The organism is Acinetobacter sp. Brlt_5 (assembly GCF_051949055.1).
Classification (GTDB): Bacteria; Pseudomonadota; Gammaproteobacteria; order Pseudomonadales; family Moraxellaceae; genus Acinetobacter; species Acinetobacter indicus.
Genome location: NZ_JAYJLP010000002.1, coordinates 57,672 through 115,342, shown reverse-complemented (window position 1 = coordinate 115,342; position 57,671 = coordinate 57,672). Strand labels below are relative to the sequence as shown.

Genomic DNA, 57,671 nt, shown 5'->3' with positions numbered 1-57,671 from the left:
TTACGATGTTCTGCAAAATCTACCATGTATTATGCGCCTCGTACTGCTTTCAGTGCTTCAGCCACAGCTTTCTTGAAGCGGGCAATCACTTCTACACACTCTTCCTGATTAATGATCAGCGGGCAAAGTAAACGGATTACCGTACCGCCACGACCACCTTTTTCTAACAACAGTTTGTTGTCAAAACATGCAGCCTGAATTGCAGCAGCCAGTTGTGAATCTGCAGGATAAGCACCTAAACGGTCTTTTTCCTGACGCTCATCTACAATTTCAACACCAATCATTAAACCGCGGCCACGTACGTTACCGATACATGGGAATTCAACTGCCAGTTTTTTCAGTTCAGCTTGCAGGAAGTCGCCACGCTCTTGCGCATTTTGCGCCAGGTTTTGTTCTTTAATGGTGTTGATTGTCGCCAGACCAGTACCCATTGCCAGCTGGTTACCACGGAAAGTACCGGTATGGCCTGCTGGTTGCCAAGCATCAAACTTACGTTTAATCCCTAACACCGCCAGTGGCAAACTACCACCAACTGCTTTCGACATAACCACTACGTCTGGCTCAATACCAGCATGTTCATAAGCAAACATTTTGCCTGAACGCGCAAAGCCTGCTTGAACTTCGTCAAGAATCAACACGATGTTGTGTTTTTCAGTCACTTCACGGATTTTTTTCAGCCATTTGGTAGGCGCAGTAACCACACCGCCTTCACCCTGAATTGCTTCAAGAATTACAGCAGCCGGTTTAGTAACACCGCTTTCCACATCTTCAATGAAGTTTTCGAAATAGTAAGTCAGTGCATCCACACCTGCTTCACCGCCAAGACCCAACGGGCAACGGTATTCGTGTGGATACGGCATAAATTGTACGCCCGGCATTAAACCGTTTACGGCATTCTTGGCAGACAGGTTACCTGTCATTGCCAGCGAACCGTGAGTCATACCGTGGTAGCCACCTGAGAAGCTGATTACAGAGCTACGGCCGGTAAATGTTTTTGCAAGCTTGATTGCTGCTTCTGTTGCATCTGCACCAGATGGACCACAGAACTGCAAGCAATACTCTTCTTTGCCACCTGGCAGGTAAGCAAGAAGCGCTTCAGTAAATGCATCTTTTAAAGGTGTAGTTAAATCTAAAGTATGTAAAGGAAGACCACTCGCGATGGTGTCTTGAATACTTTGAATCACCGCAGGATGATTATGGCCCAAAGCCAATGTACCTGCCCCAGCTAAACAATCTAGGTACGTCGTACCCTCAACATCGGTAACCCAGCAACCTTGTGCCTTCGCTATCGCTAACGGTAATTTACGAGGATAACTACGCACATTCGATTCCATCTGACTTTGGCGAGTCAAGTAGTATTCGTTTGTGGAATTGGTGGCAGGGTTTACAGAAGTAACGCTCATATCGAATTACCATCTCTGATATGGGTTGAAGAAATAAGTCGGGTGACTTGTGGTCCTTTGACTCGGTGCTTTATAAAAATCTAGTTAGATGATCTAGATAATATTCAATAACTAGGAGCGCGATGATACCTAATTTTTCAGGAAAATAAACCGCTTTTGGCATTTTATCGAGCTAATTTTATCGAAAAGTTCTATCGGTCTAAACATTAGATTGAATTATCATCTTACAATGTGACAGCAGAAAGAAAACCGCATTCTTGATATTTTTTTTAACCCTATGTAAGTTGCCTGCAGAATTAAACCCACTATTAAATATAACACACTGTTTTAAAATAAATAATTAAGCTATTTCCAGTCAGCAGATTTTATTATTTTTTTACAATCCCACCACAAACTCTGCAAAAATTAGCCATATTGCTTGGCTAATATGCTTTGATAGATAAATACCTATAAATACAGGACAAAATCATGCGTTTTATTACTCTCTCCAGTTGCTTATTGGCCGCCGCAGTTTCAGGTAGTGCCTTGGCGCAGACCACCGAAAAACTGAACTATAACCTGATCAATGTTCAGGCAGAAGCCAGCCGTCAGGTATCCAATGACCAGATGAATGCAGTGCTGTATATCGAGCGTAGTCATAAACAGCCTTCTGAACTGGCCAATCAGATCACTCAAATTATGAATCAGGCGATGGCCACAGCGCGAAAATATTCGACGGTTAAAGTAGAAAGTGGTTCACAGTCGACTTATCCGGTTTATGACAATGACAGTCAGAAACTGAAAGAATGGCGCGGTCGTGCCGAAATTCATCTGGAAAGTACCGACTTTAAAGCCACCAGCCAGCTCATTGGCGAGCTGCAGCAGAGCCTGCAAACTCAATCAGTACATTTTAGTGTGTCAGATAGCCAGCGTAAGAAAGTCGAAAATGAGCTACTAGTTGAAGCTTCGAAAAACTTCCAGCAACGCGCACAGTTATTGACCCAGGCCTGGAATAAATCAGGCTATCAACTGGTCAATCTGAACATGAATACCAATAACTATACCCCGCGCCCGATTGCAATGCGCGCCAATACCGCCAAGTTTGCAGTGGCTGAAGCAGCACCTGCACCGGATATGGCTGCCGGTGAATCGAAGATGACGGTGAATGCCAACGGGACGATTCAGTTTAAGTAAATTGCTCGTTACCTCTATTTCCAAAATAAAAAATCCCGCTCGGAAGCGGGATTTTTGTATTTCTTAAGTTGAATCTGTATGGCTTAGTAAATCGCCATATGATTGCGATGAATCATTTCCAGCGAACGCGCTTCACCCAATACCTGATGCACTTTGTCCGAGGCCAGACCTTTAATAATGTCTGCTGAACGCGAGCTAAAGTTCACCCGCCCGACAGCCACCCGATGGCCTTGACGATCGACACATTCCACCACATCACCACGCTCGAAATGCCCTTCCACGGCGCGTACACCCACCGGTAACAGGCTACGATGATTTTCCTTGATGGCTTTTACCGCACCTTCATCCAATACCAGACGGCCTGCGGTTTGCAGATGCGCCGCTAGCCATTGCTGATGTGCGGTGATACGATCATTGTCGGTAATAAACAGCGTACCGAGCATTTCGCCATCCATCAGACGGGCCAGTACATTATCACTTTCACCGCTGGCAATTAAGGTTGGACAACCCGATTTGGCTGCTAAACGCGCTGCACGGACTTTGGTCAGCATACCGCCACGGCCAAACTTGCCACCATCACCGGCCATATCGAACAGGCTTTCATCTAAAGCACGTACGGTATGGAACAGTTTGGCATCCGGATTAGAGCGCGGATCAGAATCAAACATGCCTTGCTGATCGGTCAGGATAATCAACAGATCCGCATGTACCTGTCCGGCCACCATAGCTGCCAGGGTATCGTTATCACCAAAACGGATTTCGTCAGTGGAAACCGTGTCATTTTCATTAATCACCGGAATCACGCGCCAGTCAATCAGGTGCTGCAAGGCATCACATGAATTGAGATAACGGCGACGATCTGCCAGGTCATCATGAGTTAATAACACTTGTGCAGTTTTAATGTCGTGTTTTTCCAGCACGCTGGACCAGGTTTGTACCAGCCCCATTTGACCAATGGCCGCACAAGCCTGAAGACTGGGTAGATCAGTGGGTCGATTCTCTAGTTTCATTCGAACCATGCCTTCAGCCACAGCACCGGAGGACACCAGAATAATCTCGTGTCCTGCATTATGCAGATCTGCAATCTGATTCGCCCAATGCGAAATTGCATCCAGATCTAAGCCTTTCCCGTTTGCTGTGAGTAAAGATGATCCGATTTTAACAACGATTCGTTTACAACCCTGGAGCTGACGTTGCCCATCTACCACTTCTATCATCTTGTCCTCAGTTACTCTTCATCAAGAGCTTAACGTACGTAATATACTTCCATTTCGCCATCATCTTCATCGTCATCATCGAAGTCATCGCCCTGACCCGCCAGACGTTGCTGACGACGCATTTCACGATAAGCTTCTTTAGCGGCGATGGTTTGCTCGCGTGTTTCAGCTTCAAGCTGGTCACGGAAGGCTTTCATTTCTGCTGCATAGTCTGGATCTTCAACTTCGCGTTCGCGTTGCTGTTCAATCTGATCCATCAGGTAGTACACCACTTCTTTGGTACCTTCAGACATTAGGCCCGAGGTCTGGAATACCGGACCATCCCATTGCAGTTCTTCCAGAATATGTTTACACCATTCTTCGCGTGAATCTTCCGGTATTTGGTCGAGCTTGTTCAGCACCAAGACTACTGGCAATTTGGCCAGCGTTGGCGAGAATTTTTCCAGCTCGTTCAAAATGGCACGGGCATTGTGTGCCGGATCTGAACCATCAATTGGCTGTACATCGACAATGTGAAGCAGAATACGGGTACGCGCCAGGTGTTTCAGGAAGCGAATCCCTAAACCAGCCCCTTCTGCCGCACCTTCAATCAGACCTGGAATATCGGCCATCACAAAAGAACGATGACGATCGGCATCGACCACACCCAGGTTTGGCACCATGGTGGTAAACGGATAGTCTGCAACTTTTGGTTTTGCTGCCGATACTGCACGAATAAAGGTTGATTTACCCGCGTTTGGCATACCCAGTAAGCCAACATCTGCCAGCACTTTCAGCTCTAAACGGATTTCGCGGAATTCACCTTTCACACCTGTGGTAAATTTACGCGGGGTACGGTTAGTCGATGATTTGAAGTGAGTATTCCCCAAACCACCATCACCGCCCTGGGCAACCAGTACTTTCTGACCGTCTTCGACCAAGTCAGCAATAATGTCACCAGAATCTGTATCTACAATCGTGGTGCCTACCGGTACTTTCAGCACCACAGATTCACCACCACGGCCAGCACAGTTTGCGCCTGCACCATTTTTACCGCGCTCAGCACGGAATTTACGGGTATAACGATAATCTACGAGTGTACTGGTGTCATCATCGGCCTGAATATAAATGCTACCGCCACGACCACCATCACCACCATCTGGACCACCAAATGGTACGAATTTTTCACGGCGAAAACTGGCTACGCCATTGCCACCGTCGCCAGCCTCTACGGTAATGACTGCTTCATCAACAAAGCGCATCTTGCCAATCCTCTAAAAACTTTAAAACCGCCTATTCTGCCATATTTTAAAGGATTTCTCGAATAATTTATGCAGCAAATCTATTGTGCTCACAATTCTTTTTACAATTTGTGTGTCGCCATCTAAAAAGCGCAATCTAGCTAAAACCGGACAGCGCTTATTTTTTTCCAAGCATGATATTCAGCAATCAAATGATTGTTTTTTCTTATTTCTATTTTCAGTCCACAACACCTATAGTGTGCTACTCGCTGACTTGAGAAATTGTTATGTCCTCCCCAACCGCCACGCCAGTGCTGTCCCCTCAATTTGTATTACTGATGGCGCTGGCCTGTGGCCTCTGTGCCGGTTCTGCCTATTTTAACCAGCCACTCATTTATTCAATTGAAAAAAGTCTGGGCATTAGCACCAGTCAAGCCGGCTTTGCTGTAGTAGTCGCGCAAATTGGTTATGGTTTAGGACTTATGCTATTGGTGCCACTGGGTGATTTACTCAATAAACGCAAGCTAATTGTTAGTCTGATGGTCTTCGCGGCAATTTCACAAATCCTGCTGTCTTTGAGCAGCAGCCTGTCTGGACTGTATTTCTTTACCTTATGTGCCACTTTTGGTGCGATTTCTGCGCAGGTGTTAATTCCGTTTGCCTCGACCATTAGTCCGCCGGAATCGAGTGCTGCCATTGTGGGTAAACTGATGAGTGGTCTGGTAATGGGGATTATTCTGTCGCGCACCTTTGCCGGTTTTGTATCGACTTACTGGTCATGGGAAGGTGTGTATTTATCTAGCGGAATACTGACCTTGGGCTTTGCCCTGCTGATGTGGCACAAACTGCCGAATACCGAGCCACAATCCGGTTTAACGGTGATGGGAATTTACCGTTCCTTATTTAAACTGGCGCAGCATCATCCGCATTTAATTCGCCGTGCCTGTGCCGGTGCCTTGGGCTTTGGCATTTTGTCGATGGTCTTTACCTCAATGACCTTTGTCTTGGGCAGCGCGCCTTATCATTTTAGTGATTTTGAAATTGGCCTGTTTGGCTTACTTGGCGTGATCGGGATTTATTCGGCCAGCTGGTCGGGGAAAACCGTGGGACAAGGCAAGGAAAATCTGGTTGCAACGCTCTGTATTTCCCTGATGCTGTTGTCCTGTATTCCGCTGTTTTTTGCCCAGCAGAATATTGTGGTCTACGCGATTGGGGTACTGATGAGCTATTTTGGCCTGACCGCATTTCATGTATTAAACCAGAACCTGGTCTATCGGATTGATATTAAAGCGCGTTCAAGAATTAATGCGGTATATATGACCATTTACTTTTCAGGGGCAGCCATTGGTTCACTCGGTGCGGTGTATGCCTGGGAACATTTTGAATGGATTGGCTGTGTGGCACTTGGACTAGTCTTTGCGCTTGGTATTTTAGTGATTGACCGTTTTGATTTTAAAAAGATGAAACAGGCTTAAAATATTTTGATTCATCACTGCTCATGACTCATTCATAAGATAAATCCTGCAAGTTCCTTCTCCCTTTGGGAGAAGGCTAGGATGAGGGAATTTGATGCAAAATGAGAAGTTTAAAATGGCTTATAAAAATATTATTTCTTTTTATTATTGTTGATCAATTGCATAGCGCATTAACTCCTGCCGTAGCTCGATAAAAATATGATCTATTTCTTTTCCAAGCCTAGATACTCGATAATCAATAAACTCGATATTTTTCGACGTTAACCTCCGCGAATAGCTTGAATATAATCCTATTCTTTTATGATTAAATTATTTAATCCTATCCTTTAAGCTTTGATCTCCAGTCGTGTCTTCCAGAAATTGAAAATGAGCCCAACATGTTTGTGCTTAAGTTATGGAATTCGGCTATGAAATAAAAGTCAAAATAATGGCATAGACCACTAAAAGTGACGCGGCCAGATGTTCAGAGGGTTTCATTATTGCTTCCCCACCCGCAACTTAATGTCTATTTTGAAACGCGCGCTTTATTCTCTAAAATCTCAGGCAAACTACGCTCTACCCATCCAATCAAGTAATTTAACTTTTCAGACGCTTGCGAACCCAAAATCGTCAGCTGATATTCTACTTTTGGTGGCACAACGGGATAAACCGTTCTTAATATAAAACCATCTTGTTCCAGCATTTTTAAAGTCTGCGCTAACATTTTCTCGCTCACCCCTTCAATACGCTGCTTTAACTCGCTAAAACGATGTACACCATCACTTAAACAGCGCAGAACCAATACCGACCATTTATTGGTTAAGTGTTCCAAAATTTCACGCGATGGACAATCTGTGGATAAAACCTGACCAAGTAATTTACTGGTTTCATAAGCTGACATAAAAATCTTTCCTGTGGGCAATAAGCTTACTTTTTGGTATGTACTTACATTTAGTAAGTTAACAGATTAGTATTTAACCATCAAGATTATTTTTCAAACAATATTGGAGTTAGATATGAATATTGCGATTACAGGTGCAACTGGTCAGTTGGGTCAATTGGTGATCCACCATCTTCTAAATTTAAGTTCAGAACATCACCTTATTGCGTTGGTCCGTAATATTGAAAAAGCCCAGGCACAATTACCGCAAGGCATCGAAATCCGCCACTTCGACTACGACAAAGCTGACAGTTTAAGTATTGCGTTATTGGGCGTAGATAAGTTACTTTTAATTTCAGCCAACGAAATTGGTCGTCGTACGGCACAACACCAGGCTGTAATTGAAGCCGCCCAGGCGAGTCAGGTTCATATTGCCTATACCAGTTTGTTAAATGCAGATCACTCCAGTTTAGGCTTGGCGCAGGAACATCGTGAAACTGAAAAATTGATTCAAGAAAGTGGATTGAGCTATACCCTGCTTCGTAACAACTGGTATATCGAGAACTATTTGGGTGCGTTAACCCAAGAGATCCAACATGGCACAATATATGGTGCAAGTGGGGATGGTCAAATTAGTGCCGCGTCTCGTGACGAATATGCTGAAGCAATTGCACGTGTATTACTCACGGATACCCATCTGAATAAAACCTATGAGTTGGCATCAAGCCAAAGCTTTACTAAGGCTGATCTTGCTCAAGCCATCTCCGAGGTGAATCAACAACCAGTGCAGTACAATAACTTAAGCCCTGAAGCCTTTGAGCAACTGTTGCTACAGGTGGGCTTAGACAAGGGTTTTGCCAGTTTCTTGGCGGATGTCGATGCTCAAACCCAAGATGGCGTCATGTATAGCCAAAGCCAGGATTTGCAAACATTACTGGGACGTCCAACCGCAAATATCACAAGCATTTTACAAAAACTGATCTAAAGTCAGCTTCAGTTTATGGATGGATCTGGCTCAGTTTCAGATCCATTTTCATATCCAGATTGGCTTGTGTGCGTCGTTCAACATTACGCATCGTGGCATTAAAACCGGAAACTTTCTGCAAGGTCATTGGATCATTCAGATTTAATTGCGGCGCAAATTGATGCAGCAAGCGAACCTTTAACAGCTCATGAAATTCCAGACCGACCGGGCCATTAAATAAAATCTTCACTGGCAGCCGATAGGTGCGCTGCAAATGAAACGGCACACTCATTTTAATTGGAATATCCAGCTGTAACGGCAGTTTGGGCAATAACGGATTCTGATAGATTAAATCGGTGCTGGTCTGTAATGGCATCAGCTGATCAATTTGAATATGGGTTTTATAGTCCACTTTTACATCAATCGGTGTGGTGACCACAAATTGCAGATTGGCCGGATATTTGCCTTCTAACGGCAATTGCACCTGCTGATCCAGCTGAATTTCAGTATCTAAATGGCCTTGGGTATGGGCCTGTAAATAATTGCCGACCTCAATATGAGTAGGTAAATCTTCCGGTAACAACAACCGCGCTTTTTGGGCATTGACATACATCGAGGCCTGAATATTTAAATACAGCCAGAACAGAAGTGCGACCAGCGCAGCTACAATCAAACCCAACACAAGCTGATGGCGAAGTGAAGAAAACATCTACACGCTCCTCTACTCGACCATTTGTACAGTAGTCTGTGGCTGCGCCGTTTCGGCAGTCGCCAGACGGATACTGTTTAAAGGAATATTCAGCTCACCCTGCTCAATCTTAATTGGTAAGGTATTTTTTACATCCACCGAGGCCTTCAGCGCGGTTTGAATTGGCACATTTAAATGACCTTGTACCGGAATCTGGGTATTCAGTGTGGTTTTTAATGGAATATTCAGGTTTTCTTTTAATACAGTTTTTACCGGCGCATTAAATTTTAAATGGACTTTTTGCGCCAGCGGCACATCCATATAAATGGGGACATCCAGCACAATGGGAATGGTGCCTTTGAGCGGCAAACTGATGTCTTTACCCATTAACCTGACTTTGACCTGGGTATCAACCGCCAAGGGCTGGTTAATTTTTAGGGTTTCCCGCACCGGAATAGTGGTACGAATTGGGACATGCGTATCAAAATACACCCGTGGATTTAAGGTTTGGGTCAGCGGAATATAAATCTGAAAATGCCGAAAAATCCATAAGGCAATTGCTACACCTACCATGGCTGCCAGCACCATCAAGATTATGCCGCGGAGCATCAATCTGTTTGGCAACGGTTTATCCTATCTGTCATTTTTGTTTTTCTCGACAGAAATTGTGCCCAAAAACCGTGATACGGTTTGCAATTTTTTGTATAGCGTCTTTGCTTATTATTTTAATGAAAGATAAAAAAGAGCCTCAAATGAGGCTCTTTCTGGTCTGCATTACAAATTAAGCATTTGTTTCAGCAGGAACTTTTGGATAGCTTACGCCGCCCATCTGTTCAGCGATACGCAGTACCTGGCAGCTATAGCCCACTTCGTTGTCGTACCATACATAAGCCGTTAAACGGTTACCTGAAGTGATGGTTGCTTGCGCGTCAAATACACCTGCAGTACGTGAACCGATGAAGTCAGAAGATACCACTTCAGTCGAGTTGGTATAACCGATCTGACCTTGCAGGTTCGAGCTGATTGAGATTTGACGGATGTATTCGTTCACTTCGTCACGCTCAACTTCTTTCTCAAGCGTCAGGTTCAGAATTGCCAGTGATACGTTTGGTGTTGGAACACGTACAGAGTTACCGGTTAACTTGCCTTTCAGCGCTGGAAGTGCTTTCGCAACTGCTTTCGCTGCGCCAGTTTCAGTAATTACCATGTTCAATGTAGCAGCACGGCCACGACGGTCAGCTTTGTGGTAGTTGTCGATCAGGTTCTGGTCGTTAGTGAACGAGTGAACTGTTTCAACGTGACCGTTAAGCACCTTGTATTTGTCGTCTAACACTTTCAAGGTTGGTGTGATTGCGTTTGTAGTACAGCTTGCTGCAGAGATGATGGCATCTTCATCAAGAATGTCGCCCTGGTTTACACCATAAACAACGTTCTTCATGTCACCTTTACCAGGTGCAGTCAGAATGACACGTGCTGCGCCTGGGCATTGCAGGTGCTGAGCCAGACCGTCAGCATCACGCCATTTACCGGTGTTGTCGATTACCAGTGCATTGTTAATACCGTATGCAGTGTAATCTACTTCAGACGGGTTAGATGCATAGATCACTTTAATGAACTGACCGTTCGCAATAATTGCTTCGTTTTCTTCATCAACAGAAATGGTGCCAGAGAATGGACCATGGATCGAGTCACGACGTAATAAAGACGCACGTTTTTCCAAATCACCATCTGCAGATTTACGCACTACGATGGCTTTTAAGTTCAAGCCACGGCCAAGACCAGACTGACCAATCATTAAACGTGCCAGGATACGACCGATACGACCGAAACCGTAAAGTACAACATCACGGCCTTCTACAGAAGTTGGACGACCTTCAACCGCTTTGACTGCAGCTGCTACAAATGCATCTGCATCGCCGCCTTGCTCTTTAAAGGCAACCGCAAGTTTACCCAGGTCGATTTCAGCAGTACCAATGTTTTCAACTTTTGCTAATGCTTCAAGAATCGGGAAAGTGTGTACAACTGAAAGCTCAACGTCCATCATACGCGTGAAACGGTGTGCTTTTAAAATCTGAATCACTGAACGGTTAACTAAAGAACGTCCAAATACTGAAACAACAATATTTTTCTCACGGTACAGCTTACCGATCAAAGCGATCATTTGTTCCGCGATTTCTTCACGGTTTTTCCAGCGACCTTGGTGCTCTGCGTGTAGGGCGATGATAGTCTCTTTGCTCACAGATACGTCCTCTAATTAATTGTATATCTAGGCATAAAATTCAAAACCCGACAATTGTAATGGAATTGGCGGCAAGATTGAATCAAAAGCTGTCTAAGACCGCTCTATTTTGCTATATATTCAGTATAAATTTGCAAAATAGTTGTAATTATTTTTATGATTTCGCTCCTAAATCTTTAAAAACCGCTATTTTTCATATAAAAAAGAGCAAGTTATCTGTTTGTTGCTTTATCAGACAAATTTTACCGACTGATAACAATATTTTTTTGCTATTCCAGCCGGTCCTGATAGTTCTGGACATTTTTTTGCAAGGCCCGTTCCTGCCGTTTCTGTTTCAGTACATGCAGTACACCTTCAATCACCAGCAGCAATACCGCCAGCCAGATTGGAATATAGGTCAGCCATTCATCGGCTTCAACACGCTCGCCCAGCATCATCGAGGCGAAAGCCAGCAACACCGGTTCCAGATAGCTAAGCAAACCAAAAATCACAAAAGGCAAATAACGGCTGGCCAGAATATAACTGCCCAAACCTAAGGCACTTAAAAAGCCCAGTCCCAGCACAGCCCAGATCAGATGCGAGTAATTCAACAGCAATGCCATGCTGTCGCTATAAACAAAGCCCAGATAAAACGCGACTGGTAAAATCAGGAACAGATCCCACCAGAAACCGCCTAAATTGTCGGTTTTAAACTGACGGCGTAAAAAGAAATACAAAGGATAAGCCAGCGCCACATACACAGTTTCCCAGGCCACACTGCCAATGCGCCAGATTTCATGTCCGACGCCCAGTACGGCTAGCGCCACCGCCAGCATTTGCCAGCTGGACAGTTTTTCCTTATACAGCACACAGCCAACCAGCACCATCACCAGTGGCAACAGGAAATAACCGAGCGACACTTCCAGACCACGGCCGTTAATTGGCCCCCATAAAAACAGCCACAGTTGCGTGGTACATAAGAACGAACTGATCAGCAGCCACAGCAATAAAAGCGGCTGTTGTAGCACCCGCCTGAAAATCTCGGCCACATGCTTTAAATCACCACTCCACCACATAAACAGGGTGATAAAAGGCAAGGTGGACAGCATGCGCAAGGCAAAAGTTTCTTCACTGTCTAAAGGTTGCAGAAACTGGGTATAGAAATACAGCACACCAAAAGTGATGGATGCCAATACAGACAAAGCAACGCCTTTATACATCTTTCACTCCTGATCTTTGCCGAGCGCTGATTATACTCAGTTCATCTCCGGAAAACTCTGTTCGTGCATGAATTATTGACCGAAAAATAAAAAACCATGCCGGAGCATGGTGTATTTTTAGTAGGAGATTGCTTTAACGGGCTGTCTGTTTGGTGTGAATAATATCATCCAGGTTATAGCCTAAAGATTTGGCATATTCGAGATATTCATTGATCACTTCGGGATTGGCCTGCGGGGTACGCGACAACACCCACATATATTTGCGATGTGGCTCACCGACCAGCACGGTCTGATAATCTTCATCCAGTTTTAGCACCCAGTAATCACCGCGACCAATTGGCATCCAGCGGATAAATTCTGGCAGGAAGCTGACTTTCAGTTTGGTATTAAACGGCGCATTTTGTACAAAGGCTTCACCAATAGAAACGGTTTGTTCGCCATTTTTGGTGATACAGCGGTTATCGACCTTGATATTGCCATTTTCATTTAAGGTATAGGTCGCCGTGACATCCCGATCACATTTATTCTGGAAGGACATCGGTTTACGTGCCACCTCATACCAGACCCCTAGGTAACGATCCAATTCCACTTTTTCAACGGTGGGTAGTGGCTCTTTCTGGGCATAAGCCATGGTGGCCAGCCCTAAACCGACCAGCACTGCCCCGCCTACGGCAATTTTTGCCAATTTATAACTCGCTTTAGGGAGATTATTCGTTTTCATCAGGTCACCTTATAGCTTCAATATTGTTCTGGAGTTCTCAGCATACTTGGCTAAATTAACGGTAAATTCAGGTATTTACTGTTGTGTTATGTAAGGAGTTTTTTAACAGTTCCCACACTTTTCTTTACTGCAGCATTTGTGCCTTCAAACGAATAATTTCATCACGCAGACGTGCGGCCTGTTCAAACTGCAATTCTTTTGAGGCTTTGAGCATCTCTTTTTCCAGCTTGGCCACATGCTTGGCAAACAGTTTCGGGTCCGACACGATATGCCGTTCATCCGCGGTTAATGCCAAGGTTTGTGCTGCCATTTGCTCATCAATTACATCTTCTTCCAGCACCTCGCCGGTATCAATTTCTTTAATGACCTGACGCACAGCACTGCGCGGAGTAATACCATGTAGCTGGTTAAATTCAATTTGCTTGGCACGGCGACGTTCAGTTTCATCAATGGCTTTTTGCATGGAATCGGTTATCCGGTCGGCATATAAAATTGCTTTGCCGGCAATATTCCGCGCAGCACGACCAATAGTCTGAATCAGCGAACGTTCGGAACGCAGGAAGCCTTCCTTGTCGGCATCCAGAATCGCCACCAGCGAGACTTCTGGCATATCCAGACCTTCACGCAGCAGGTTAATCCCCACCAGCACATCATAAATTCCGGTACGCAGCTCATGAATAATCTTGACCCGCTCGACCGTATCAATATCGGAATGCAGATAGGCCACTTTAATGCCGTATTCTTTTAAATAGGAACTTAAATCTTCGGCCATGCGCTTGGTTAAGGTCGTGACCAGAACCCGCTCGTTTTTATCTTTACGCAGGTTAATTTCCGACAGGACATCATCGACCTGGGTCAGCACCGGACGGATTTCAATTTCCGGATCAATCAAACCGGTTGGACGCACCACCTGCTCGACAATCTGCTCGGCTTTTTCCAGTTCATACTGCGCCGGTGTGGCACTGACATAAATGGTGCTTGGAATAATCCGTTCCCATTCTTCAAATTTCATTGGCCGGTTATCCAGCGCGCTTGGTAAACGGAAACCATAATTGACCAGGTTTTCCTTACGCGAACGGTCCCCTCTATACATGGCACCAATTTGCGGCACGGTAACATGCGACTCATCAATAATCAGCAAGGCATCATCCGGCACATAATCAAACAGGGTTGGTGGCGCTTCACCGGCCGGACGACCGGATAAATGACGGGAATAGTTTTCAATGCCGTTGGTATAGCCGAGCTGCTGCATCATTTCCAGATCATAACGGGTACGCTGCTCGATGCGCTGTGCTTCCAGCAGCTTGTCATGTGCACGGAAAAAGCCTAAACGTTCTTTCAGTTCTTCACGAATAGTTTCAATGGCGCGCTGCAAATGGTCTTTGGGCGTGACATAGTGGCTTTTCGGGTAGATGGTGACGCGTGGCACTTTGCGGATCATTTTGCCGGTCAGCGGATCAAACCAGCGGATCGAATCGACTTCATCATCAAACAATTCAATCCGGATGGCATTCTGCTCTGATTCTGCCGGGAAAATATCAATAATTTCACCGCGAATCCGGTAGGTCCCGCGCAAAAATTCCAGCTCATTGCGGCTATATTGCATTTCTACCAGCCGGCGGATGATATCTTCACGTTGAATCCGGTCGCCCTGCACCACATGCAGCAACATGCTCATATAGGCATTCGGATCACCCAGACCGTAAATAGCCGATACCGATGCCACAATAATCGAGTCACGACGTTCCAGTAATGCCCGCGTCGCCGACAGTCGCATCTGGTCAATGTGATCATTAATGGCAGCATCTTTTTCAATAAAGGTATCGGAAGATGGCACATAGGCTTCCGGCTGATAGTAGTCATAATAACTGACAAAATATTCAACCGAGTTATGCGGGAAAAAGGCTTTAAATTCGCCGTAGAGCTGGGCCGCCAGAGTCTTGTTATGCGCCATCACAATAGTTGGCCGCTGTAACTGGGCAATCACGTTGGCCATGGTATAGGTCTTGCCGGAACCGGTTACCCCCAGCAGCAACTGATCATGCATGCCCTTTTGAATTCCTCGCACCAGCTTTTCAATGGCCTGCGGCTGATCTCCAGCAGGTTGATAATGGGTAACCAATTCAAAAGGTTGATGATCACTCACGGATAGCGTACTCATACAGATCGAAAAAAATAGTCTAACAGATTCAGCCTATTATCTGGCTTCAGATTGTAATTTTTGTACACTTTCTTGTCACCGGCAGCATCGGCAAGGTTCTGTTTTTAGTCCGCAGTGCAACTGAAATAAAGACCTTCACCCGCTGCTGTTTGGCACACTCTCACCAGACATACCCAGATCAAAGCAAAATCTTCATGTGAAACAGAAAAACACCCTCGTCTTGTGCTTTTTCACTTGATTCTGCCCCGCTTCACGGGCAACATGAACACAAGGGATCACATAGATTTAATGACAATGACTTACCGATATCATGATGAAAGTATTATTAAAAGCTTGCCTGAAGATACGATTTTTGTCTTTGGCAGTAATCTGGCGGGTGATCATGCCGGCGGTGCAGCGCGCACTGCCCTGCAACACTTTGGCGCCGTGCGCGGCGTAGGGCGTGGCTGGGCCGGACAAAGCTTTGCCATTCCAACCATGAACGAGCATTTGCAGCAAATGCCGCTGTCGCAAATTCAGCACTATATAGATGACTTTAAAACCTATACCAAAAATCATCCGAAAATGAAGTATTTTCTGACTTCAATTGGCTGTGGTATTGCCGGTTATAAAGTCGAGGAAATCGCCCCGATGTTTAAAGGCATTTCCCACAATGTGATTTTCCCGGCCTCCTTCCGGCCTTTTGTCGAGAAATCTTTACCGAAACTGAACCAGCATTTTCTACATACCATTTTTCGTGATCCGGTGATTTTTGCCAGCAATCCGGATGAGCTGATTGAAGTACTGGCTTTAAATGACAATGAAAAAAGTCTGGCTAAAATTTTGCTGAATACCCAGATGTACCCGACCGACAGCAATGGCCGTGACCGGATTTTTGAAATTGAAGATATTTTATATGGCCTGAAAGACAAGGTCTTTGAATGGCAAAGCAATTCTGAAGGTTCCATGCTGTTTGGTGGGGTGATTCTGGCCTTACTGGAACTGTATAGTATTAATGAACAGGATTTTGCCGAAGTCTGGCATGGTCAACGTGAAATTACCCCACCGCGTCCGGCGCATCGGGCCAAAAAATAATCCCTCTTTTTAATACCAGAGCAGCCGGCCACTGAGCCGGCTGCTTTTTAATTCAGTGATGCAAATCACATTTATAAAAATAAACACAATTCTTATCACATAATAAAAACTTGATTATAATTCTATTTTTCATTCACTAGAATAATCGAGCTTCAGACTATGACAATACTGGACACGCCTGTTTTTACCCTTGCGCCGATTGCCCTGTGGCTGGAAGACTTTAGTGAAATTAAAAAACAGTTTGAGCTGTGGCGCGCACAAGGCATTCAGGATTTACGTGGCTATTTACTGGAAGATCCAAGCCGTGTCATTGAATGTGCCCGTAAAATTAAAATTCTGAGCGTAAACCAGAAAACCCTGGAACTGTATGAAGCCCAAGATCTGCAGCATTTAATTAGCAACCTGGAGCAGATTTTTAAAGGTGATATGGCCAGTACCCATATTGATGAGCTGATCAGCTTGTGGGAAGGTCAAACCGAATTTTCCAGTCAGGCGGTCAATTACAGCCTGAACGGTAAACGGCTGGATATCCAGTTACGCGGCACCGTAGTCCCTTCACATGAGCATGACCTGTCTTTGGTGCTGGTCAGTACCGAAAACATTACCCCTTATACCGCAGCGCGCCGGCAGGCAGATCAGCAGCGTTTACTGGCTGAATCGCGCTTTGTCTATTCTCCCACCTCCTTGTGGGTGGAAGATTTTAGCCGGATTAAAAGCCGGCTCGATCAGCTGCGCCATTTGGGCATAGATGATTTCAATACCTTTTTAGATGTGCATCCGGATTTTATCCAGCAATGTATCCGCGATGTACTGATTATTGATGTCAATCAGGCCACGCTGGATTTATTTGGCGCCCCGGACAAAAACACCCTGCTGCAAAATATTCATAAAATTTTTGCCGGTGAAATGCAGCATACGTTCAGGGAACAGCTGATCGAGCTCTGGAACGGCAATATTCACCATCAGCGTGAAGCCATCAATTATGCGCTGGATGGCAGCATCCGCCATGTATTGCTGCAATTTACCGTATTTCCCGGCTATGAAGAGGACTGGAGCACGGTTCAGGTGGCCTTGACCGATATTACCGCGCGTAAAAAAGCCGAAAATTATCTGGAATATCTGGGCAAGCATGATGTGCTGACCAAGCTGCTGAATCGCTCGCATTATAGCGAAGAAGTGAATCGCTTAGAGCGCAGCAGTCTACGGCCTGTATCCAGTATCTATATTGATATGAATGGCTTAAAAGTTGTGAATGATGCCTTTGGCCATGATAGCGGTGATGATCTGCTCAGACGCACCGGTGAACTGCTGAATCAGCTTGTCCAGAATACCCAGTACAGTGCCTGCCGCATTGGTGGTGATGAATTTGTGATTTTGCTGCCGGGTGCCGATGAGATTGCCCTGCACAACTGTTTGGCAGGCTTGCAGGAACTGCTGTTAATTGACAGTCAGTTTCATGGTAATCAGATGCTGAATCTGTCGATTGGGTCTGCGACCACACTACCACAGGAAAGTATTGAAGAGATGCTAAAACGCGCCGATCAGGCCATGTACACCCAAAAACGCGCCTATTATGTCCAGTTTGACCGGCGTGAAACCCAGGATTAAACCCATCAAGCGCCCATAAAAAATGCCACAGAACGTGGCATTTTTCTTAGCGTTTACCCATAGATTTACGGGTCCCACGTGGTGGTGGAAACAGCTTGTCGGCATAACCTTCATCTTTAGGACGAACTTGATTATGCAAGGCATCCATCTGGGCTTTTTCTTCCGCAGATGGCATTGGGAATGGGAGTTTTACCACAGGTTTTTTTGAAGTAGGCTGCTGCTTACTCATGACGATAACTCAAATCAAATTAGCGCTATTTTAAGGTTTTTTGCAGTCAGAAGCGAGCCTCCGGCTTTTTATTCTCAAAAATGCCTTATTTTGAGGCGCAGAAGCACAAATTTCGTGATTTTTTATTAATTTGTTGAGATTTTAAACGACGAAGTGACTATTTTTGAGCTAAGATAGTGTGCTTTTTATTTTTTAATCCCTATAAGAAGGAATACTGCCGTGGACGTACGTCTCTCTGATCGTGTAAATGCCATCAAACCGTCCCCAACGCTTGCTGTGACAAACAAAGCTGCTGAATTGAAAGCTGCTGGTCATAACGTAATTGGCTTGGGTGCAGGCGAACCGGATTTCGATACACCACAACACATCAAAGATGCAGCAATTGCAGCGATTAACAACGGTTTTACCAAATATACCGCTGTTGACGGTACGCCAGGCCTGAAAAAAGCCATTATTGCGAAACTAAAACGTGACAATAACCTTGACTACCAAGCCAACCAGATTCTGGTGTCTTGCGGTGGTAAACAATCATTCTTTAACTTGGCACTTGCACTGTTAAACAAAGGTGATGAAGTGATCATCCCTGCGCCATTCTGGGTAAGCTATCCAGATATGGTCATCATCGCTGAAGGCGTGCCAGTGATTGTAAAATGTGGCGAAGAACAACGCTTCAAAATCACTCCTGCTCAGTTAGAAGCAGCCATCACAGACAAAACCCGTTTAGTGGTACTGAACAGCCCGTCTAACCCGACAGGTATGATCTACACCAAAGCTGAACTGGAAGCTCTGGCTGAAGTACTGCGTAAATACCCAGAAGTGTATATCGCATCTGACGACATGTACGAACCAATCCGCTGGGATGACGAGTTCTACAACATCGCTACTGTTGCACCAGACCTGTATGACCGCACTATCGTGTTAAACGGTGTGTCTAAAGCCTATGCCATGACTGGCTGGCGTATCGGCTATGCAGCGGGCCCTGCTAAACTGATCGGCGCGATGAAAAAAATCCAGTCTCAGTCTACGTCTAACCCGACGTCTATTTCACAAGTAGCTGCAGAAGCTGCATTGAACGGTCCTCAAGACGTTCTACAACCAATGATTGAAGCGTTTAAACGCCGTCATGACCTGGTGGTAAACGGCCTGAACGACATCAAAGGTATTTCTTGCTTACCTGCAGATGGTGCGTTCTATGCTTACGCCAACATCAAACCACTGATTCGTGCTAAAGGCTTAAAATCTTGCACAGAATTCTCTGCATGGTTACTGGAAGAAACGGGCGTGGCCGTGGTTCCAGGTGATGCATTCGGTTTAGGCGGTTTCATGCGTATCTCTTATGCAACGGCTGATGAAGTGCTGGTAGATGCGTTAGCGCGTATCAAGAAAGCGGCGGATTCAATCGAAGGCGTTGATGAAGCGATTGCGTCGATCGAAGCTGAAAAAGCTGCTCAATAATCTCTTCTGAGCAATAAAAAAACCGCGACCTGTTCGCGGTTTTTTTATGGCCTGATTTGCTCTAAACGCTCAATTCAGCGGACCATAGATAACGGTTAGATGGCCTTTTTCAGCGCCTGAATGAGCTGACTGCGTGAGATGTCAGGACGGTCTGTACCCTTATAAATACAGTAATATTTAAAGGCACTATCCAGACTCACCCGCAGTTTTTTTTGTTCAGAAGCCGACCAGACCCGGCAGCGGTTACTACCCGACAAGGCACTGCCGGCAAGCTGATACAGGTATAAATCCTGGCTGCGCTGTAATGGCGTGCGGATCGCATGATCCGGATGCTCTGAAAGCTGGAAACATGGCTCATTGATCAGCCATTTTTCACTAAACCACAGCTGCAGCAAATCGCCCAGATACAGATCGACATGCCCGACTGGCCATATGTTGATATAGGCCGAAGCAACAGGCGTATAATAATCTGCTGGATTGCTGATAAGAGAAAGGTAGTTGTCTTTGTAAAAATTGAGATTTGCAAAAATTTCAGGGATGCTGAGCGTATTCATTCGCTGTCTCCGATTTAGCCATTTTTGTGCTGGCAAGTTGGTTTAAATCCACACTGTTTAACCATTTGGTCAAACGACTTTCTGGATTTAATCTAACAACAGATTTTTTGCTTTGCAAGATTTTTTCGTGTTTTATTTTATTTTGCACAAATAAAAAGCATATAAACTTTAAATGTAAAAAAGATGACAGTTTTCGCTTGACCCCTGCCAAAATCCCTCTATAATCGCATTCAGATTCTCCCATAGCTCAGTCGGTAGAGCGACGGACTGTTAATCCGCAGGTCCCTGGTTCGAGCCCAGGTGGGAGAGCCAAATTCAAAAAAGCCCAAGCATTTAAGACTTGGGCTTTTTTATTGCCAAAATTTATAGCTTCCAATCTTTTTAATTCCCACAGCGATTCACATCTGAAGGCTGCCAAAAGAGGATGACATCTTCCCGAGCGATCTAATAGCAAGACGTCCATCAGCAGATCAGTTCTATCTTCAAACAGGCAGATCAATCCTGATTCCCCTTCTCACAGCCATAAAAAAACGGAACCGAAGTCCCGTTTTCTCTCAAAAAATATTGACTGTTTCAAGCTACCTGCGCCGGCACACCGCTATGGAAACGGAAAGTATCATCCGGGCTTAAAATCAGATTTTTTTCCACTTCACGAATATGCTGAATCCGGCCCTGAATATCTTCTTCCGGATTTTTTAGCTTGGCAGTTTTGGCAACGTCCAATGCCAGTGCCAGATAATCTTCATAATGACGCGATTCAGATTTCAGCAAATAGCGGTAGTAACGCCCCAGCTCTTCATCAACATGCGGTGCCAAGGCATAAAACCGCTCGCAGGAACGCGCTTCTACAAAGGCGCCAATCACCAGTACATCAATTAACGCTTCTGGCTCATAGGTACGGATTTCTTTGCGTAAGCCGCCGGCATAACGGCCTGCGCTCAAGCCTTTCCACTCCTGTCCGCGTTTGTTCATAAATTCCAACACCTGTTCATAATGCAGCATTTCTTCACGAACCAGTTGCGCCAGTTTGACCTGCAAATCAGTAAAGAAGCTGTAGCGGAACATCAGGTTCATGGCTGTACCGGCGGCTTTTTTCTCGCAGTTGGCATGATCCTGCATCAGGATTTCCAGATTGTTCAGCGCTTCATCCAGCCAGGCTTGCGGGGTTTCACAGCCCAGGAAGCCGATCACCGGCTTCATGAGTTCATCATAATTGATTGTCGACATACAAAAACTTCAGGATTATCGTGCAGCTTTAATCGCTGCTTTCATTTGCTGTACAGCTTGGGCCAGACCCACAAACACCGCATCGGCAATGAGCGAGTGACCAATATTCAGTTCGTGAATTTGCGGAATTGCGGCAATCGGCGTCACGTTATCTAAATTCAGGCCATGGCCGGCATTCACCACCAGACCTTTGGCCGCAGCATATTCGGCACCTTTCACAATACGTTCCAGCTCAGCCTGCTGCGCCTCTGCGGTTTCAGCATCGGCGTAGGCACCGGTATGAATTTCAATGGTTGGTGCACCACAAGCAACTGCGGCATCAATCTGGGCAAAGTCAGCATCAATAAACAGGGATACATCACAACCCAGAACAGAGAGAGCCTGCGTTGCCGCTTTTACCGCCGCAAAATTACCGACCACATCCAGTCCACCTTCAGTGGTGACTTCCTGGCGTTTTTCCGGGACAAAGCAAACATGATGCGGTTTGATTTCTTTGGCGAACTCGACCATTTCATCAGTCACCGCCATTTCCAGATTCATGCGGGTTTTCAGCAATGGACGCATACGACGCACATCATCATCCTGAATATGACGACGATCTTCACGCAGATGCAAGGTAATACCCTCTGCACCAGCCTGTTCACAAATCAGTGCGGCATTGACCGGATCTGGGTAAGTGGTGCCACGTGCTTGTCGCAATGTTGCAACATGGTCAATATTTACACCAAGTAATGCAGCCATACTCTTTTCCTAATTACGATTGTGTTTGGGAGTTCTGTATCCACAATTGACGACTTTTTAACGGCCGATCTCCCAGCAGGGAGCTGATCATCTGCCGATATAATTTAGACAGTAATTGTAACTGTTTTGGATTAAAATCCCTACCCTTTTCATGGTCACGCATACTCAAAATCTGCGCGCCACTTAAACCAGAACGGGAAGCCTGCGCCGTTGGCATAAAGCCTTCATTTAATAAAAACTGGTACTGCTGCGTTGCACCAATCGGCTGCTGGTTGGCATCCACTTCAAAGTCGATGGCATAACCCAGTTCTTGCAGCAACACATGCTCAAACTGGCGCAGAATCTGTCTTAAAAAGCTGTTCGGCTGCGGATGGCTCGACAGCTGCTGCAATTGCTGCAAAGTCGTGGCATATTGCAGAAAAGTCTCGGGCATCTCGACTTCGAGCGGACATAGACGCAGCAAAATTTCATTCAGATAAAAACCGGAAAAAAAGGCATCGCCAAAGAAAAATACGGGCTGGTTGATAATTTCCAGTTTGGTAAAATTTTTTAGTTCAGATTTACCCGATGCCTGCAGGCTAATCGGTTGATATTGCGGTGGCGGGGTTTGTCTTAAAATACCATCAATCCGCCCATATTCCTGGGTAAACAGATGCACAATATGACTACGCTCACGGTATTTACGATGATGGATCAGGTAGCCATGCAAGACTTCATTACGCATGTGGGCAGGATATCAGCCTAATCATCTTTCTTTTTGTTTTCATCTTCTTCATCCCCATCGGGAATGACTGCACCGACCACAGCGGCCGTGCCTTTGACCACGCCTTTGGTGGTTTTATAGGCCACTTTAACCGGAACTGTAACCACCTTATGAATACAGCCTTGCAGCATGAACATGCAGGCTAAAATCACAGCAATTTTGGTCATTACAGCTCCTCGTTTCATGGCTTAGATATCGCTGTATCCCAAGCTTTTTAATGCACGTTCATCATCTGACCAGCCACCTTTGACTTTCACCCAAAGCGTGAGCATGATTTTCTGTTCGAACATTTTTTCCATATCAACACGGGCATCCATCCCGATTTTTTTCAGCTTAGCACCTTTTTCACCAATCACAATGGCTTTTTGCCCCGGACGGTCTACGAAGATGGTGGCGTCAATATAGGTACAGGCCGGTTTCATACGACCGGTTTTTTCATTTAAAGCCGGCTCTTCGGTTTTAAATGATTCAATCTGTACTGTTAAATCGTATGGCAACTCTTCACCCAGCTGACGCATGATTTTTTCACGGATAATTTCAGAGGCCAGGAAGCGCTCGGAACGGTCGGTGACCTGATCAAATGAATATAACGGCGGCTGGAATGGCAGATATTGCTCAATGGTATCACGCAGATGTTCCAGATTGGCACCACGCAGCGCAGATACCGGTACAATTTCTGCGAAGTTCATCAGCTTGGCGCGCTCCTGAATCAGCGGCAGCGCCTGATTTTTATTCTCGAAGGTATCCAGTTTATTGATCACCAGAATGACTGGCATGTCTGCATTTTTCAATTTCTCCAGTACGAGCTCATCGTTCTGGGTCCATTTTTGTGCATCGACGACGAATAATACCAGGTTCACATCACGCAGCGCCGAGTGCGCGGCACGGTTCATCATTTTGTTGATGGCACGCACTTCTTTTTTGTGCATCCCCGGGGTATCAACATACACCGCCTGAGATTTTTCACGCGAATCAATCCCGACAATTTTATGGCGGGTGGTTTGTGGCTTACGCGAGGTAATAGACAGTTTTTGACCCAACAGGTGATTCATCAGGGTAGATTTACCCACGTTTGGCCGGCCCACAATGGCCACAAATCCGCTACGGTAATCCGATGGAATTTCCTGACCTTGTGAACTGAAGAATTGATTGATTAAATCGTGGCTGTCGCTTTGCGACTCGTGATCAGCATCGTTGTGATCGGAATGGATTGTCATTGAGACGTTTGCTCCAAGAGTTTTAAAATTTCCGCGGCAACTGCCTGCTCGGCAAAGCGGCGGCTAGAACCTTCACCTTTCATTACCGGTAAAGCATCGACCCGGCATTCCACCTTGAAATGCTGGTTCGGGGCATCACCCTGAATATCTACAACCTCGTAAACTGGGAGAGGTTTTTTACGTGCTTGTAAATACTCTTGTAGGCGTGATTTCGGATCTTTGAGCTGATCGGTCGGCTCAATATGATCCAGATAAGGCACGTACCATTTTAACACAATCGTCTGTAGCAGGTTTAAATCCCCACAGTCGATATAAATGGCACCAATAATCGCTTCGACTGCATCTGCAAGTATAGACTCGCGATGATGACCGCCTGATTTCAATTCACCGGTACTGAGAATTAAATTTTGGCTGAGTTTTAAATCGTTGGCGATTTTACCCAGCGCTTCCTGACGCACCAGCGTCGCACGCATACGGGTCAGCCGCCCTTCATTTTCCTGCGGATAGGCGGTGTAGAGATAATTGGCAATAATCATCCCTAAAAGTGAATCGCCTAGAAATTCTAGGCGTTCATAGTTGTGTTTGTGACTGACCGAACGATGCGTCAGCGCCAGCTTGAGCAGATCCGGCTGTTTAAACTGGTATCCGATGCGGCTGGCCAAACGCGTTTCATTGAGCTTGGACTGAGCTTTGATCAAAACTTTTCTCGAATTTCATGACAATATCAATATTCAATAAGAACGGTTTTCTTATCTCATAGTCTTTCTTCACCTGTAGACCATCTACATTGGTGACCTGGGCAACATCCGCAAATTTAATATCACGAATGTTGTTCATACTTAAACGCTTATCCATTTCCCCAATGAATTTTTGCGGACTCAGGTTTTTGGGTCCATAAATCAACTGCTCTTTAATCTGGTTATCCAGCATTCGATCATCGAAATACGGTCCCCAAACCGCAACTGCAATTTTTGCCATAAAAGCAAAACCAATAATTGCAACCAGAATTGCAATATACGATGCCCCTTGTTGATGACGCATTTTGTTATTTTCCTAATGGATGATTTTAATCTATGCTGCCGTTTCGGCTAAAAGACGGCAATTTAAAACCAGGCTCTTTGTGCATCCAGATATAGACGGCACGGCCGGTCAGGTTTTCTTCAGGTACAAAACCCCAGAAACGGCTGTCAGCACTCTGATCGCGGTTATCCCCTAACGCGAAGTAATGACCTTCTGGAACTTTGACTTCCCAATATAAACCATTTGTAGAAGCATATTTACCATTTTCGACATAATTAATAAAGGGTGCCTGACGCGCCACGTTTACGCCTTCCAGTTCACGCATGGTAAAAGTATGCTTGCCTAAAGTTTCCTGATGGTAAATCGAGTTTGGTGTATCGAGGCTGTCTTTTTCACGGCTAAAGTCCAGCGCAACTTTCTGCACCTTTTCACCGTTAATGGTGAATTGACCATGATCATAAACAATATGATCGCCCGGCAAACCCACAATACGCTTAATGTAGCTAATGCTTGGTTGTGGCGGATAACGGAACACCGCCACATCACCGCGTTCTGGCGAACCGGTATCAATAATTTTGCTGTTGACGATTGGCAAACGCACGCCATAGTCAAATTTATTTACCAGAATAAAATCCCCGGTCTCCAGGGTTGGCACCATTGAATCTGACGGGATATTAAACGGCTCATATAAAAACGAACGCAGCACCAGCACAACGGCCAGTACCGGCCAGAAGTCATACGCCCATGTGATAATGAAATTTTCATTGCCCCGCCCTTTGGTCTGTCTTTGCTTGAAGACAAATTTATCCAGCAACCACACAGCAATAAAAAACAGCGTGGCAGGAACGAGGATCAAATTAAAATCAAAATCCATGGGCGTTTATCCTTCTAATCTTATTAGCGTTCGACTTTTAATACAGCTAAGAACGCTTCTTGTGGGATTTCAACGCTACCCACTTGCTTCATACGTTTCTTACCTTCTTTCTGCTTGGCCAGCAGTTTCTTCTTACGCGACACGTCACCGCCATAACATTTGGCCAATACGTTCTTACGCATGGCTTTTACCGTTGAACGGGCAATGATTTGCGCACCAATGGCCGCCTGAATTGCGACATCAAACATCTGACGTGGAATCAGGTCTTTCATTTTTTCAACCAGTGCAATACCACGATGACGGGCATCCTGACGGTGACAGATCATTGCCAGCGCATCGACTTTTTCACCGTTAATCAAGACATCGACTTTCACCAGCGATGAACTTTCAAAACGCACGAAGTTGTAATCTAGTGATGCAAAACCACGTGAGCAGGATTTCAATTTATCAAAGAAATCCATCACCACTTCGGCCATTGGAATTTCAAAGGTAATTGATACCTGATTACTCATGAATTTCATATCTTTTTGCACACCACGACGCTCGATACACAAGGTCATGACGTTACCCAAGTATTCTTGCGGCACCAGAATGTGACATTCGGCAATCGGTTCACGTAAGTCTTCAACAGTGGAACCGTCTGGCATTTTCGATGGACTGTCGATGTACACGGTCTGGCCATTTTTCATTACGGCTTCATAAATAACCGTAGGCGCAGAAGAAATCAGGTCCAGATCGTATTCACGTTCTAAACGTTCCTGAACGATTTCCATGTGCAGCATACCAAGGAAGCCACAGCGGAAACCAAAACCGAGCGCATCCGAACTTTCTGGTTCAAAGAACAGCGCCGAGTCATTGATTTGCAGCTTTTGCAGTGCTTCACGGAACGGTTCAAAATCGCTGGCATCAATCGGGAACAAACCGGCATAGACCTGCGGTTTTACTTTCTTGAAGCCCGGTAACACTTCCACTTCTGGCGTGGTTGCCAAAGTGATGGTATCGCCGACTGGTGCACCAAAAATGTCTTTAATGCCGGCAATCACGAAGCCGACTTCGCCCGCTTCCAGAATATCGGTTTCAGTATGTTTCGGATTGAAAATACCCACAGAGGTAATGATGTGCGTTTGACCGGTTGACTTCATCAACATCTTGTCGCCTTTACGCACACGGCCCTGCTTCACACGCACCAGAGACACAACACCCAGGTAGTTATCAAACCATGAGTCGACAATTAAAGCTTGTAATGGCGCATCACGGTCGCCGGTTGGTGCTGGAATGACATCGACCAGACGCTCTAAAACACCTGCAATGCCCAGACCAGTTTTGGCTGAACAGGTCGGCGCATCGGTTGCTTCAATACCAATAATATCTTCAATTTCCTGAATCACGCGTTCAGGCTCTGCTTGCGGCAGGTCAATCTTGTTCAGAATTGGCAGCACTTCCAGACCCTGCTCAATCGCGGTATAGCAGTTGGCGACCGATTGTGCTTCTACGCCCTGGGCAGCATCAACCACCAGTAGTGCGCCTTCACACGCTGCCAGTGAACGTGAAACTTCATAAGAAAAGTCAACGTGTCCCGGAGTGTCAATGAAGTTTAACTGGTATTCCTGACCATTCGGATGGGTATAGTACAAGGTCACCGAAGTCGCTTTAATGGTAATCCCACGTTCACGCTCAAGTTCCATTGAGTCCAGTACTTGCGCCTGCATTTCGCGATCCTGCAAACCGCCACAGGTCTGAATGAAACGATCCGCAAGGGTCGACTTGCCATGATCGATATGTGCAATGATCGAGAAGTTACGAATGTTTTTAATATCAACAGATTTTTTAGCTTGCGCCATGGGCTACCTTAAAAAATAACGCGCTATGCAAACCAGATTCAGTGCACAGCAAAAGCCGAATAGAAATTGCGAAGGATTATAGCAGATGGATTTTTTAAAGTATCCAAAATAATGCAAAGCTTTTCGGCCCGGCCGGTTTTAGATCATCCGATACAAACCGGCCAGTGACGATGCTTATGCCGGCTGTGGCGGATACTGGTTAAAATCCATCGGATTCAGATCGGCTGGAATAGGCTGATACGCCTGGGAAAAACTTGGCGACATGCGTTTTGGACGGCCGCTGTCAATTTCCACACAAGCCCATTTGGTCTGCGCGACAAATAATACGCTCTGATCCTGCGGACGATAAAACACATATTGGCGAAACAGGTACAGCGCATTAATTTCACTGAGCCAGGTTCTTAAAATCAGCTCTTCACCGGCAAATGCAGGCTTGCGATACTGCACATGATGCTCCACCGCCACCATGGCATGTTTCATTTCCAGAAACTGCGCCATGCCCAGGCCTAAGGTTTCAATATGGGCGCTGGCCACATCCTGCATCCACTGTACATAAACCACGTTGTTGACATGGCCCAGACTGTCAATATGCTCGGGTTGAACCTGAAGTTTTAAATCAAAAAATGTACTGCTCATGCTCTGTTACTGTACTGTGGTATCGGCTATTGAGGCCCCTAGTCTACTGAAAATTGGCCCCAGATAAATTGAAAAATAAAAAAACCACAGCAGGCTGTGGTTTTTAACTGGCTCAGATCAGGAAATTCGCATACCGACAATGGCACGTTGTCCCTGACGGATTAAGGTCACACGCGCCACGCTGCCCTTTTTCAGCTGCGAAACCGCCTGAACAAAACTGTTGCTGTCGGTGACTGGGCTATTGTTCAGCTGTACGATGACATCACCCGGTAAAATTCGCGACTGCGCTGCAATACTGCCCGGACGGACTTCCTGAATCAGCACGCCGCCTTTAATTTCCAGCTGACGCATTTCTGCTGCTGACAGGTTCCGGATTGCGACCCCAAGTACCGGGCCTTTATTCTGGCTTGGCGTAACATTGCTCTTGGCCGGGGTGTCATCCGGTGCAGTACTTAAAGTAGCCGAGATATTCCGGCGACGGTCATCGCGTAAAACTTCCAGCTGGATGGTCTGTTTAGGTGCAGTACGGTTCAGATAATTGAGTAATTCGCTGGTGCGCGAAATTGGGGTACCGTTGTATTTTAAGATCACATCACCCGCACGCAAGCCGGCTTTGGAGGCTGGAGAATCCGGTGCCACCTGGGTAATTAAGGACCCTTCCGGTTTATCCAGCCGATACGATTCTGCCAGCGTCCGGTCAATATCCTGCAGGCTCACACCTAAATAGGAACGGGTGACTTTACCATGCTGTTTTAACTGGTCTGCCACTTCCATGGCGACATCAATTGGAATCGAGAAAGACAGACCCATATAGCCGCCCGTTCCACTAAAGATGCGCGAGTTGACCCCAACCACTTCACCGCGCTGGTTAAATAGCGGTCCACCCGAGTTCCCCGGGTTTAAGGCAACGTCAGTCTGAATAAACGGTACCGAGGTTTCCCCCATCATGTTACGCATTTTGGCACTGACAATACCGGCAGAGGCGGAATAGTCAAAACCGAATGGTGAGCCAATCGCCAGTACCGGCTCACCGACTTTCAGGCGATCAACATTACCGGTACGCAGTTCAGGGAAATTGCTGCCAGATACTTTCAGCAAGGCCACATCGGTCCGCTCATCACTGCCGACCACGGTGGCATCAATTTCACGGCGATCATTCAGGACAATGGTGACTTTGGAGGCATTTTCAATCACATGGTGGTTAGTGAGCAGGTAGCCATCTTTGCTAATAAAGAAGGCACTGCCATAACCGGTTTTTTCCTGTGGCGCCTGACGCTGCGGAATCACCACCCTATCGCCAAAGAAACGGCGTAACAGTTCCGGAACCTGTTGTTGTAACAGCTCTTCCTGGCTTAAACGTTTGACCACATTGACACTGACAACACCGGGGCTGACCTGTTCAACCAGGTTGGAAAAATCTACTGAAGTAGAGGCCTGTGCTTGAACAGATGCCATAGTGAACACAGCTGCATAGAAACCCTTCTGTAAGTAGCGATTATTCATATATAGCATTCACTCAATTTGTTTATAAAAATGTGATGTTCTGTTTTTAACATAACGCTTTTTAAGATTTCGTAATAATATGTTCAATTCCTCAACAGGATACAAGTGCTTATGCCATTTTTTATAAAATGGAGTTTTATTGCTTTTTCTCATCATTAATAAGCATCTTGACCCTTGCCTTTTGTTTTAAAAAGCGTTGTCATTACCAGACTTTTTTCAAATTAGCTGATGGACATGTCTAATTTACATGCAACTCATCATTTTGATGTGATCATTGTGGGTAGTGGCGGCGCAGGTTTAAGTCTGGCACTGTCATTACCAGCTCATTTTAAAATTGCCGTGCTGGCCAAGTCGGCCCTGACTGATGCCAGCACCTTTTATGCCCAAGGTGGGGTCGCAGCCGTACTGGATGAAACCGACTCTATTCAACAGCATATAGATGACACAATGATTGCAGGCGCGCATTTATGTGAACTGAATGCCGTGCAGCAAACTGTAGAGGGCGGTAAACCTTCGGTCGATTTCCTGCTTGAACATGGCGTTCAATTTACCCTCGATGAACAGGAACAACTGCATTTAACCCGTGAAGGCGGCCACTCCCAGCGCCGGATCATTCACGCGGCAGATGCCACGGGACGTGCCATTTCAACGACACTGGTCCAGCGGGCCAGAGAAAAACAGAATATCCAGATTTTTGAAAACTTTGTTGCCATTGACCTGATTACCACACAGAAACTCGGTCAAACCGGTGACAATCGTGCATTGGGCCTGTATGCCCTGGATGAAAACACCGACCAGATTGATACCTTCCTGGCGCCCTTTACCGCCCTAGCCTGCGGCGGTGCCATGAAAGCCTATCTGTACACCTCTAACCCGGATATTGCCACCGGTGATGGGATTGCCATGGCCTACCGCGCCGGTTGCCGCGTCGCCAATATGGAATTTAACCAGTTTCATCCGACCTGCTTATACCATCCGCAAGCCCGTTCCTTCTTGATTACCGAAGCCATGCGTGGCGAAGGCGCCTATTTACGCCTGCCAGATGGGGAACGCTTTATGCTACGTTTCGATGAGCGTGCCGAACTGGCGCCACGTGATATTGTGGCACGTGCGATTGACTTTGAAATCAAGCGTCTGGGGATTCGTCATGTCTGGCTAGACATCACCCATAAACCGGCCGAATTTGTTAAAGAACACTTCCCGACCCTGTATGCGCGTTTACTGGAACTGGGCATCGACATCACCACAGACATGATTCCGGTGGTCCCGGCGGCGCATTATACCTGTGGCGGTGTAGTGGTTGATGAACACAGCCAGACCGATATTGCTGGCCTGTATGCCATTGGGGAAACCTCATATACCGGCCTGCACGGTGCGAATCGTATGGCCAGTAACTCACTTTTAGAATGTTTTGTATATGGCATGAGTGCCGCTGAACACATTCAGGCTGAATTCAAGCCCGATTATCAATCACCAAATGTGCCAGCCTGGGATGATTCTCAAGTGACCCATCCCGATGAAGATGTGGTGATTCTACAAAACTGGGATGAACTGCGCGCCACCATGTGGAACTACGTCGGAATTGTCCGTACCACCAAGCGTTTGCAACGTGCCCTGCACCGTATTGAAATGCTGAAACGCGAAATTACCGAGTATTATCAGGATTACAAGGTCAGTAAAAACCTGATTGAACTGCGTAATCTGGTGCTGGTTTCAGAAATGATTGTGCGCTGTGCCATGCAGCGTAAAGAATCACGTGGCCTGCATTACACCCTGGATTATCCGGAACTGGCAGATGAGCTGCGTAAAACCGTTCTTACGCCGCCAAACTTCCAGGTAGAAACGCCATTGGTCAATGAGGATGTGCCGGCTTAAAATGCTTTTACATCTTCAGTTCTGAAAGATAAAAAAACCGAATCGTATCATGCGATTCGGTTTTTGTTGGTCGCAACCAAAATGGTTTCAGCCGGATGGTGCCTCAAGTTTAAGCATATTGCGCTGCACTCGAGGTTGGCTTTAACAAGGGCAACTGCTCAGGTTCTAGCGCTCCGGACAGCAATTGCGGCAGATAGGTCTGCACATAATTACGTAAAGTTAATGCCACCTGTGCCGAAAAATGTGGCTGCTGTAACTGTGTCTGTAAATGTGCCAAAGCCTGCGCCTCGGTCAGCTGATGGGTTTGCACGGCATAGACATAGCCCAATAAAGCACCTTGTGCCAAAAACTGATATGGCAACCCGGCCTGAGCATTGCTGGCAATTGAACCTAACACCCGCTCGGATGCACTGAGCTTGCGTAGCGGATCACGCGCCACCCGTGCACATGGGTCTTTATAGGCATGGACACAGGAGTTTGCAAAACTTTGTGCCAGTGCATGTAGATCTTTCTGTCGGTGTGGTAACACCACCGCCAGTCCCTGCTGAACCTGCTGTAACAACTGCTGCATGAACTGTTCAATCTGCGGGTCGGCCAGAGCCACACCAATGGTTTGATGACCACGTAGGCTGGCATACCAGGCAAGCATCGCATGCACCCCGTTCCAGAGCCGGTTTTTAATCAGCTGGATTTCACTGATGTCTTCGACCAGAATCATCTGCCGCATTTTTTGCAGTAACGGACTGGCATTTTCCACATAAATCGGCATGTCGATTTCTGCATTAAACAGAATAAGATCCATGGTCTGTAGAATATGACTCGGCTGGAAATTACGGCGCAAATCTTCCACATACAGGCTGGCCTGACGTTCCTGCTCCGGCTGCAAACGGGTGTTATCCTCAATTTCAACCGGCTCGGCTTCATCTTCCGTTTGCGACTGCTTGAAGATGTTGTATTTAATCCGTAGCTGGCGGTACAGGTTCTGGTCAGTCAGTTTGGATACCATACGGTTGACCACGGTATCGCAGAAATAATGCTGCGCTAAAATGGCTTGTGCGGTCTGCACATCACTTAAGGCCATCAGGGCTTTACGGATATGCTCCAGCAATAACTGCTTGGCACCGACTTTATTTAAAATAATCAGCACGGTTAAAGGCGCAGCCGGCTGGTCCTGATGGGCCAGATAACGTGCATACAGGCCTTGCGCAATCACCTCAGCTTCGCTGCTCAGCGCTTTTTCTGGCAGACATAAGGCAATCAAGCTGGATTCGATATACATCTCCTGCATGTGCTGCAGGTTATCTGCATCAATAATGCTCATGTTTTCAATACGTTCATCATAGGACATTTGCCCATAACGAATGCAATAGGTGCCAAAAGCATTCACCGCAGAGCGATACAGCTGGTTACGGGTAGAAGCGTAAATCCGTTTCGGACGGGTATAACCATCCCAATGCGATAACACCTGTGCCAGATAACCGCCGCCAATCGCACCAAAGCCATGGATTCCGACGGTTAGCTGGTTCAAGGTTTGTGGAAAAGCTTCCTGCAGGCTGGGCATGCCCAAGGCCGGAATATACAGGTTTAAATCTTCCAGATAATCTTCCATGCTTTCATAGTAGTAATGCGCCTTGGACAGCATCTGTTCATTCGGTGCTTTAATGTCCCGCAGCAGCACGGTAATGCCCTGCGCCTCATAGGCCGAGGTCACACCATTGTCTGAATCTTCAAACATGAAACAGTCACTGGCGGAGAGATTCAACTTTTGCGCAGCGGTCAGGAAAATTTCCGGATGCGGTTTGCCACGTTGGACTTCATCTCCGCACACCAGTACATCAAAAAATTTATAGACATTGGCATTAATTAAATATTCTTCGGCAATGGCACGGCGACTGGACGTCGCCACTGCCATGCGCAGCCCGGATTTACGCAAGCGCTCCAGCACCTGTAGCAAACCAGTTTTAATCGGCACACCAAACTGACGCACACTTTCCAGTTCCAGCTCATCGGCACGCTGGCGAATTTCGGTATAGGGAATATCTTCACCATATTCAGCCTGTGCCAGCTGTTTGGCACTCCGCGCACTCAAGCCCAGACAACCCATTAAATAGTCATCGCTAAACTCGACTCCAATCAATTCCCGAGATGCCTGTTTCAAGGTTTGAAACCGTAAACGCTCAGTATCAAACATTGTGCCATCCATATCGAAAATTGCGCCCTGGATCATTTTATTTTTAAATTTAAGCATTTCCCCCCTCATTTGATCATTTTTCAACAGGCCTAGAGCCTAGAGCAATTTTTGAGGGAACAACACCTTAGACAAAGAATGAAATATTTAAGGTTAAAAATTAATCAATTAATTAGAGTGAGATTCAAGATATGTAACTTCAAGTAACCATTAAGTAACATCATGTAAACCAATAAAGCGATTTTGCTGAAATATAAGGATAAGTTTTAAATAATTCGGAGGATGAGACTTTTCAGCTGAAGGAAGGCGCTTTAAAAAATAAAAAGCTGGAAGCATCAGATTGGCGAAGAAACTGAATCAGGCAAAATTAAGACGAGTAAGAAGAGGATAATATCAAGCGAGCCAGATCAACAGAACAAGTGACCTGAGAATCAAGCCACTTGGGGTGGAATGGAATAAGTTCCGGTCACATGCGCCACCGGTTCCTCCTGCCCGACTGAATAAATCCAGACTTCACCCACGGCCAGACTTTTACCCAGTTTCATGAGCCGGCATTCCGCCCGCAGGTTTTGTCCACCGGCCGGTTTGCGTAAAAAATTGATATTCAGGTTGGTGGTAACCGCCAACCCGACAATCCCAATCTGGCCCAGAATCGCCACATATAAAGCCAGATCCGCGGCTGTCATCATGGTCGGACCAGAGATCGTGCCGCCCGGACGTAATTCACTTTCCCCAACCCGATAGGTCAAGCTGGCGCCCATGGGCGTGACCGCATCAATCTCGCATTTTTCCAGACTTTGGGGAAATTCTTGTTGTAAAAATTCAATAATTTCAGCACGGTTACTTTTCATTGTGATCAAAAAATCCTCTATCATCACGCTACTATAGAAGATTTTTAGTCTTGACCCAAATTTAAGCAGCAACTGTCTGTAAATATTTGAGCGCCTCGGCAAAAACCTGATCCGGACTTTGCGTGGCATCTAAACGTTTAATCCGTTCTGATTCTGCCTGCCACAACTCCTGATAGCCAGCACGCACCTTTTCAAAAAAGGTGACTTTTTCCTGTTCAAAACGGTCCAGCGCACCGCGTTCATGCGCACGGGACATGCCCAATTCAATCGGCGCATCCAACCAGAAAGTCAGAGCCGGCATGTGCGAAACAAAATTCTGGTTCAGCAATTGCAACTTTTCCTGACTTAGGCCACGTCCAGCGCACTGGTAAGCAAAGCTGGCATCAGTAAAGCGGTCACAGAGTACCGTTTTGCCAACCGCCAGTGCCGGCAGAATCACCTGCGCCAGATGCTGGGCGCGCGCTGCATACATCAGCAGTAATTCAGTATCATTACACATCTGCTCGTCATGATTGACTGAAAGCAGCAGACTGCGAATCTGCTCGGCCATCGGGGTGCCACCCGGTTCACGGGTCAGCACTACTTCACTGCCTTGGGCCTGCAAATGTTCATAAATACGACGGATGAGCGTGGTTTTACCTACCCCTTCGGTGCCTTCAAAGCTAATAAACATGCTCACTCCTTGTTCTTCGCACGAATGACCGCCAGATATTCCTGAACTGCGCGGTTATGATCTTGCAGATTGGTACTGAATTTATGTCCGCCATCACCGGTGGCGACAAAATAGAGATTGTCGGAATCATCCGGATGCATTGCTGCTTCAATCGCGCGTTTGCTTGGCAGTGCAATTGGTGTTGGCGGCAAACCATAGATGGTATAGGTATTGTACGGCGTTGGGGTACGTAAATCCTTACGGGTAATATTGCCCTGATATTTGTCGCCCATCCCGTAAATGACGGTCGGGTCGGTTTGTAAACGCATGCCTATCTTTAAACGGCGCACAAATACGCCGGAGACCTGACGCAGTTCGCTATCGACATGGGTTTCTTTTTCAATAATCGAGGCCATCACCAGCGCTTCATATTTATTCTTGTACGGTAAATCTGCTGCACGGTTGGCCCAGGCTTCATCCAGTGCTTTCATCTGACGCTGATATAAATCGGTCAGAATTTTACGGTCCGATTCGCCCTTGGCAAAGAAATAGGTATCTGGCGCAAACAGGCCTTCTGGATGCTCAAACGGAATATTCAGCGCTTTTAATAATTGATCGGTCGGAAGATGGCTGACTTCTTTAGTCACCAGTTCATCCTTTTGCAGACGCTGTACCAGCTGTTTAAAAGTGGTGCCTTCAATGACCAGAATCCGGTTCATCTGCGCATTTTCCGCATTGGAGATCATTTCCATGACTTCACGGATGCTCATGCCCTGCTGGATTTCATAAACCCCGGCTTTCATCGAATCATGAATCATGATTTTCTGATACAGCTTCAAAATAATCGGGAAACTGACCTGATCATTTTTTTCCAGACGATCAATAAAACCGGAATAGGTATCGCCATCGCCAATGGCCAGTAATTCTTTCTGGCCTTTTACCGGATAGTCTTTAAACAGGCTGGACCAGAGCATCACCACGACAATGAGGAGTACGCCCAATAACAGGGTTAAAATACCTTTAATCGGTAATGGGGAGCGAGGCTTGTTTTTCTTTTTCGTTTTAGAGCGGGATGAAGACATATTAATGCATCTGATTCAATTGAAGACGATTAAACAGTTCAATACAGGCTTGAACATCTAAAAGGCGTGCATCGAGCTGGGTCACGATTTTCATCGGACTGAGCGCATTACAGAAAAACAGACTCTGGAACTGCGCAATTTCTTCCATATCGACATAACGCTGGCGACAGGAAATGCCGTGCTGCTGCATACGGGCCAGAATTTCAGCCCGCATCACGCCGTGGACGCCATTATAACGAAGTTCCGGCGTAATCCATTCATTGTTTATAAGAATGAAACAATTACTGCTCACCCCTTCAACAACCGAGCCTTGCACATCAGTCACCAAGGCTTCCGGCCAACCCTGCGCATCGGCTTCTTTTTTCAGTATCACTTGTTCTAAACGGTTCAGGCTTTTGATGCCGACCAGATGTGGCATACTCAGCCCCATCGCTTGTTTCAACACACCACTGGCGATTTTTTCATAGTGAAAATCATCCACTGCTTTGGGATAAAAGAAGACCCAGACATCAGCCTCTTGTGCGGGCAGGCTATAACCGCGCTGTCCATCTCCCCGACTAATGATGATTTTTAAGGTGCCATTAACCTGCGGATAATGCTGCTGCAGCTGTTGAATCGACTGCTGGATAAACGCCAGATTGGCATTTAAATACAAACGCTCACAGCCGCGTTGTAGCCGCAGCAGATGTAAGGCCTCCAGTTCAATATGGCCATTGCGGATGCGCGCGGTGCTAAAGCAGCCATCGCCATAATGAAAGGCACGGTCCAGCACTGAAACGGCCGATATTTCCTCAGCATTCTTAAAATATTGCATACAACAAGTATCCATTTGAGCTGGCTTTAGTGTAAGAATGGAAGATCTATTTATATTTCTTTTTTATTCATATAAAATTCATTTTTTATTATTTTTTTAGGAATAAGACTAGCGCTATTCTTGCCTCATGTTACAAAACAGCGAAAAATTTGAGGTTAGTCATGAGTTTTACAAAATTAAAAATTGGGGTACTGGCCGCATTAATTTCGGCATCCTCCTTTGGTGTTGCTGCAAAAGATTTTCTGAACGTGTCGTATGACCCGACCCGTGAATTATATGATGATGTGAATAAACAGTTCGGCAAATACTGGGAAAGCCGGACCGGACAAAAAATTAATTTTAAACAGTCGCATGGCGGTTCAGGCAAGCAGGCCCGTGCCGTAATTGATGGCCTGAGTGCCGATGTGGTGACACTGGCTTTGGCCGCCGATATTGATGTAATTGCGGAAAAAGCCAAACTGTTTCCGGCAGACTGGCAAAAGAAATTACCGTATAACTCGACGCCTTATACCTCGACCATTGTATTTTTAGTACGTAAAGGTAATCCGAAAGGGATTCAGGACTGGGGCGATCTGGTCAAGCCGGGCGTAGGTATTATTACCCCGAACCCGAAAACCTCAGGCGGTGCACGCTGGAACTATCTGGCCGCCTGGGCTTGGGCTAAACATCAGCCGGGTGGCAATGATCAAACTGCACAGGAATTTGTCCGTAAAATTTATAAAAACACCAAAGTTCTGGATTCAGGCGCCCGCGGTTCAACCACCACGTTTGCCGAGCGTGGCATTGGTGATGTACTGCTGGCCTGTGAAAATGAAGCGCACTTAGCCATTCGTGAGCAGCCGGGTAAATTTGAAATTATTACCCCAAGCCTGTCGGTACTGGCAGAACCGCCGGTGGCCATTGTTGAGAAAAATGCGGAAAAACACGGCAACAAATATTTGGCCCAAGGCTATTTAAACTTCCTGTATTCCCCACTCGGACAGGATTTAGCCGGCAAACATTATTATCGTCCTCGTAGCGAAGCAGCATTAAAGAAATACAGCCAGGTCTTTAAGCCGTTAAAGCTGGTCACGGTAGATCAGGAATTTGGGGGCTGGGCCAAAGTCCAGTCTGCACATTTTGAAAATGGCGGTATTTTCGACCAGATCGTAAAAGCCAATAGCGCTAAATAATTCAGCTGTAGCATCAGCAACTGTAAGGTAAGCAAAGGAGCATCGACATGATTCATACCGTAATTGTTCCGGGCGTAGGTGGCAGTGAATATAGCCACTGGCAATCCTGGTTACAACGACAGCTCATGTCCTGCTCCCGCGTCGAGCAGCAGGACTGGAATGCCCCGGTACTCGAAACCTGGGTAGAACAGTTCCGAAGCACCGTGGCGGCGATTGATGCACCGCTGCAAATTGTGGCGCATAGCTTTGGCTGTTTGACTACCGTAGCCGCTCTGGCGCAATACCCGGCGCTGCAACGCAAGGTCAAGAATCTGGTACTGGTGGCACCGGCCAACCCGGGCCGTTTTGGTGAAGCCGGTTTTGCCCGTGACAGCCAGCATGACTATCAGGATTATTTTCATCAGCTGCAAGTGCAGGTTCCCGCCAGCATGCTGATCAGTGAAAATGATCCCTGGTTAAATGCCGAACATGCACTGGAACTGGCGCAGTCCTGGCAATTAGAACCGGTAAGCTTGGGCCATGTCGGGCATATTAATGTCGCCTCTGGTTTTGGTCCTTTTCCTGAACTCTGGAATTACCTGATTTCAGAAAAGGCTATGCAGCATATCAGTATTACTGATGACAGCAAGTATTTATTTAAATTTGCAATTTAACCCTCGCAAATTATGCTTGTGCCGAAATTTATTTATTTTTCGCTGGCTGATTTCAGCCCGCATTCTCTCTTTGAGGAGTAATCATGTCGCAGCGGTCCCGAGTGCTGCCAGGATTTGGTCTTTCTCTAGGCTTTACCCTAGCGTATTTATCATTAATCGTTCTGATTCCTTTGTCTGCCGTATTTTTAAAATCGCTGGACATTGGCTGGGAAGGTTTATGGGAAATTTTAAGTTCTGAACGTATCTTAAAATCTTTGCAGTTAAGTTTTAGTGCTGCGCTGATTGCAGCGCTGGTGAACGTCGTTTTTGGTTTATTGCTGGCCTGGTGTCTGGTGCGTTACCGCTTCCCGGGCAAACGCCTGATTGATGCGCTGGTCGATTTACCTTTTGCCTTACCGACCGCCGTGGCCGGTATTGCCCTGACCTCTTTATATGCACCTACCGGCTGGATTGGTCAGTATCTGGAGCCTTTAAGCATTCAGGTGGCCTATACCCCTATCGGGATTACCCTGGCCCTGATCTTCATTGGTATTCCATTTGTGGTGCGTACCGTACAGCCGGTACTCAGCGATCTGGAAACCGAGCTGGAAGAAGCTGCATCTGCCTTAGGCGCAAACCGTCTGCAGATTGTTACCAAAGTCATTTTCCCGATTTTACTGCCGGCGTTAATTACCGGTTTTGCCCTGGCCTTTGCCCGTGGCGTGGGTGAATATGGTTCGGTAATCTTCATTGCCGGGAACCAGCCTTTTGAAACTGAAATTGCCCCGCTGATGATTATCTCCCGTTTAGAAGAATATGATTATGCCGGTGCAACCACTATTGCGGTGGTAATGCTGCTGATTTCATTTGTGATGCTGTTCCTAATTAACTTGTTACAAGCATGGGCCAGCCGTCGTACAGGGAGAACAGCCCGATGAGTTTAAATACCAACAGCAATGCTTTGGCCGACAAGCTGCAATCGCGTGATGCCACCCGTGAACCGACCTGGGTTCGCTACACCTTACTGGCCATTGCCCTGATTTTCTTCCTGAGCTGCCTGATTCTGCCGTTAATTCTGGTGTTCGTTGAAGCCTTTAAACAAGGCGTGGGCGTGTATACCCAGGCGCTAGTACATCCAGATACCTTATCTGCGGTCAAACTGACTTTACTCACCGCGGCCATTGCCGTTCCACTCAACGTGGTGTTTGGTGTAGCCGCAGCCTGGTCGGTGGCCAAGTTTAACTTCCCGGGTAAATCAATTCTGACCACCATCATTGATTTGCCGTTCTCGGTCTCTCCCGTCATTGCCGGGATGATGCTGGTACTGATTTTTGGTACCCAGGGCTGGATGGGCAACTGGTTAATGGACAACGACATCAAGATTTTGTATGCCGTGCCAGCGATTGTCATTGCCACCATCTTTATTACCGTACCGTTTGTGGCACGTGAACTGATTCCACTTATGGAAGCACAAGGCACCGAAGAAGAAGAAGCGGCCATTGTACTGGGTGCCTCTGGCTGGCAAACCTTCTGGAAAGTTACCTTGCCGAATATTAAATGGGGCCTGATTTACGGTGTCATTCTGTGTAATGCCCGGGCGATGGGTGAGTTTGGTGCGGTATCAGTCGTGTCTGGACACATTCGCGGTGAAACCAATACTTTGCCCTTACACGTTGAGATTCTCTATAACGAATATACCTTCAGTGCTGCGTTTGCGGTGTCATCCCTGCTGGCCCTGCTGGCGATTGTGACCTTGATCCTGAAAACCTGGGTCGAAATCCGTCAGGAAAAGCAGGACAAACGTAATGAAGATTCAACAGTTTCTTAAGGAATGACCTCATGAGTATTCAAGTTAAAAATATTGAAAAACACTTTGGTGCATTCCATGCACTGAACAATATCTCCCTCGATTTTCCAGATGGCCAGCTGGTGGCTCTCCTAGGTCCATCGGGCTGTGGTAAAACCACCCTGCTGCGGATTATTGCCGGTTTGGAATCTGCCGATGGCGGTCAGGTGATTCTGGAAGGTCAGGATGCCACCGATGTTCACGTGCGTGAGCGTCAGGTCGGTTTCGTCTTCCAGCATTATGCGCTGTTCCGTCACATGACCGTTTTTGACAACATTGCCTTTGGTTTACGTGTACGTCCGCGTGCCACTCGTCCATCGGAAGCTGAAATTAAAAAACGCGTGACCCGCCTGCTTGATCTGGTACAACTCGGCTTTCTGGCCGACCGTTATCCGGCGCAATTGTCTGGCGGTCAGCGTCAGCGTATTGCCCTGGCGCGTGCCTTAGCCGTTGAACCACGTGTCCTGCTGCTGGATGAACCGTTTGGTGCGCTGGATGCCAAAGTGCGTAAAGAACTACGCCGCTGGTTACGTACCCTGCATGATGAATTGCATATCACTTCAATTTTTGTTACCCATGATCAGGAAGAAGCCTTAGAAGTGGCGGACCAGATCGTGGTGATGAACAAAGGCAACATCGAGCAGATTGGTTCACCACGCGAAGTCTACGAAAAACCGGCGACGCCGTTTGTGTTTGACTTCCTGGGTCAGGCCAACCGTTTTGAAGGTCAGAACAGCAATGGCCTGATTCAGCTGGGTGAAGACCGTATTCAGCTGGCCAGCGCACAACAGGGGCCTCAGGGCGAGATCATTGCCTTTGCCCGCCCGGATGAGCTGACCATTCATGCCCAGCCACAGGACAATGCCATTCAGGCCACCTTCTTACGTGAAGTCTGGATTGCCGGTAAAGTGCTGGCAGAACTGAACGACCGTCAAGGGAACTTAATTGAAATTTCCCTCACCCCAGAAGAAGCACGCTTGCATCAGTTCCGTCCAAACCAGACCGTCTGGCTGACAGCAAGTCAATTACATTTATTTGAAAATCAAGTCGCTTAACCGCGCACCGATGGGGCATTTCAAGCCCCATCCTTTTTTGAGGGAAAAAGGACATGAACTTCCAACAGCTCAGAATTATTCGAGAAACTGTGCGCCAGAACTTCAATTTAACCGAAGCCTCTGCGGCGCTGTACACCTCCCAGTCCGGGGTGAGCAAGCATATTAAAGACCTGGAAGATGAACTGGGTGTGCAACTGTTTATCCGTAAAGGCAAACGCCTGCTCGGTTTGACTGAACCTGGTCAGGCCCTACTCGGTATTGTTGAGCGCATGTTGGTGGATGCCGATAATATTAAACGTCTGGCCGATGATTTTAATAAAGTGGATGAAGGCACCCTAACCATTGCCACCACCCACACTCAGGCACGTTATGTACTCCCGCCGATTGTGAACCAGTTTAAAAAAGAATTTCCCAAGGTCCATCTGATTCTGCAACAGGCCAGTCCGGTTGAAATTACCGAGATGCTGCTACAAGGCGAAGCCGATATTGGTATTGCAACAGAATCCTTAACCACAGAAAGCAATCTGGCCAGTGTGCCTTACTATACTTGGCAGCACAGTATTATTACCCCGCAAAACCATCCGCTGGCCCATAAAGCCGAGATCAGCATTCAGGATTTGGCGGAATATCCGATTATTACCTACCACGGCGGTTTTACCGGCCGTTCTAAAATTGACAAAGCCTTTGAAGATGCCGGCATTGATGTTGATATCGTGATGTCTGCCCTGGACGCCGACGTCATTAAAACCTATGTCGAATTAGGCATGGGCGTGGGTGTAGTCAACAATGTAGCCTATGACCAGGAACGTGATTATCGTTTAAAGCAGATAGAAACCGATATTTTTGGCCTGAATACCACCTGGCTGGCGGTGCGTAAAGGACATTTACTACGTGGTTATGGCTATGAGTTTATTTCCCTGTGCTCACCTGAAGCCGACATTAAAGCCCTGAAAAAAGTCGCGTATCCGGAAGACTAACCCCAACAAAAAATGGAAATGGAGAGGATGGCATCAGCATCCTCTTTTTTATATCACTCCAGTTGATCTACTAAGCAGATGAACCCAATCCGCACTTATTAAATTTTATGCTAACGCTCATTTTGCACTACATTACAGCATCCCTAAAAAATGGGATAAAGATCACTTAAACCTGTTTATTTTTTCAGCAAATTCAGTTTTAATAGCTAGATAATTTTTAAATATCAATACTTTACAAGTTTATAATTTAACCAAAAATTAAAGGACAGCCAATGAAGGTCCATTTTTTCTGGGTGTCGATGAGCCTGCTTTTACCAGTGCAAGCTGTCTCTGCAGCAGCGCTGGAGCAGTCCGGACAATCCATGCATATTTTTTTCCAGCCCGATCATTATGCCGAAATCTCCCTGGTGCATTTAGAGGCCGATGTCGCAGGACAAGTCGAAAATCAGGCTGCACTGGCCGAGTTAGGGATTCATGATTATTCCACCGGCAACCTGGCACCCGATCAGCATTTTGTGCTCGGTGGTTTTAAACTGCAGCTGAATCCAGAGTTTTCCTTTGCCCTGCTTTATGATCAGCCCTTTGGGGTCAAGGTTAACTATAACTACAACCCGGATTTTTATGGTCAACCATTAGACGTCGAAGCTGCCGACATTCGCTTTAAAACAGAAAATATTAGCGCGCTTGTCGGGTATCATCCGGATACGCACTGGACTTTTTATGCAGGACTCAGTCATCAGTCTTTTCAGGGGAATCTAGAGCTTTGGGGACAAAATTATTATATTTTTCATGGCTATCAGGCCTATTTCCCTGAAGATGATGCCTGGGGTTGGCTGGCCGGGGTACGCTACCAGATTCCTGAATATGCCATGAGTGCGGCGCTAACTTATCGTTCGGCCATTCATCATCAGCTAGCGGTACAGGAACAGTCTCCACAAGGCCAATTGCAGATCGTGGCGGACCAGAATACCGCGGTTCGCACACCCGAATCGCTGAATCTGGATTTACACACCGGCATCAGTGCCAATAACCTGCTCTATGCAGGTATACGCTGGGTTAACTGGAAAGATTTTTATATACAACCGACTCAATTTGGCGCCGTGATTGATGCTTACGCAACATTCGTTCCTGAAATTAAAGACTTTAAATTAATTCATTATCAGAAAGATCAATGGTCGGCCAAACTGGGCGGGTTACATCGCTGGAATGCACGCTGGATCAGTCAATTAGAACTGGGCTGGGACTCCGGGATTGGCAATCCGGCCTCGACCCTAAATCCGGCAGATGGGCACTATAGCCTCGGCTTAGGCCAGCTCTTTTATTTTCGACCTGACAGTTTTATTGCTGCAGGGGCCTATTATTTAAAGTTTAAACAGCCGCATATTCAACCCAGTGATTTTGCCGGCACTCAAATTTCCAGTCTAGCCTGGGTCAATCGGGACAATCATGCCTGGGTATATGGACTAAGATTTGGCTATCATTTCTAAAGGTATAAAAAAACGAGCCGAAGCTCGTTTTTTGTTTACTAAAACACTGACTTGAATTACCAATGGTAGCTTACACCTAGCTTAGCGACTGGTAACCATTCATGTTCATTATCATTACGGATATCAGCTTCTTCTCTTTCCAGAGCAGTCTCTAATGAAATACCATCATTATTAGTAGCTGATCCCGATACACGATTTAATGAAACTGTTGGATTACCTGTATAGTAAGCTCCTACTTCACCAAACACGCCCCAATTATTATTGATCTTAGGTGCAAAACCTAAACCCAAATATGGAGCAATATCATTTTTATATTGTAATTCACCATTAATGTGAACACCTGCAGCAGTAGATTGGAAATCTGTATTACCTACTGAGAAATTGGTTGAGCCATCAACGCGACGATCAAGTTTATAGTCATTATCTAAATAAGCTACACCAGCCGCAACGTAAACGCCCTGTGCCCAACGACTTTCACTCGTGCCCCAAGGACGAAGCTCAGCATTTAAATAAATATTATTATTATCCATATCCAGGTCATAATCAGAACCATTAATGGATAAATCATCTGACCATGAAATATCCCCACCGTTATAACCCAATGCTAAACCAACATATGGATTTGCAGTCCAAAGCAAGGCACCACCATAACCTGTTGTACCAACTTCAGCACGTACTCCTGTTGGAACAAGTTGGTTACGATCAAAGGCATAACTATCATGTATTACTGCTGTATCTGCCATTGCTGAACCTGCTGCTGTGGCAAGCACGGAAATGGCTAAAATTTTATGTAAAGATTTCATCGTAATATGCTCCTCAAAATAAAAACTTATTTTTCATGTTTCGTACTATTGTTGATAAGCTTAAATATAAAGAAGTTCCCGCACAGTTTTTATGCACATTTTGCTCATTTTTTGTTATTTTTTGATACAAATCTATGTTTCTTTTTGAAAGATAACTCTTTTTGAGGTGAAAGTTTAAGCAGATGTTTCTTCTATTGAGCGAAAACATTTTTCTTTATTATTAATTTCGATCTTAGTGCCAATTTTCATCTAACCCGTGTTCAATTTAGTGTAAAATCTTGAAAATTTTTTTGGAAGGAAGATCATGTCTCAGCTTTCAACGATTATTGAACAAGCGTTTGAAGATCGTGCTAATTTCACCGCGGCAGACTGCCCGGCTGAAATCCGTCAGGCAGTAGAGGAAGCTATTGCTGGCTTAGATAACGGTACACTGCGTGTAGCGGAAAAAATTGACGGTGAATGGGTTGTACACCAATGGTTGAAAAAAGCCGTTTTGTTATCTTTTAAACTAAACGACAATAAACCAATTGAGTCATGTGATCTTCGTTTCTATGACAAAGTCGATACCAAATTCAAAGGCTGGACTGAAGAACAGTTTAAAGCGGCTGGCGTACGTGTAGTACCCCCTGCAGTTGCACGTAAAGGTTCGTTCCAGGCGAAAAATGTGGTGCTGATGCCATCTTATGTCAACATTGGTGCATATGTAGATGAAGGCACTATGGTCGACACTTGGGCCACTGTCGGTTCATGTGCACAAATTGGTAAAAATGTACACTTGTCTGGTGGTGTCGGTATTGGTGGTGTACTTGAGCCACTCCAAGCCAATCCGACCATTATTGAAGATAACTGCTTCATCGGCGCACGTTCTGAAATCGTGGAAGGCGTGATTGTTGAAGAAGGTTCTGTGATTTCAATGGGCGTTTACATTGGTCAATCTACCAAGATTTATGACCGTGAAACTGGCGAAATCCACTACGGCCGTGTTCCTGCCGGTTCTGTAGTTGTTTCTGGCAGCCTGCCATCTAAATGCGGCACATACAGCTTATATGCTGCCATTATCGTGAAAAAAGTTGACGCGCAAACACGTGCGAAAACCAGCCTGAACGATTTATTACGCGAAGACTAATTTTTCTTTAGTTTAAGCGGAGCTATCGCTCCTCATCTCTACGGTTAGTAATGATCGTAGAGATTTTTGTTTTTCTACCCGGTGGTTAATTTGTTATGAGTACGCTTCGATCTTCCGCTATTCCTGTTTCTGATCCGTCTGCGGGTTTACGCATTACGGAGATCTTCTATTCATTACAAGGCGAAGCCAATACCTCAGGGCTGCCAACCGTGTTTATCCGTTTAACCGGTTGTCCGCTGCGCTGTACCTATTGCGATACCACCTATTCTTTTGAAGGTGGCGAGCGTCAGTCGCTTGAAGCGATTATTCAGACCACGCTGGACTTTAACACACCGTATGTCTGCGTGACGGGCGGTGAACCGCTGGCACAGCCGAATGCCCTGCCTTTAATGCAGCGATTAGCAGATTTAGGCTGTGAAGTGTCCCTGGAAACCAGCGGTGCTTTAGATGTATCTAAGGTAGACCCACGTGTTTCCAAAGTTTTAGATTTAAAAACCCCAACCTCTGGGGAAGTTGCACGAAATTTGCTTTCGAATCTGGACTATTTGACTGCGCACGATCAAATCAAGTTTGTGATTTGTAACCGTGAAGATTATGAATGGTCAAAGCAGCAAGTAGAGTTATATCAACTGCATAAAAAAGTCAGCACCGTCTGGTTTTCCCCTGCCTTTGAAGTTGAAAATGGTGCCGCACGCATGCCACAACTGGCCCGTGATTTAGCTCAATGGATTTTAGAAGACCATCTCCCTGTTCGTTTTCAGCTACAGTTACACAAACTGCTGTGGAATGATGAAACTGGTCGTTAATCAGGCTGCTGTATAATTGCTCTGTTTGCAAAATTAACCTGCGAAACGCAAAGCTTTATACACGGCTCAAATTGCTTTTTATTATTTTGGAGATTCTGATGCGCCCTCGTGCCATTGTATTGTTATCTGGCGGTTTAGACTCAACAACCTGTTTAGCGTGGGCGCAAGCGCGTTATGAATGTATCGCCCTCAGTTTTCGTTATGGCCAGCGTTCCACGACCGAACTGGACGCTGCCAAAGCCTTAACCCAGCGTGCGGGTGTAGAACATCGTGTTATTAATATAGATTTAGGTAACTTAGGTGGCTCTGCCCTGACCGATCATAATATTGAGGTACCCGAGCAGGAACAGGATGGTATTCCGGTGACTTATGTTCCGGCACGTAACACCATCTTCCTGTCTTATGCGCTGGCAGCAGCGGAAGTATTTGATGCAGAAGCCATTGTTATTGGTATTAACGCGGTGGATTATTCGGGTTATCCGGACTGTCGTCCTGAGTTTATTGAGGCTTTTGCCAATATGGCGCGTCTGGCCACCAAAGTGGGCGTAGAAGGAAAACCACTCAAATTTGAAACACCTTTGTTACATTTATCCAAAGCAAATATCATTCGCTTAGGTCTTGATCATGGCGTAGACTATAGTCAAACGGTGTCTTGCTACCAGGCAGATGACCAAGGACGTGCTTGTGGAAAATGCGATAGCTGTCGTTTACGTAAACAGGGTTTCCTAGACGCAGGTGTGGCTGATCCGACACGTTATATACCGTAATGACAAGGTAGAATCTATGAAGAATTTAAAATCAAACATTATCCTTTCTGCGATTGTGTCTACTGTAGCCGTATTCGCAACATCTGCTCAGGCCAACACAGACAAATTGCAACAGGCATATAAAAGCACCAATGTAAAATCGGCGCTGATTAATGTTTGTAAAGAAGAAACTGCAAAAGGTAAAAAGTTAAGCGCTGCTGAAGTCAGCAAATACTGTACCTGTGCGGTTGAAGCCGATGGTAAGCTGACCAATGCACAAAAATGGGAAATCCAAAGTACCATTAACCAGAAGAAAAGCCCAAGTACCCTTGCTTTTGTCCAAAAACAAAACAAAGACTTACAGGCATGTTTTGGTCCTCAGTTAACCGGTAAATTAAAAACCTTAACTGAAGAAGCCATGAAAGCCGCGCAAGCGCAGCAAAAGAAATAATCATATAGTTCCTCCAGAGGCCTGCATCCATTGCAGGCTTTTTTTTACCCAGTTTGCTGCGTTCATTTTTCTCTACCGGTAATTTGTGAGAAAACGCAGGAAATTCGGTATGATAGAGGCAATTTAAAAACTGACACAATCTAAAAGGACGATATCATGAGCGACTTGAACTTACCGAATCAGACTTTTCCGACCACCACGGCGGAAATCAATCTGGCTGAACTACAGGCGGAATGGTTAATTGTGTATTTTTATCCAAAGGATTCCACTCCAGGCTGTACCACGCAGGCGGTAGATTTTTCTGGCCTGAAAGATCAGTTTGAGGCATTGGGTGCGACCATTCTTGGCGTGTCGCGTGATTCGGTGAAAGCGCATCAGAACTTTACTGCCAAACAGAACCTGACGATTGATCTGATCAGTGATAAGGAAGAAGTGCTGTGCCAGCATTTTGATGTGATTAAAGAAAAAAATATGTATGGCAAAAAAGTCATGGGAATTGAGCGCTCTACCTTTATTTTCCATAACGGCCAGCTGGTCAAGGAATACCGTAAAGTCAAGGCTGCAGGACATGCCGAGCAGGTACTGGAAGATTTAAAAGCCTTACAAGCCAACAGTTAAACAATTGCTGGATCGGAAAAAAGCCTGATGCAAGGTCAGGCTTTTGATCAGGATAATGTCAGTAAAGACCAGGCAATACTCCACATCATCAAGGCAATGATGCAATCTAAAATTTGCCAGGCGCTTGGGTTTTGAAATAGCGGCAATAACCACTTTGCGCCATAACCCAAAGCAAAAAAGAACAGCCACGATGCCGTAATTGCACCCCACATAAATTCGAGTTGCCCGGCACCAAATTGGCTTGAAATAGAACCTAACAGCAACACGGTATCTAAATAGACATGCGGATTGAGCCAGGTCAATGCCAAACACAGCAACAATAAGGCTTTTAATGTCGGTGGCGCAGTGTCTGCAAGCTGCATCGACTTTTGCCCACACCAAGCCTGATAAAAGTGCTGAAGTCCATATAAAAATAAAAATGCGACGCCAAAATATTTAATCACAGTAAGCACTTGAGGATGTTGCTGCACCACATCCCCCAAACCAAATACGCCGGCCATAATTAAAATGGAATCAGATACGGCACAGCACACACAAATCCAAAAGATATGCTGCCCTTTTAATCCCTGTTTCAAGACAAAGGCATTTTGTGCACCAATTGCTGCTATCAATCCCAAACCCATTGCCATTCCCTGTACATAGGCCAACATCTTTTTTACTCCACCTGAAATGCAGCCATTATCTATTTTTTTATTTTGAAATAAGTAAAATTAAGGAAAAATAGGGATAGCTTAATTTTTCTCAATGAATATGTTGAACAGTAAACAATGTGAAGCTTTTCTGGCAGTAGCAGAAACCGGAAGTTTTGAGCTGGCCGCTGAACGTTTATATGTAACGGCCTCAGCAATTACGCTGCGGGTGCAGAATTTAGAAAAAGATTTGGGACAGATGCTTATTTTAAGGGAACGACCCTGCCGTACCACTCAAGCCGGACAAGCGTTATTGCAGTATTTACAACATCGGCGCCTGCTGGAACAGAACCTGCGTCAGGAATTGGCAGGTTATCATCCCCATTCCAATTTTTATCAGGTGCATATTGCCAGTAATGCCGATTCTCTTGCCACCTGGTTATTAAGTGCCCTGCAGGCCACCTTAATCCAAGACAAGATTGTACTAAAATTACAGCTTGAAGATCAGCGTCAAACCCATCACTTACTGGAAACCGGTCAGGTAAATGCCTGTATTTCTACCCAAGCTCAGGCCATTGCAGGCTGTGTCGCCGAATACCTGGGCAGTATGACTTATCGGATGGTCGCCAGCCCGACATTTGTACAACGCTGGTTTAAACAGGGTATGCATCGTGACAGTTTAAGAGTTGCTCCTGCTGTCATTTATAATCATAAAGACCGGCTGCATAGTGACCAACTGGAACAGCAGTATGGACTCACTGAATCTAGCTATCCTTATCATCAGATTCCTGATTCAACAGCCTTTGCGGATGCTATTTTTAAAGGCATCGGTTATGGCATGCTGCCCGAAGTCCAAATTGCAGATCGGCTTAAAGATGGCCAACTGATTGAAATTTTGCCTAAGGCAAAAACAGAAGTGGCACTGTACTGGCATCACTGGAAACAGCAATCTGTGGCGATTGAGAAACTGGGACAAGCCTTAAAACAACAGGCAAAGCACTGGATGAATCCGACTGACTCATGATGCTCATCATCCACTTATTGAACACGCCATTGACCTTTAAGCTGAATATTGACCTTTTCTCCAACACCACCCATCGCCTTTTTCATACCAAAATCACTACGCTGAATTTGGGTTGATGATTGCACATCCAGCAATTTTGGATTTCCTGTATTCGGTTTTAAACTGGTATGAAAAACAACCGGACGCGTCACGCCGCGTAGGGTTAAATTGCCGGCAATACGATATTGATCAGGGCCTAAAGCAGTAAAACGCGTGCTTTTAAAACTGACGGTTTTATATTTTTGGGCATGGAATAAGTCCTCGCCCAGAATCATATGTCTTAAAGAGGGTTTACTCAGCTGCAGACTGTCCACATTTAGCACAAATTGGGTCGAGGCCTGCTGCGGTGCTTTTGGATCAAAATGCATGACCGACTGCACCTGCTTAAACTGCTCTGCAACCAGTTGCACGCCCATTGATTTAATCTCAAAACCGACTTCACTTTTTGAGGTCAGGATCCAGCGCTCGGCATAGGCCGGGCTGATACCCAGCAGCATAATAGCCGCACCCAGTAAGCATTTGGTCTTTGACCTTGCTACATGTGACGGGTTCAAGTTCATCGCTTATCTCCTTGCGGCGCAACTGGCTTTATCTTGTTAACAAGATGGAGCCGGCGAGCTTAGGTGAGATTACTACGGTCTTGCGCATGATATTTGTCTTGTAATTGTTGATAAACCGGCGTGTGCTGAAAATTCTGTAAAAATTTGATTGTGCCCGGCGGGAAGGCATCGGTCCAGATTTCTCCACGAAAATAGGCTTCACGTACCGGCGTGGCAGACATGGCACCTTCCAGACTGTCAAGCTCGACCATCTCCCACTCCGGGAAAAATTGCAGATAATAGGAAGACTCATCTTTAAAATGGCCAATTAAACCGACTTTGGCTTCTGGTCCGGCCACCGTGGCCACCAGCATTTTCACCAGTTTCTGCCATTTTTCATCGTTATATACATCGACCACATGCACAAATTTGATCCGCTGCTGCTGCTCTGGGCTAAAGTTGGACAGAATCATCTGCTGGCGTTCAGCGGCAGTAAACGGATTTTTGATATTGCGTTCATCTTGTGCAGAGCCCAGTGCCAAAATCACGTTTTCACTTTGCTCCAGCGCGATTAAAATGGTCTGCATATGTGCCAGATGAAAAGGCTGGAAGCGGCCAATAAACACAAGATAATCAAATTTATAATTCATAGCACATCAACTTTTATGAACTCACCAGTTGTGGCGTCAACAATAATTTTCGCCATAATAAGCCCATAAATTCAAATTAATTGAAAGCAAGGATAGTACGATGACACTGAGCTGTATTCAACAACCCCATCCACATTTGAATGCGAATTTAGACAATGGCGTACTGACCTTAGCCATTCAGCGCCCGGAAGCCAAAAATGCCCTGTATGGTGAACTGTATCTCTGGATTGCGCAGGCACTGGACGAAGCCGATCAGAATAAAGACGTCCGCGTAGTAATTTTACGCGGAGCCGATGCTGATTTCAGTGCCGGTAACGACATGCAGGACTTCATGAAGTTTATTCAAACACCATTGCAAGGCAAAGCTGGAGATACGCCACCCTTTGTATTGCTAAAAGCTGCTGCACGTTTTTCCAAACCGCTAATTGCTGCGGTGCGTGGTGTAGCCATTGGCATCGGGGTCACGCTGTTATTACATGCAGATTTAGTCTATAGCGACAACACTGCCCTGTTCCAGATTCCATTTGTGAGCCTCGGCCTGTCCCCAGAAGGTGCGTCCAGCAAACTGCTGGTACAGCAGGCCGGTTTCCATAAAGCCGCAGAGCTGCTGCTAACTGCTCAGAAGTTTAACAGCGACAAAGCGCTAAACGCCGGTCTGGTCAATAGTATTGAAGAGGATGTATATGCCACTGCCCAGCAACAGGCGCACATTTTGGCAGCCTTACCACTGGCTTCTCTCAAACAAACCAAAGCGCTAATGAAACACAATCTGGATGAGATCATTGACTGTATTGATCATGAAGCGGAAATCTTTATGAAACGGGTCGGCTCACCGGAAATGATGGAAGCTGTACAGGCTTTTATGCAAAAACGTAAACCTGACTTTACCCAGTTTCATTAAGTATTATGCTCATCAACGTAGGTGCAGTCGCTGTGCCTACGTTTTTTATGGTTTAGTTGTTTTCTCTTTCTTTTATCTCTTTTGTGATGGTTCCCATGTCAAATTCGTCAGATCCCTCATCTTTAAACTCTGCATCATCTTCAACCGAGAAAAAACGCTATTACGAACCGGCACCACAAGATATTGATGTCGAAAACTTTCGTAAAGTCATCACCAGCCGCCGTTCGGTACGTAAATTTACCGACAAGCCCATTCCAGCGGATATTTTAGATGCCTGCCTGGATTTAGCCTTACTGGCACCGAACTCCTCCAATTTACAGCCGTGGACCTTTTATGTGGTCCAGAATCCGGCCAAGAAAAAGCAGCTGGTCAAAGCCTGTCTGAGTCAGCTGGCAGCCAGAACTGCGGCCGAGCTGATTGTTTGTGTAGCACGCACCGACCGCATTGATGAAATGGCCAAACTCAATATTTCCGAGTTCCCGTTTCCTGAAGCGCCAGCCCCGGTAAAAAAATACTATAAATTTATTCCCTATAATTATAAAACTGGCTATTTCAATGCCTTCGGTCATTTCAAAAAAGTGGCCTTTAAAGTGGCACGTAGCTTGGACAAGCAATTGCCAGTGTCGGCATTTCATCCGGCCGATGCCAAACTGTGGGCCTCGAAAACTACCGCTTTGGCCTGTGAAAATCTGGTGCTGGCCTTACGCGCTTATGGCTTTGACAGCTGTATGATGGAAGGTTTTGATGAGCCAATGGTGCGTAAAATCTTAAAGCTGAATGAACAGCAATATGTGGTGATGGTAATTGCTGCCGGTGAACGTGCGAAAGATGGCGTGTTCTTCCCGCAATACCGGTTTGACCGGGAGTTGTTTATTCAGAAAGTTTAAACAAGATGTAAAAAGTCCCACTTTTCTTTAAGAGAGAAGCGGGACTGCTGCACAAGGGAGAGCTGATTAAAAGGCTCTCCCTCTCTGTCAGATATTCCAATATTCAATAATTAAAACTGCACATCTATCATCTGAATAAACTCGAATGCCGGTTCTTCATAAGGATGGCTATCTTTTAAGGCACGGGCTACATTTGCTGCGTTATCTTCCGGTACAATGATTTCCACCCGCCATTCCTCTACTTTTTCAAGCGTGCCGACTTCCCCAATATACGGGTCTGCGCCACGTAAGGGTTTAAATTGCCCGGTGCCCAGCACCTGCCAGGCACAGTGTTCATAATCGCCGATTCCCCCACCACCGGCTTTAAATACAGCAGCTTTGGTGGCTTCCAGATGCGATTCAGGCACATAAAAAATCAGTTTTAGCATAGTCACTCCCGGTATTGATCTATCTTTCATACCGTATTGACTGGCCTGTTGTCATCTGCTGTTTGCAAGAAATGACCTAAATCCTGAATAGCGCTACATCTGTTTGAATAGATACAGCACAAATCTAAAGCAATCGTCCAGTAGTAGACAGGTCTTTGGCTTTAGATGGAGCATAGCGATGGAAGAGCGAGAATTATTGAATCTTCAAAATCGATCAGATCCTCTGTTTTGCTTAGGCTATTCCATTGAGCTCATTATTTATCTCAGCAAGGTAATCTACTTTAAATTTTTCTTAAGACGCCTACAATATTCAGCATCTCGAAATTATCCTGATCGGTGTCCAGGGTATGTGACTTAATTTGCACCTGAATATGATCATTCACCTGAAAATGCCTTAACGGAAAACAGTGCTCATTGGCACTATAGGCGCCCGAACTCGGACTGTCCGACAGCAATTGGGTAATACTTAAACGCAGGTCATTTTTTCTGGAGATGGAAATTTTATCCTGATTGGCATACTGGCTCTGAATACCCTTGCCATACAACTGGATACAGAGCTGGTTATACTGTTTTTGCAGTGCCTGCGTATACTGAAAACCATCACTCCAGACCAGTCCTTGTGGCGCGGTCTGAATTCGGGTTTCCGGGTTTTTCACCAGTGAATCATCACCCAGATGAATTAAATGTAGCCCCTGCTGAAACACCACATGCGCTTCGGTTAAAGGCTTGAGCTGAACCAGATGACTATGCTGATCAATATATAAATGCTGGTTCTGATAGGACAGCAACAGGATTTCCGGTTGATAGCCCTCCATCCAGACCGTGCCGGCAATATGATCCGGATAATCATATTCACGAGGCAGATATAAAGTGTAACGGCCATCGGTCTGAGAATGGGTGTAATAGTTGTGTTCGCCCAGCTGCACATAGATTTTGGCTTGAGCAACAGGCTGCCCACTGGCATCAAATACCTGAGCTGAAACCGACCACTTTTCACCTTGTGGCTGCGTACCAGACTGGGACTGGGTTAAACTGGAATGCAGCGGCTGAGCATATCTGACAGACTCCTGAATCTTGGCACTCTCACCACCACAACCGTTCAGCATAATCAAGCTGGTAAAAATAGGAATGACCGTTCGCATCTGCATTTTTGTTATCCACTTTTATAATTATGCTGTTTATTGTACGGTGCCGGGCAAAATCAGCTATCCCCATTTTGGGATGAAACGCCGATAAAAAAGCCACCCGAAGGTGGCTTTTCAAAATAAGGTCAATTAACCAATGAATTTACGTGCGTTACGGAACATACGTAACCATGCACCATCTTCAGTCCATTCTTCAGGTTTCCAGGAATGTTGTACGGCACGGAAGTTACGCTCCGGGTGCGGCATCATAATCGTGGCACGACCATCTTTAGAGGTCACACCGGTAATCCCTTCTGGAGAACCGTTCGGGTTCAGTGGATAGTGCTGGGTCACATTGCCCTGACTGTCGACATAACGCAGGCTGATCTGGTTACCCGCATTTAATGCGGCAAAGTCTTCAGCGCTAGCCACAGCACGGCCTTCACCATGCGCAACCGCGATTGGCAGAATTGAACCTTCCATACCATCAAACAAAATCGAGTTTGATTTTTCTACACGCACGTTCACAGTACGCGCTTCAAACACTTCAGAGGTATTGCGATGGAAACGTGGCCAATGCTCTGCACCCGGAATCAGTGGTGCTAGTTGTGACAGCATTTGACAGCCGTTACAGATACCCACACTGAAAGTTTCTTGACGGTTAAAGAATTTCTCGAACTGGTCACGCAGTTTGGCATTGAACAGCACCGATTTCGCCCAGCCACCGCCGGCACCTAAAACGTCACCGTAAGAGAAGCCGCCACAGGTGACCAGACCTTCAAAGTCATCCAGGCTGATACGACCGGCCAGCAGGTCACTCATGTGTACGTCAACGGTGTTGAAACCGACTTTATCAAACGCAGCCGCCATTTCAACATGACCATTAACACCTTGCTCACGCAGAATCGCCATGTTTGGACGACGGGTGTTGATGTACGGTGCTTCAACCGGCTCGTTCAGGTCATAAGTTGGCTGTGCGATAATCCCCTGATGGGCTTTATCTGCAATTAAGGCAAATTCCTGATCGGCATTTTCAACGTTGTCACGTAAACGCTGGATCTGATAAGACACTTCTGCCCATGCCTGTTGCAGGTCAGTACGTTCCAGCACTAAACCGTTTACGGCCAACTGGTCAGAGTTGTTGACTGTACCGACAACCGTAATTGCATCTTTCAATGTCGACGCTGCAACTTCAGCTTGTAATGCTTCCCAATCTGCTTTGGCGATTTGTAGCACCGCACCAATTTCTTCAGCAAATAGACCTGCAACTGATTGCTCTTCCAGTGCCACACCCAAGCGTGACGCAAACATCATCTCTGCAACAGTGGCCACTAAACCACCATCACCGATGTCGTGGTAAGCCTTGATTAAGCCACGGTTATTCCAGTCTTGTACCAATGCGAAGAAGGCTTTGAAGTCATCGAAGCTGTCAACATCTGGTGTCACTGAACCAATGGCTTTGTACACTTGTGCCAGAATCGAACCACCCAGACGGAATTGGCCTTTAGACAGGTCGATACGTACCAGTACAGATTCAAGATTTTTCAGTTCTGGTGTTAATGTCTTACGCACATCGGTCACAGGTGCAAATGCAGTGATCACGCCTGACATTGGCGAAGTGACAGATTTGTCTTCACCTTCATCATTCCAGGTGGTACGCATAGACAGTGAGTCTTTACCGACTGGAATGGCAATGCCCAGGGCCGGACACATTTCCATACCAATGGCTTTTACGCCTTCGAACAGTGCCTGGTCTTCACCTTTTTGACCTGCAGCAGCCATCCAGTTTGCAGACAGTTTAATGTCGCCAATCTGGTCAATTTTTGCAGACATCAGGTTGCTGATTGCTTCAGCCACCGCTAAACGTGCAGACGCGGCTGGGTTTAACAACGCCACTGGTGGACGTTCACCCATGGCCATCGCTTCACCGGTATAACCTACCAGGCTTGTGGTTGTCACTGCAGCATCCGCTACAGGCACTTGCCATGGGCCAACCATCTGGTCACGTGCCACCATACCGGTAATCGAACGGTCACCAATGGTGATCAGGAATGATTTAGAAGCAACGGTCGGGTTTTTCAGGACACGGTAAATTGCATCTTTCAGATCTGTCACTTTAGCCGCATCAAAATCATCGCCTTTACGTTCGATGCTTTCGTATGAACGGCTCATACGTGGTGTACCGCCCAGCATCACCTGCATTGGCAT

The 57,671-nt window shown here is 46.1% G+C and carries 59 protein-coding genes and 1 tRNA gene (2 of these 60 cut by a window edge); 23 read left to right on the top strand and 37 right to left on the bottom strand.

The window, feature by feature from the left end; translation table 11 throughout:
- Positions 1–26: the start of a pyridoxal phosphate-dependent decarboxylase family protein gene (locus VF685_RS02500; RefSeq protein WP_104471299.1), read on the bottom strand. 1,507 nt of this gene lie to the left of the window's left edge; 26 of the gene's 1,533 nt are visible here — the first part of the coding sequence; the start codon lies at positions 24–26; its stop codon lies off the left edge, out of view.
- 3 nt (positions 27–29) lie between these two features.
- Positions 30–1,403 (bottom strand): diaminobutyrate--2-oxoglutarate transaminase, encoded by a 1,374-nt coding sequence (locus VF685_RS02495; RefSeq protein WP_005176742.1) that lies wholly within the window; start codon positions 1,401–1,403, stop codon positions 30–32.
- Positions 1,404–1,871: 468 nt separating this feature from the next.
- Between VF685_RS02495 and VF685_RS02490 the strand changes: the two genes are divergently transcribed.
- Complete coding sequence (locus VF685_RS02490; RefSeq protein ID WP_127798547.1) at positions 1,872–2,576, top strand: SIMPL domain-containing protein; 705 nt, start codon at positions 1,872–1,874, stop codon at positions 2,574–2,576.
- Between the two features lie 83 nt (positions 2,577–2,659).
- Here VF685_RS02490 and proB read toward each other — a convergent pair whose 3' ends face one another.
- Together proB and cgtA are read right to left on the bottom strand one after the other, a co-directional pair.
- Entirely contained in the window at positions 2,660–3,793 is a 1,134-nt protein-coding gene (gene proB, locus VF685_RS02485) for a glutamate 5-kinase (protein WP_180192326.1), read from the bottom strand.
- 29 nt (positions 3,794–3,822) lie between these two features.
- On the bottom strand, positions 3,823–5,034 hold the full coding sequence (gene cgtA, locus VF685_RS02480; protein ID WP_163145953.1) for an Obg family GTPase CgtA: 1,212 nt from the start codon (positions 5,032–5,034) through the stop codon (positions 3,823–3,825).
- Between the two features lie 266 nt (positions 5,035–5,300).
- Between cgtA and VF685_RS02475 the strand changes: the two genes are divergently transcribed.
- Positions 5,301–6,488, top strand: coding sequence for an MFS transporter (locus tag VF685_RS02475; RefSeq protein WP_160241468.1), 1,188 nt, complete (start codon positions 5,301–5,303; stop codon positions 6,486–6,488).
- 505 nt (positions 6,489–6,993) lie between these two features.
- Here the strand turns inward: VF685_RS02475 and VF685_RS02470 are convergent.
- Positions 6,994–7,368 carry a winged helix-turn-helix transcriptional regulator gene (locus tag VF685_RS02470; RefSeq protein WP_016660049.1) on the bottom strand — a complete coding sequence of 125 codons (375 nt, stop codon included), beginning with the start codon at positions 7,366–7,368 and terminating at the stop codon, positions 6,994–6,996.
- Positions 7,369–7,483: 115 nt separating this feature from the next.
- Between VF685_RS02470 and VF685_RS02465 the strand changes: the two genes are divergently transcribed.
- Positions 7,484–8,332 carry an SDR family oxidoreductase gene (locus tag VF685_RS02465; protein WP_286384712.1) on the top strand — a complete coding sequence of 283 codons (849 nt, stop codon included), beginning with the start codon at positions 7,484–7,486 and terminating at the stop codon, positions 8,330–8,332.
- A gap of 13 nt (positions 8,333–8,345) precedes the next feature.
- Here the strand turns inward: VF685_RS02465 and VF685_RS02460 are convergent, their stop codons facing one another.
- The 6 genes from VF685_RS02460 to uvrB all read right to left on the bottom strand — a co-directional run bounded on the left by VF685_RS02460 (position 8,346) and on the right by uvrB (position 15,304).
- Positions 8,346–9,020, bottom strand: coding sequence for a hypothetical protein (locus tag VF685_RS02460; protein ID WP_081407090.1), 675 nt, complete (start codon positions 9,018–9,020; stop codon positions 8,346–8,348).
- Between the two features lie 12 nt (positions 9,021–9,032).
- Positions 9,033–9,608 (bottom strand): MFS transporter, encoded by a 576-nt coding sequence (locus VF685_RS02455; RefSeq protein WP_286384713.1) that lies wholly within the window; start codon positions 9,606–9,608, stop codon positions 9,033–9,035.
- Between the two features lie 172 nt (positions 9,609–9,780).
- Positions 9,781–11,238 (bottom strand): glyceraldehyde-3-phosphate dehydrogenase, encoded by a 1,458-nt coding sequence (locus tag VF685_RS02450; protein WP_075167798.1) that lies wholly within the window; start codon positions 11,236–11,238, stop codon positions 9,781–9,783.
- Positions 11,239–11,507: 269 nt separating this feature from the next.
- On the bottom strand, positions 11,508–12,437 hold the full coding sequence (gene rarD, locus VF685_RS02445; RefSeq protein ID WP_286384714.1) for an EamA family transporter RarD: 930 nt from the start codon (positions 12,435–12,437) through the stop codon (positions 11,508–11,510).
- 133 nt (positions 12,438–12,570) lie between these two features.
- Positions 12,571–13,158 carry a lipocalin family protein gene (locus VF685_RS02440; protein ID WP_005176705.1) on the bottom strand — a complete coding sequence of 196 codons (588 nt, stop codon included), beginning with the start codon at positions 13,156–13,158 and terminating at the stop codon, positions 12,571–12,573.
- 124 nt (positions 13,159–13,282) lie between these two features.
- Positions 13,283–15,304, bottom strand: a complete 2,022-nt coding sequence (uvrB, locus tag VF685_RS02435; protein ID WP_286384746.1) for an excinuclease ABC subunit UvrB — start codon at positions 15,302–15,304, stop codon at positions 13,283–13,285.
- A 309-nt stretch (positions 15,305–15,613) separates the two neighbouring features.
- Here uvrB and VF685_RS02430 point away from each other — a divergent pair, with 309 nt between their 5' ends.
- Positions 15,614–16,393: an A1S_2505 family phage non-structural protein gene (locus tag VF685_RS02430; RefSeq protein ID WP_045795109.1), complete on the top strand. Its 780-nt coding sequence runs from the start codon at positions 15,614–15,616 to the stop codon at positions 16,391–16,393.
- A gap of 159 nt (positions 16,394–16,552) precedes the next feature.
- Positions 16,553–18,001 carry a sensor domain-containing diguanylate cyclase gene (locus tag VF685_RS02425; protein WP_286384715.1) on the top strand — a complete coding sequence of 483 codons (1,449 nt, stop codon included), beginning with the start codon at positions 16,553–16,555 and terminating at the stop codon, positions 17,999–18,001.
- 46 nt (positions 18,002–18,047) lie between these two features.
- On the opposite strand, the gene VF685_RS02420 is transcribed toward VF685_RS02425, so the two are convergent.
- Positions 18,048–18,230: a hypothetical protein gene (locus tag VF685_RS02420; RefSeq protein ID WP_005176699.1), complete on the bottom strand. Its 183-nt coding sequence runs from the start codon at positions 18,228–18,230 to the stop codon at positions 18,048–18,050.
- A 219-nt stretch (positions 18,231–18,449) separates the two neighbouring features.
- On the opposite strand from VF685_RS02420, the gene VF685_RS02415 reads away from it, so the two are divergent.
- The gene (locus VF685_RS02415) at positions 18,450–19,685 is read left to right on the top strand and encodes a pyridoxal phosphate-dependent aminotransferase (protein ID WP_005176698.1); all 1,236 of its coding nucleotides are present in this window, start codon (positions 18,450–18,452) and stop codon (positions 19,683–19,685) included.
- A 95-nt stretch (positions 19,686–19,780) separates the two neighbouring features.
- Here the strand turns inward: VF685_RS02415 and VF685_RS02410 are convergent, their stop codons facing one another.
- Both VF685_RS02410 and VF685_RS02405 read right to left on the bottom strand, forming a co-directional pair.
- Entirely contained in the window at positions 19,781–20,239 is a 459-nt protein-coding gene (locus tag VF685_RS02410; protein WP_163145959.1) for a hypothetical protein, read from the bottom strand.
- The gene (locus tag VF685_RS02405; protein ID WP_155756613.1) at positions 20,217–20,483 is read right to left on the bottom strand and encodes a hypothetical protein; all 267 of its coding nucleotides are present in this window, start codon (positions 20,481–20,483) and stop codon (positions 20,217–20,219) included. The genes VF685_RS02410 and VF685_RS02405 overlap by 23 nt, the downstream gene beginning before the upstream one ends.
- Between VF685_RS02405 and VF685_RS02400 the strand changes: the two genes are divergently transcribed.
- Positions 20,476–20,551: transfer RNA gene (locus tag VF685_RS02400), tRNA-Asn, on the top strand. The genes VF685_RS02405 and VF685_RS02400 overlap by 8 nt on opposite strands.
- A 261-nt stretch (positions 20,552–20,812) precedes the next feature.
- Here VF685_RS02400 and VF685_RS02395 read toward each other — a convergent pair.
- The 11 genes from VF685_RS02395 to VF685_RS02345 form a co-directional block, all read right to left on the bottom strand.
- Entirely contained in the window at positions 20,813–21,466 is a 654-nt protein-coding gene (locus tag VF685_RS02395) for a tRNA-(ms[2]io[6]A)-hydroxylase (protein WP_168381665.1), read from the bottom strand.
- A gap of 15 nt (positions 21,467–21,481) precedes the next feature.
- On the bottom strand, positions 21,482–22,207 hold the full coding sequence (gene pdxJ, locus VF685_RS02390; protein ID WP_016660036.1) for a pyridoxine 5'-phosphate synthase: 726 nt from the start codon (positions 22,205–22,207) through the stop codon (positions 21,482–21,484).
- A gap of 13 nt (positions 22,208–22,220) precedes the next feature.
- A complete protein-coding gene (recO, locus tag VF685_RS02385; protein WP_005176690.1) occupies positions 22,221–22,931 on the bottom strand; it encodes a DNA repair protein RecO in 711 nt (236 codons plus the stop codon).
- A gap of 17 nt (positions 22,932–22,948) precedes the next feature.
- On the bottom strand, positions 22,949–23,137 hold the full coding sequence (locus VF685_RS02380; RefSeq protein WP_045795115.1) for an NF038104 family lipoprotein: 189 nt from the start codon (positions 23,135–23,137) through the stop codon (positions 22,949–22,951).
- Positions 23,138–23,158: 21 nt separating this feature from the next.
- Positions 23,159–24,187 (bottom strand): GTPase Era, encoded by a 1,029-nt coding sequence (gene era / locus VF685_RS02375; protein WP_016660033.1) that lies wholly within the window; start codon positions 24,185–24,187, stop codon positions 23,159–23,161.
- Complete coding sequence (gene rnc / locus VF685_RS02370; RefSeq protein WP_005176685.1) at positions 24,184–24,885, bottom strand: ribonuclease III; 702 nt, start codon at positions 24,883–24,885, stop codon at positions 24,184–24,186. Before rnc ends, era begins: the two co-directional genes overlap by 4 nt.
- Complete coding sequence (locus VF685_RS02365) at positions 24,857–25,228, bottom strand: DUF4845 domain-containing protein (RefSeq protein ID WP_163145961.1); 372 nt, start codon at positions 25,226–25,228, stop codon at positions 24,857–24,859. Before VF685_RS02365 ends, rnc begins: the two co-directional genes overlap by 29 nt.
- Positions 25,229–25,253: 25 nt before the next feature.
- Positions 25,254–26,081: a signal peptidase I gene (gene lepB / locus VF685_RS02360; protein ID WP_016660031.1), complete on the bottom strand. Its 828-nt coding sequence runs from the start codon at positions 26,079–26,081 to the stop codon at positions 25,254–25,256.
- 23 nt (positions 26,082–26,104) lie between these two features.
- A complete protein-coding gene (gene lepA, locus VF685_RS02355; protein WP_005176673.1) occupies positions 26,105–27,922 on the bottom strand; it encodes a translation elongation factor 4 in 1,818 nt (605 codons plus the stop codon).
- A gap of 174 nt (positions 27,923–28,096) precedes the next feature.
- The gene (locus VF685_RS02350) at positions 28,097–28,558 is read right to left on the bottom strand and encodes an acyl-CoA thioesterase (RefSeq protein WP_163145962.1); all 462 of its coding nucleotides are present in this window, start codon (positions 28,556–28,558) and stop codon (positions 28,097–28,099) included.
- A gap of 117 nt (positions 28,559–28,675) precedes the next feature.
- Positions 28,676–30,061 carry a Do family serine endopeptidase gene (locus tag VF685_RS02345; protein ID WP_163145963.1) on the bottom strand — a complete coding sequence of 462 codons (1,386 nt, stop codon included), beginning with the start codon at positions 30,059–30,061 and terminating at the stop codon, positions 28,676–28,678.
- A gap of 228 nt (positions 30,062–30,289) precedes the next feature.
- On the opposite strand from VF685_RS02345, the gene nadB reads away from it, so the two are divergent.
- Positions 30,290–31,936 (top strand): L-aspartate oxidase, encoded by a 1,647-nt coding sequence (gene nadB, locus VF685_RS02340; protein WP_163145964.1) that lies wholly within the window; start codon positions 30,290–30,292, stop codon positions 31,934–31,936.
- Positions 31,937–32,045: 109 nt separating this feature from the next.
- Here the strand turns inward: nadB and mtlD are convergent, their stop codons facing one another.
- The 5 genes from mtlD to pabC all read right to left on the bottom strand — a co-directional run bounded on the left by mtlD (position 32,046) and on the right by pabC (position 37,523).
- On the bottom strand, positions 32,046–34,184 hold the full coding sequence (gene mtlD, locus VF685_RS02335; protein ID WP_286384716.1) for a bifunctional mannitol-1-phosphate dehydrogenase/phosphatase: 2,139 nt from the start codon (positions 34,182–34,184) through the stop codon (positions 32,046–32,048).
- 371 nt (positions 34,185–34,555) lie between these two features.
- A complete protein-coding gene (locus VF685_RS02330; RefSeq protein WP_163142397.1) occupies positions 34,556–34,975 on the bottom strand; it encodes a PaaI family thioesterase in 420 nt (139 codons plus the stop codon).
- Positions 34,976–35,036: 61 nt separating this feature from the next.
- Complete coding sequence (gene tmk / locus VF685_RS02325; protein ID WP_163142400.1) at positions 35,037–35,648, bottom strand: dTMP kinase; 612 nt, start codon at positions 35,646–35,648, stop codon at positions 35,037–35,039.
- Positions 35,649–35,650: 2 nt separating this feature from the next.
- Complete coding sequence (gene mltG / locus VF685_RS02320; protein WP_163142403.1) at positions 35,651–36,709, bottom strand: endolytic transglycosylase MltG; 1,059 nt, start codon at positions 36,707–36,709, stop codon at positions 35,651–35,653.
- A 1-nt stretch (position 36,710) separates the two neighbouring features.
- Positions 36,711–37,523 (bottom strand): aminodeoxychorismate lyase, encoded by an 813-nt coding sequence (gene pabC, locus VF685_RS02315; RefSeq protein WP_180192237.1) that lies wholly within the window; start codon positions 37,521–37,523, stop codon positions 36,711–36,713.
- A gap of 161 nt (positions 37,524–37,684) precedes the next feature.
- Here pabC and VF685_RS02310 point away from each other — a divergent pair, with 161 nt between their 5' ends.
- The 7 genes from VF685_RS02310 (at position 37,685) to VF685_RS02280 (ending at position 44,692) form a co-directional block, all read left to right on the top strand.
- Positions 37,685–38,695 (top strand): sulfate ABC transporter substrate-binding protein, encoded by a 1,011-nt coding sequence (locus VF685_RS02310; protein WP_286384717.1) that lies wholly within the window; start codon positions 37,685–37,687, stop codon positions 38,693–38,695.
- 47 nt (positions 38,696–38,742) lie between these two features.
- Positions 38,743–39,348, top strand: coding sequence for an alpha/beta hydrolase (locus VF685_RS02305; RefSeq protein ID WP_005176655.1), 606 nt, complete (start codon positions 38,743–38,745; stop codon positions 39,346–39,348).
- A gap of 83 nt (positions 39,349–39,431) precedes the next feature.
- Complete coding sequence (cysT, locus tag VF685_RS02300) at positions 39,432–40,265, top strand: sulfate ABC transporter permease subunit CysT (protein ID WP_286384718.1); 834 nt, start codon at positions 39,432–39,434, stop codon at positions 40,263–40,265.
- Positions 40,262–41,155, top strand: coding sequence for a sulfate ABC transporter permease subunit CysW (gene cysW, locus VF685_RS02295; RefSeq protein ID WP_075167788.1), 894 nt, complete (start codon positions 40,262–40,264; stop codon positions 41,153–41,155). Before cysT ends, cysW begins: the two co-directional genes overlap by 4 nt.
- Before the next feature lie 11 nt (positions 41,156–41,166).
- Positions 41,167–42,228 (top strand): sulfate/molybdate ABC transporter ATP-binding protein, encoded by a 1,062-nt coding sequence (locus VF685_RS02290; RefSeq protein ID WP_005176652.1) that lies wholly within the window; start codon positions 41,167–41,169, stop codon positions 42,226–42,228.
- Between the two features lie 53 nt (positions 42,229–42,281).
- Positions 42,282–43,205: a CysB family HTH-type transcriptional regulator gene (locus VF685_RS02285; RefSeq protein ID WP_075167787.1), complete on the top strand. Its 924-nt coding sequence runs from the start codon at positions 42,282–42,284 to the stop codon at positions 43,203–43,205.
- 272 nt (positions 43,206–43,477) lie between these two features.
- On the top strand, positions 43,478–44,692 hold the full coding sequence (locus VF685_RS02280; RefSeq protein ID WP_440203542.1) for an OmpP1/FadL family transporter: 1,215 nt from the start codon (positions 43,478–43,480) through the stop codon (positions 44,690–44,692).
- A 56-nt stretch (positions 44,693–44,748) separates the two neighbouring features.
- On the opposite strand, the gene carO is transcribed toward VF685_RS02280, so the two are convergent.
- Positions 44,749–45,495, bottom strand: coding sequence for an ornithine uptake porin CarO (gene carO / locus VF685_RS02275; RefSeq protein WP_440203541.1), 747 nt, complete (start codon positions 45,493–45,495; stop codon positions 44,749–44,751).
- A gap of 304 nt (positions 45,496–45,799) precedes the next feature.
- Here carO and dapD point away from each other — a divergent pair, with 304 nt between their 5' ends.
- From dapD to VF685_RS02250, 5 genes are all read left to right on the top strand, one after another.
- Positions 45,800–46,621, top strand: coding sequence for a 2,3,4,5-tetrahydropyridine-2,6-dicarboxylate N-succinyltransferase (gene dapD / locus VF685_RS02270; RefSeq protein WP_005176646.1), 822 nt, complete (start codon positions 45,800–45,802; stop codon positions 46,619–46,621).
- Positions 46,622–46,716: 95 nt separating this feature from the next.
- Positions 46,717–47,427 (top strand): 7-carboxy-7-deazaguanine synthase QueE, encoded by a 711-nt coding sequence (gene queE / locus VF685_RS02265; protein WP_075167785.1) that lies wholly within the window; start codon positions 46,717–46,719, stop codon positions 47,425–47,427.
- Positions 47,428–47,525: 98 nt separating this feature from the next.
- The gene (gene queC, locus VF685_RS02260) at positions 47,526–48,194 is read left to right on the top strand and encodes a 7-cyano-7-deazaguanine synthase QueC (protein WP_005176642.1); all 669 of its coding nucleotides are present in this window, start codon (positions 47,526–47,528) and stop codon (positions 48,192–48,194) included.
- 16 nt (positions 48,195–48,210) lie between these two features.
- Positions 48,211–48,624: a hypothetical protein gene (locus VF685_RS02255; RefSeq protein WP_005176638.1), complete on the top strand. Its 414-nt coding sequence runs from the start codon at positions 48,211–48,213 to the stop codon at positions 48,622–48,624.
- A gap of 156 nt (positions 48,625–48,780) precedes the next feature.
- The gene (locus VF685_RS02250) at positions 48,781–49,242 is read left to right on the top strand and encodes a peroxiredoxin (RefSeq protein ID WP_104471274.1); all 462 of its coding nucleotides are present in this window, start codon (positions 48,781–48,783) and stop codon (positions 49,240–49,242) included.
- Between the two features lie 47 nt (positions 49,243–49,289).
- On the opposite strand, the gene VF685_RS02245 is transcribed toward VF685_RS02250, so the two are convergent.
- Positions 49,290–49,892, bottom strand: coding sequence for a LysE/ArgO family amino acid transporter (locus VF685_RS02245; protein WP_253097004.1), 603 nt, complete (start codon positions 49,890–49,892; stop codon positions 49,290–49,292).
- Positions 49,893–49,992: 100 nt separating this feature from the next.
- On the opposite strand from VF685_RS02245, the gene VF685_RS02240 reads away from it, so the two are divergent.
- Positions 49,993–50,895, top strand: coding sequence for a LysR family transcriptional regulator ArgP (locus VF685_RS02240; protein ID WP_286384721.1), 903 nt, complete (start codon positions 49,993–49,995; stop codon positions 50,893–50,895).
- 14 nt (positions 50,896–50,909) lie between these two features.
- On the opposite strand, the gene VF685_RS02235 is transcribed toward VF685_RS02240, so the two are convergent.
- Positions 50,910–51,494, bottom strand: a complete 585-nt coding sequence (locus VF685_RS02235) for a YceI family protein (RefSeq protein ID WP_286384722.1) — start codon at positions 51,492–51,494, stop codon at positions 50,910–50,912.
- A gap of 59 nt (positions 51,495–51,553) precedes the next feature.
- Entirely contained in the window at positions 51,554–52,123 is a 570-nt protein-coding gene (locus VF685_RS02230; protein WP_075174739.1) for a nicotinate-nicotinamide nucleotide adenylyltransferase, read from the bottom strand.
- Between the two features lie 100 nt (positions 52,124–52,223).
- On the opposite strand from VF685_RS02230, the gene VF685_RS02225 reads away from it, so the two are divergent.
- Together VF685_RS02225 and VF685_RS02220 are read left to right on the top strand one after the other, a co-directional pair.
- The gene (locus VF685_RS02225; protein WP_156188881.1) at positions 52,224–53,024 is read left to right on the top strand and encodes an enoyl-CoA hydratase; all 801 of its coding nucleotides are present in this window, start codon (positions 52,224–52,226) and stop codon (positions 53,022–53,024) included.
- 95 nt (positions 53,025–53,119) lie between these two features.
- Entirely contained in the window at positions 53,120–53,911 is a 792-nt protein-coding gene (locus tag VF685_RS02220; RefSeq protein ID WP_005176623.1) for a nitroreductase family protein, read from the top strand.
- Positions 53,912–54,021: 110 nt separating this feature from the next.
- Here the strand turns inward: VF685_RS02220 and VF685_RS02215 are convergent, their stop codons facing one another.
- From VF685_RS02215 to purL, 3 genes are all read right to left on the bottom strand, one after another.
- A complete protein-coding gene (locus VF685_RS02215; RefSeq protein WP_005176621.1) occupies positions 54,022–54,339 on the bottom strand; it encodes a hypothetical protein in 318 nt (105 codons plus the stop codon).
- 281 nt (positions 54,340–54,620) lie between these two features.
- On the bottom strand, positions 54,621–55,487 hold the full coding sequence (locus tag VF685_RS02210) for a carboxypeptidase-like regulatory domain-containing protein (protein ID WP_168381677.1): 867 nt from the start codon (positions 55,485–55,487) through the stop codon (positions 54,621–54,623).
- A 126-nt stretch (positions 55,488–55,613) separates the two neighbouring features.
- Positions 55,614–57,671, bottom strand: partial view of a phosphoribosylformylglycinamidine synthase gene (gene purL, locus VF685_RS02205; RefSeq protein ID WP_168381678.1) — the 3' portion only. 1,776 nt of this gene lie beyond the right edge of the window; only the last 2,058 of its 3,834 coding nucleotides appear in the window; its start codon lies beyond the right edge, outside the window; it ends in the stop codon at positions 55,614–55,616.

Coding starts and splice junctions, on each gene's coding strand:
- cgtA (WP_163145953.1), bottom strand. CDS start 5,034: ATGCGCTTTGTTGATGAAGCAGTCATTACCGTAGAGGCTGGCGACGGT.
- VF685_RS02285 (WP_075167787.1), top strand. CDS start 42,282: ATGAACTTCCAACAGCTCAGAATTATTCGAGAAACTGTGCGCCAGAAC.
- VF685_RS02330 (WP_163142397.1), bottom strand. CDS start 34,975: ATGAAAAGTAACCGTGCTGAAATTATTGAATTTTTACAACAAGAATTT.
- VF685_RS02405 (WP_155756613.1), bottom strand. CDS start 20,483: ATGGGAGAATCTGAATGCGATTATAGAGGGATTTTGGCAGGGGTCAAG.
- carO (WP_440203541.1), bottom strand. CDS start 45,495: ATGAAATCTTTACATAAAATTTTAGCCATTTCCGTGCTTGCCACAGCA.
- tmk (WP_163142400.1), bottom strand. CDS start 35,648: ATGTTTATTAGCTTTGAAGGCACCGAAGGGGTAGGTAAAACCACGCTC.
- era (WP_016660033.1), bottom strand. CDS start 24,187: ATGACAATCCATTCCGATCACAACGATGCTGATCACGAGTCGCAAAGC.
- VF685_RS02345 (WP_163145963.1), bottom strand. CDS start 30,061: ATGAATAATCGCTACTTACAGAAGGGTTTCTATGCAGCTGTGTTCACT.
- VF685_RS02215 (WP_005176621.1), bottom strand. CDS start 54,339: ATGCTAAAACTGATTTTTTATGTGCCTGAATCGCATCTGGAAGCCACC.
- VF685_RS02465 (WP_286384712.1), top strand. CDS start 7,484: ATGAATATTGCGATTACAGGTGCAACTGGTCAGTTGGGTCAATTGGTG.
- VF685_RS02310 (WP_286384717.1), top strand. CDS start 37,685: ATGAGTTTTACAAAATTAAAAATTGGGGTACTGGCCGCATTAATTTCG.
- VF685_RS02470 (WP_016660049.1), bottom strand. CDS start 7,368: ATGTCAGCTTATGAAACCAGTAAATTACTTGGTCAGGTTTTATCCACA.
- lepB (WP_016660031.1), bottom strand. CDS start 26,081: ATGGATTTTGATTTTAATTTGATCCTCGTTCCTGCCACGCTGTTTTTT.
- VF685_RS02210 (WP_168381677.1), bottom strand. CDS start 55,487: ATGCAGATGCGAACGGTCATTCCTATTTTTACCAGCTTGATTATGCTG.
- VF685_RS02460 (WP_081407090.1), bottom strand. CDS start 9,020: ATGTTTTCTTCACTTCGCCATCAGCTTGTGTTGGGTTTGATTGTAGCT.
- VF685_RS02495 (WP_005176742.1), bottom strand. CDS start 1,403: ATGAGCGTTACTTCTGTAAACCCTGCCACCAATTCCACAAACGAATAC.
- rarD (WP_286384714.1), bottom strand. CDS start 12,437: ATGTATAAAGGCGTTGCTTTGTCTGTATTGGCATCCATCACTTTTGGT.
- VF685_RS02365 (WP_163145961.1), bottom strand. CDS start 25,228: ATGCGTCATCAACAAGGGGCATCGTATATTGCAATTCTGGTTGCAATT.
- VF685_RS02230 (WP_075174739.1), bottom strand. CDS start 52,123: ATGAATTATAAATTTGATTATCTTGTGTTTATTGGCCGCTTCCAGCCT.
- nadB (WP_163145964.1), top strand. CDS start 30,290: ATGGACATGTCTAATTTACATGCAACTCATCATTTTGATGTGATCATT.
- VF685_RS02235 (WP_286384722.1), bottom strand. CDS start 51,494: ATGAACTTGAACCCGTCACATGTAGCAAGGTCAAAGACCAAATGCTTA.
- lepA (WP_005176673.1), bottom strand. CDS start 27,922: ATGGCGCAAGCTAAAAAATCTGTTGATATTAAAAACATTCGTAACTTC.
- mtlD (WP_286384716.1), bottom strand. CDS start 34,184: ATGCTTAAATTTAAAAATAAAATGATCCAGGGCGCAATTTTCGATATG.
- VF685_RS02425 (WP_286384715.1), top strand. CDS start 16,553: ATGACAATACTGGACACGCCTGTTTTTACCCTTGCGCCGATTGCCCTG.
- VF685_RS02350 (WP_163145962.1), bottom strand. CDS start 28,558: ATGAGCAGTACATTTTTTGATTTAAAACTTCAGGTTCAACCCGAGCAT.
- cysT (WP_286384718.1), top strand. CDS start 39,432: ATGTCGCAGCGGTCCCGAGTGCTGCCAGGATTTGGTCTTTCTCTAGGC.
- mltG (WP_163142403.1), bottom strand. CDS start 36,709: ATGTCTTCATCCCGCTCTAAAACGAAAAAGAAAAACAAGCCTCGCTCC.
- VF685_RS02220 (WP_005176623.1), top strand. CDS start 53,120: ATGTCAAATTCGTCAGATCCCTCATCTTTAAACTCTGCATCATCTTCA.
- VF685_RS02490 (WP_127798547.1), top strand. CDS start 1,872: ATGCGTTTTATTACTCTCTCCAGTTGCTTATTGGCCGCCGCAGTTTCA.
- VF685_RS02430 (WP_045795109.1), top strand. CDS start 15,614: ATGACTTACCGATATCATGATGAAAGTATTATTAAAAGCTTGCCTGAA.
- VF685_RS02225 (WP_156188881.1), top strand. CDS start 52,224: ATGACACTGAGCTGTATTCAACAACCCCATCCACATTTGAATGCGAAT.
- VF685_RS02240 (WP_286384721.1), top strand. CDS start 49,993: ATGTTGAACAGTAAACAATGTGAAGCTTTTCTGGCAGTAGCAGAAACC.
- VF685_RS02280 (WP_440203542.1), top strand. CDS start 43,478: ATGAAGGTCCATTTTTTCTGGGTGTCGATGAGCCTGCTTTTACCAGTG.
- queC (WP_005176642.1), top strand. CDS start 47,526: ATGCGCCCTCGTGCCATTGTATTGTTATCTGGCGGTTTAGACTCAACA.
- dapD (WP_005176646.1), top strand. CDS start 45,800: ATGTCTCAGCTTTCAACGATTATTGAACAAGCGTTTGAAGATCGTGCT.
- VF685_RS02305 (WP_005176655.1), top strand. CDS start 38,743: ATGATTCATACCGTAATTGTTCCGGGCGTAGGTGGCAGTGAATATAGC.
- VF685_RS02290 (WP_005176652.1), top strand. CDS start 41,167: ATGAGTATTCAAGTTAAAAATATTGAAAAACACTTTGGTGCATTCCAT.
- VF685_RS02455 (WP_286384713.1), bottom strand. CDS start 9,608: ATGCTCCGCGGCATAATCTTGATGGTGCTGGCAGCCATGGTAGGTGTA.
- VF685_RS02475 (WP_160241468.1), top strand. CDS start 5,301: ATGTCCTCCCCAACCGCCACGCCAGTGCTGTCCCCTCAATTTGTATTA.
- VF685_RS02245 (WP_253097004.1), bottom strand. CDS start 49,892: ATGTTGGCCTATGTACAGGGAATGGCAATGGGTTTGGGATTGATAGCA.
- VF685_RS02440 (WP_005176705.1), bottom strand. CDS start 13,158: ATGAAAACGAATAATCTCCCTAAAGCGAGTTATAAATTGGCAAAAATT.
- recO (WP_005176690.1), bottom strand. CDS start 22,931: ATGCGTAATGAAGTCTTGCATGGCTACCTGATCCATCATCGTAAATAC.
- proB (WP_180192326.1), bottom strand. CDS start 3,793: ATGATAGAAGTGGTAGATGGGCAACGTCAGCTCCAGGGTTGTAAACGA.
- VF685_RS02250 (WP_104471274.1), top strand. CDS start 48,781: ATGAGCGACTTGAACTTACCGAATCAGACTTTTCCGACCACCACGGCG.
- VF685_RS02395 (WP_168381665.1), bottom strand. CDS start 21,466: ATGTCGACAATCAATTATGATGAACTCATGAAGCCGGTGATCGGCTTC.
- VF685_RS02410 (WP_163145959.1), bottom strand. CDS start 20,239: ATGAATACGCTCAGCATCCCTGAAATTTTTGCAAATCTCAATTTTTAC.
- queE (WP_075167785.1), top strand. CDS start 46,717: ATGAGTACGCTTCGATCTTCCGCTATTCCTGTTTCTGATCCGTCTGCG.
- VF685_RS02255 (WP_005176638.1), top strand. CDS start 48,211: ATGAAGAATTTAAAATCAAACATTATCCTTTCTGCGATTGTGTCTACT.
- VF685_RS02420 (WP_005176699.1), bottom strand. CDS start 18,230: ATGAGTAAGCAGCAGCCTACTTCAAAAAAACCTGTGGTAAAACTCCCA.
- pdxJ (WP_016660036.1), bottom strand. CDS start 22,207: ATGGCTGCATTACTTGGTGTAAATATTGACCATGTTGCAACATTGCGA.
- pabC (WP_180192237.1), bottom strand. CDS start 37,523: ATGCAATATTTTAAGAATGCTGAGGAAATATCGGCCGTTTCAGTGCTG.
- VF685_RS02380 (WP_045795115.1), bottom strand. CDS start 23,137: ATGACCAAAATTGCTGTGATTTTAGCCTGCATGTTCATGCTGCAAGGC.
- cysW (WP_075167788.1), top strand. CDS start 40,262: ATGAGTTTAAATACCAACAGCAATGCTTTGGCCGACAAGCTGCAATCG.